We start from the raw sequence: 54,680 nt of genomic DNA, 5'->3' as shown, positions 1-54,680 counted from the left end.
GGCGCCCAGGCCTCGACGGCGGTGAAGTCCGCCAGCTCGCCGCCCTTGATGATGCCGTAGATCAGCGCGACCAGGCCGATGATCGACAGCAGCACGCCGACCGGGTCGAGCTTGCCCGGGTTGGGGTCCTTGGACTCGGGCACCAGGACCGCCATCGCGATCACCGCGACGACCACGATCGGGACGTTGATCAGGAAGACCGAGCCCCACCAGAAGTGCTCGATCAGCAGACCGCCGGTGATCGGGCCGATCGCGATGGCCAGGCCGACCGCGCCCGCCCAGATGCCGATCGCCTTGGGCTGCTCCTCGCGCTCGAAGACGTTCATGATGATCGCCAGCGTGGCGGGCATCGCGAGCGCGGCGCCGACGCCCATCAGGGCGCGGAAGCCGACGAGTTCACCGGGCGAGGCGGCCATCGCGGACAGCAGCGAGGCTATGCCGAAGACCACCATGCCGGCGATCAGCGCGAGCTTGCGGCCGAAGCGGTCGCCGAGCAGGCCCGAGGTGAAGAGCAGTCCGGCGAACACCAGGGTGTAGGAGTTGATCGACCACTCCAGGTCGCTCTGGGTGGCGCCGAGGCCGACCGGAGCGGGGGTCGCGATGGTCTTCATCGCGACGTTGAGGATCGAGTTGTCGAGCACGACGACGAGCAGGGCGAGCACCAGGGTGCAGAGGATCGCCCAGCGCCGACGGTGGATGGCTTCCGGCACACGGGGTGGCGCGGCTGCGGTGGTCATTGGTCTTCCCGTCCGTGTTGGCGTGGCACTGGCGGGCAATTCCGAGTCGGATGCGTCTCGTAACCCCCGCACCAGAGTAGCCGCGAATACGATACGAGACGACCTCGTTTCGTAAAAATGCGGCAAAGGAAGCCCGGTGTGTCACGGATCGCACCGGGACGAACGCACCCCTCTTTGCGCGCGCGCCGGGGCGTGCAAGCATGGAGGGGATCCGGGGACGCCGCACGGCGCCACGAGACGACAACCCTTCAGGAGTCCGTTCGATGAACGCTTCTTCGCCTTCGCCTGCCCAGAACCAGGCGTCGACCACCACCCTCTACGGCGGGGTCACCAACCGCCGCATCACCGTCCGCGACCTCGCCTCCGCCAAGCAGCGCGGCGAGAAGTGGTCGATGCTCACCGCCTACGACGCCCTGACCGCGGGCGTGTTCGACGAGGCCGGCATCCCGGTGCTGCTGGTCGGCGACTCGGCGGGCAACTGCCACCTCGGCTACGAGACCACCGTGCCGGTGACCATGGATCAGATGGTGATGCTCTCCGCCGCCGTCGTCCGCGGCACCAAGCGCGCGATGATCGTCGCCGACCTGCCGTTCGGCTCCTACCAGGAGTCCCCCGCGCAGGCCATGCACAACGCGGCCCGGCTGATGAAGGAGGCCGGGGTCGGCGCGGTCAAGCTGGAGGGCGGGGAGCGCAGCGCCCGCTCGATCGAGCTGCTGGTCGAGGCCGGCGTCCCGGTGATGGCGCACATCGGCCTCACCCCGCAGTCCGTGCACGCCTTCGGCGGCTACCCCGTCCAGGGCCGCGGCGACGAGGCGGCGCACCAGCTGCTGCGCGACGCCAAGGCGGTCCAGCAGGCGGGCGCGTTCTCGGTGGTGCTGGAGGCGGTGCCGGCCGAGCTGGCCGCCCAGGTCACCGAGCAGCTGGCGATCCCGACCGTCGGCATCGGCGGCGGCCCCGACACCGACGCCCAGGTGCTGGTCTGGACCGACATGGCCGGCATGACGGCGGGCCGGGTGCCGAAGTTCGTCAAGCAGTACGCCAACCTGCGGGCCGTCCTCGGCGACGCCGCCCGCGCCTTCGCGGAGGACGTCCGCGGCGGCGCCTTCCCGGCGGAGGAGCACAGCTTCCACTGACGGGCAGTGCCCGCACAGCCCCCGCTCTGCTTGCCGCTTGCCGGCGCGGGGGCTGTGTCATGCCCGCCGAAGCGCTGACAGCGGCGTGACAGCGTGCTGGCAGCGGGCCCGCGGCGCTGACAGGGGGCTGACAGCCGGGGCGGACAACCTGGTGGCATGACACGAATCGCCACCGCCCCGAACGACCGGGGAGCCGCCGTCGGCAACGCCGTCGAGGTCCGCGGCATCGTCAAGCACTACGGCGCCACCAAGGCCCTCGACGGGGTCGACCTCACCGTGAAGGAGGGCACCGTCCTCGGTGTGCTCGGCCCCAACGGCGCGGGCAAGACCACCCTGGTGCGGATCCTCTCCACCCTGATCAAGCCGGACGCCGGCACCGCGGTCGTCGGCGGCTACGACGTCCTGCGCCAGCCCAAGCAGCTGCGCCGCACGATCGGCCTCACCGGGCAGTACGCCTCCGTCGACGAGCTCCTCTCCGGGTACGAGAACCTCTACCTGATAGGCCGACTGCTCGACCTCTCCGGCCGCGAGGCCAAAGCCCGCGCCAACGAGCTGCTGGAGCGCTTCTCGCTCACCGAGGCCGCCAAGCGGCCCGCCAAGACCTACTCCGGCGGCATGCGCCGCCGCCTCGACCTGGCCGCCAGCATGATCGGCCGCCCCCGGGTGCTCTACCTGGACGAGCCCACCACCGGTCTGGACCCGCGCACCCGCAACGAGGTCTGGGACGAGGTGCAGCGGATGGTCGCCGAGGGCACCACCGTGCTGCTGACCACCCAGTACATGGAGGAGGCGGAGCAGCTCGCCGGCGAGCTGACCGTCATCGACCGCGGCAAGGTGATCGCCAACGGCCCGGTCGCCGAACTCAAGGCCAAGGTCGGCGGCCAGACCCTGCAGGTCCGCCCGGTCCACCCGGCCGAGCTGCCCGAGATGGCCCGCTGCCTGCGCGACGGCGGCATCAGCACCGCCACCTACTCCGCCGACACCGGCCTGCTCGCGGTGCCGATCACCGGCGACGAGCAGCTGACCGCGGTGATCGGGGTGCTCGGCGGCCGCGGCTTCGCGATCGCCGGCATCGACACCAAGGTGCCCAGCCTCGACGAGGTCTTCCTCGCCATCACCGGCAAGCCCGCCGCCGACGCGGAGCCCGTCCCCAGTCTCGCCAAGGAGCCCGTCGCATGACCACCGCCACGCTCGCCCCCGCCCGGGTCGAGGACTCCCGGATCGGCCTGTCCGGGACCCTGCGCCACGTCGGCGCGCTGACCCGGCGCAACCTGATGCGGATCAAGGCCGACCCGGAGTCGATGTTCGACGCCGTGCTGATGCCGGTGATCTTCACCGTGCTGTTCGTCTACGTCTTCGGCGGGGCGATGGCCGGCAGCCAGGACGACTACAAGCAGTACCTCGTCCCCGGTCTGCTCGGGCAGACCGGCCTCACCCTGGCGATGGCCGTCGGCACCGGCCTCAACACCGACTTCCAGACCGGTGTGATGGACCGCTTCCGGACCCTGCCGATCGGCCGGGCCTCCGTCCTGCTCTCCAAGATCGTCGCCGAGACCATCCGCGGGCTGATCTCCTTCACGATCCTCATCGGCTTCGCGATGTGCATCGGCTTCGAGGTGCGGACCGGCCTGCCGGAGGTGCTGGCCACGGTCGGCCTGGGGCTGCTGTTCGGCATGTCGATCGTCTGGATCTCGATGCTGCTGGGCATGGCGCTGCGCAGCGCCCAGGCCGTCCAGGGCGTGGCCATGCTGGTCCTGATGCCGATGCAGTTCGGCAGCTCGATCTTCGCCAGGACGGACACCATGCCGGGCTGGCTGCAGTCCTTCACCAAGGTCAACCCGCTGTCCGCGCTGGCCGACGCCTCCCGGGCGCTGCTCAACGGCCAGGGCCCGGTGGCCCACCCGGTGATGATCGTGCTGGTCTGGTCCGCCGGCATCACCGCGGTCTTCGCCCCGCTCGCGGTCGCCCGGTTCCGCAAGCGGACCTGACGCCCGGCAAGAGGACGACCGCCGGCCCGCTTCGAGGGGAGGGCCGGCGGGCGCGGCGACCGGACGCCCGGGACAGGCGCCGGCCGCCGTACGGGCCCGGTGGGTCGGTGACCAGGGGACGGCACCGGCCCGCCGGGCTCGCGGGCTTGCCGTGCGGGTCGTCGCCGTTACTGCTCGCCGATCAGCTCCTCCAGCAGGGCGTGGGTCTGCTGCTGGGTCATCCCGACGCCGCGGGCGCGGAACTCCTCGAACGCGGCGTCGCCAAGCAGCTCGCGCAGGGCGGCGGCGGAGCGCTCGCGCTCGATCCGGTCCAGGTAGCCGCCCTTGGGGCCGTTCAGGCCGCCGTGCGCGCCGATCAGCACGGCCGCGGTCTCGGCCCGGCGCAGGTCCCCGTCGCGCTGGGCGAAGGTGCACCACACCGCCGTCACCGCGGGCACCACCATGACCGTCATGTGCTCGGTGAAGCCGCTCGCGGCCGTGACGGCCTTCAGCAGCCGCCGGCCCTCGCGCAGCATGGCGAGGCCCCGGTCCGGGTCGCCGGCCCGGGCGATGATCCAGCCCCGGGAGCTCACCAGCAGCCCGTCCACGATGCCCGGCGCGAAGCCGCCCACCCGGACCGCGTCGAGCGCGTCCAGCTCGGCCAGGGCCGCCTCGTACTCGCCACGCTGGGCGTGGATGCCGCAGAGCGTCAGGTGGCCGAACATCAGGGCGCCGGTGGTGGACTGGTTGGCGCCCGGGGAGTCGATCGAGGCCAGCGCCTCCCGGATGATCCGCTCGCCGCGCTCCATGTCGTGCTCCAGCAGGGCGGTGCCCAGGTGCACCCGCAGGATCGGGATCTCCTGCGGTGCGCCCAGCTCCTCGGCCAGCTCGATCGCCCGCGCGTACGCGGCGGCGGCCGCCTCCGAATCGCCTCGGTTGGCCAGGCTCTCGCCGTGCGCGGACAGCGCCTGGGAGATCCCCCAGAGGTCTCCCGCGCGTTCGTACAGCTCCAGCGAGCGCTGGCCGTCCACCATGCTCTGCGCCTCGCCGTCCGGCCAGTCGTTCATCATCCGGGCCCGGATCTGCAGGATGAAGGCCAGGTCGCCGAGGTCGCCGTGCTGCTCGCAGCCGCGGACGGCGTCGTCCAGCAGGTCCCTCAACAGCTCCAGCCGGCCGGACAGGAAGGCACCGAACACCCGCATCAACGCCGGGAACCGGTAGGACTGCGGCAGCTCCGGGCCGTAGACCTCCAGCAGCCGCCCGGAGAGGGCGATCGCCTCCTCGTCGCCGAGCACGTCCAGGTTGCCCTCGAACAGCCCGATCAGCCGGTACATCGCGAGCAGCCGGCGGGCCTCCTCCGCCACGCCCTCGGGCATCGGCACGCCGTACGCGAGCACGCCGTCCGGCAGCGGCACCGGCGGCGGGGCGTCCGGGCCGAACGGGTCCGGGCCCAGGGCGGCGACCGCGGTGTACCAGCCGCGGGCCTCCATGCTGTAGCCGCGCAGCGACCAGTACCAGCTCATGCCGAGGGCGATGACCAGCGCCTGCTCCTCGTCCCCCAGGTCGATCGCCCGGCGCAGCACGGCCCGGATGTTGTCCTGCTCGCGCTCCAGCACCGTCAGCCAGTGCAGCTGCTGGGGACCGTGGACGTTCTGGTCGGCCTCGGCGACCAGTGCGCGGAAGTGCGCCAGGTGGCGGGCCTCGGTGGCGGTGCGCTCGGCGGCGGACTCGGCGAGGCGCTCGGTCGCGTACTCGTGGATGGTCTCCAGCATCCGGTAGCGCGGCAGGCTGGCCCCGTCCAGGTCGGCGACCAGCAGCGACTTGTCGACCAGCGACAGCAGGAGGTCGGCGACCTCGCCGGGGGCCACGTCGGTGCCGTCCGCGCAGACCGCCTCGGCGTCCTCCAGCTGCCAGCCGCCGGAGAACACCGAGAGCCGGCGCAGCACCGCGCGCTCCCGCTTGCCCAGCAGGTCCCAGCTCCAGTCGACCACCGCGCGCAGGGTCTGCTGGCGCGGCAGCAGGGTGCGGCTGCCCGCGGTGAGCAGCGCGAACCGGCCGTCCAGCCGGTCGGCTATCTGGCGGGCCGTCATCACCCGCAGCCGGGCGGCGGCCAGTTCGATGGCGAGCGGCAGCCCGTCCAGCCGGCGGCAGATCTCCGCGCAGGCCTCCGGGTCGCTCTGCGGGTCGAAGCCGGGACGGGCGGCGGCGGCGCGCTCGGCGAACAGCCGCAGCGCGACCGGGTCGGGCAGCGGCTCGACCGGCAGCACCGTCTCGCCGGGCACGCCGAGCGGTTCACGGCTGGTGGCGAGCACGGTCAGCCCGGGGCACTCGGCGAGCAGCACGTCGGCGAGGTCGGCGGCCGCCTGGATCAGGTGCTCGCAGTTGTCCAGGACGAGCAGCATCCGGCGGTGGCCGCAGTGCTCGACCAACCGGCGCAGCGGGTCCTCGGCGCGCTTCTCGATCACCTCGGCGACCATGTTGCCGTGCAGCACGATCTCGCGCAGTCCGAGCGCGGAGACCACGGCGGCGGGCACCGCCTCCGGGCTCTCCAGCGGGGCGAGTTCGGCCACCCAGACGCCGTCCGGCCAGGTCCCGGCGGACTGCTCGGCGCGGCCCGCCTCGACCGACAGGCTGGTCTTGCCGGAGCCGCCAGGCCCGGTCAGGGTCACCAGCCGACGCCCCGTCAGGACGCCGCGCAGGGAGGCGAGATCGGACTCACGACCGACGAAGCTGGTCAGCCGACCGCGCAGATTGCCACCGGGGCGCGGGAGTTGGGGTGCGGGAGCGGGAGGTGGAGCGGGAGCGGTGCGGGCCGGTTCCGGCTGCGACTGCTCCACGACTTCTGCCGGCGCCAGCAACGCGGCATGGAGGGACTGGAGTTGACGGCCGGGGTCGACACCGAGCTCATCGGCCAGGGCACGCCTGGTCCGCTCGTAGTGGCGCAGCGCCTCGGCCGTCCGTCCGCTCTCGTGCAGCGCCCGCAGCATCAGCAGCTGCAGCGGTTCGTCCAGCGGCTGCCGCTCGCACAGCTCGGCGAGCTCGGCGACCAGGTCGGCGGCCCGGCCGAGCCCGAGGTCGGCGGTGATCCGGTGCCGGCGGGCCTCCTCGCGCTGGGCCTCCAGCCGGGCGGCCGGGCCGCTGCGGTCCGGCAGGTCGGCGAGGGCGGGGCCGCGCCACAGCGCCAGGGCGGCACGCAGCCGCTCGGCGGCGACCGCGTGGTCCCCGGCGTCCAGGGCGCGGCGGCCCTCGGCGCTCAGCCGCTGGAAGTCGGCGAGGTCGGTGCCCGGCCCGGTCAGCCAGTACCCGGCCGGGCCCGAGCCGATCTCGTCCCGGCCGACGGTCCGGCGCAGCCGGCCCACCAGGGTCTGCAGCGCGGCGGAGGAGTCCTGCGGCGGATCGGCGTCCCACACCTCGTCCACCAGCAGGTCGGCGGGCACCGGGCGGCCCTGCCGCAGGGCCAGTGCGGTGAGCAGCGCCCGCAGCCGGGCGCCGCCGAGCGGCACCGGGGTTCCGTCGTCGTGGTGGGCCGTGGTCGTCCCGAGGATGCCGTAGTGCACCGGACCATTCTGGTCGATCGACGGAAGTGCGGCCGCACAATTGTGCTGGCGCCCCTGGCACCCTCCTACCCCCTGGGTGCCCCTCGGCCCCGTGGCGGAACGCGGCCGGGCGTCCGGACGTTCACCCTGGGCGGCTTGTCCGGTCACCGGCCCGCCCGGCATGATCGACCCCTGCCCGCATCCCGCCCCCCCTTCTGCCCACGGAGCATCCCGACCATGACCTTCGCCGCCCCGCGCTCCCGCAGCGAGGACCGCCGGATCAGCCCGGTGTTCTGGGTGCTCCTCGCCATACTCGGCACCTCCGGCTGGGCGGTGTACTCGGGCTACGGCAACGCCTCGTTCGGGGTGTTCCTGTTCGTGGTCGCGGGCTGGATGGTCTCGCTCTGCCTGCACGAGTACGCCCACGCCCGCACCGCGCTGCACGGCGGCGACATCACCGTCGGCGCCAAGGGCTACCTCACGCTCAACCCGCTGAAGTACGCCAATGTGCTGTTCAGCTTCGTGCTGCCGATCGTCTTCGTGATCCTCGGCAACATCGGCCTGCCCGGCGGCTCGGTGTGGATCGAGCGGCACCGGATCCAGGGGCGGCTCAAGCACAGCCTGATCTCCGCGGCCGGACCGCTGGTCAACCTGCTGTTGGCGGCGGCGCTGCTGGTCCCGATCGGCGCGGGGTGGCTGGACGACCCGACGGTGCACACGTTCTGGCACGGCTTCGAGGTGCCCGTCTCGCCGCTCTCCTGCGCGCTGGGGTTCCTCGGCTTCCTCCAGCTCAGCGCGGCGGTGCTGAACCTGCTACCGGTGCCCGGTCTGGACGGCTACGGCATCGTCGAGCCCTGGCTGTCCTACAAGACCCGGCGCGCGGTCGAGCCCTTCGCGCCGTACGGAATGCTCGCGGTGTTCGCGCTGCTCTGGCAGCCCCAGGTGAACTCGTTCTTCTTCGGGATCGTCCACGGCCTGATGAACCTCTTCGGCGTTGACCAGGACTACGCGACGCTCGGCCGGTACCTGTTCAGCTTCTGGAAGAACTAGCCCAGCCGGGCCCGCTAGCCCTGATCGGCCGCCGCCTCGGCGATCTTCGCCCGACGGCGGTTCATCCACAGCACGTTGCTGGCCACACCGGCCAGCGGCAGCCAGATCAGGCCGATCCAGAGGCCCTGGGTCACGGAGAAGACGGCGGCCGCCAGCGCGAGGACGACGACGATCAGGGCGAACAGGGACGTGCGGGGCATGGCGGGAGGCTCCTAGAACGGGTGCGGTCGGCCGGGTTGCGGCCGGGACCCATTGTCGCCGACCTCACCTCCGGAGCCCGTCCAGGGGTGAGGTCGACACGAGGACCGAGGGTCACACGTCGGTGATCCGCAGGCCCGCGTGGGCCTTGTAGCGGCGGTTGACCGAGATCAGGTTGGCCACCAGCGACTCGACCTGGTGGGCGTTGCGCAGCCGGCCCGCGAAGATGCCGCGCATGCCGGGGATCCGGGCGGCGAGGGCGCGCACGACATCGGTGGCGGGCCGGTCGTCGCCGAGCACCATGACGTCGGTGTCGATCGCCTCCACCGACTCGTCCTGCAGCAGTACCGCCGAAAGGTGGTGGAACGCGGCGGTGACCCGGGAGTCCGGCAGCAGCGCGGCGGCCTGCTGGGCGGCGCTGCCCTCCTCCGGCTTCAGGGCGTACGCGCCCTGCTTGTCGAAGCCGAGCGGGTTGACGCAGTCGACGACGATCTTGCCGGCGAGTTCCTCGCGCAGGGCGGTCAGGGTCGCGGCGTGGCCGTCCCACGGGACCGCGATGATCACCACGTCGCTCTCCCGGGCGACGGTGGCGTTGTCGGCGCCGCGCACGCCGAGGCCCAGCTCGGCGGCCAAGGCCTCGGCCCGGGCGGCGTCACGGGAGCCGATGATCACCTGCTGGCCGGCCTTGGCCAGCCGCAGGGCGAGGCCCCGCCCCTGGTCGCCGGTGCCGCCGAGGACACCGACCACCAGCTGCGAGACGTCCGGCAGGTCATGGGCCGGGTTTGTCGCTGAATCGAGGGAAGTCATGGGCCGATCCTGCCAAATCCCCGGCTCGGCGCGACATCCTGGCCCGCATGGACGCGGTGAGAGTTTCGGCACTCCGGGAACGCCTGGCGGGCACGGGCTGGTTGGAGGCGGTCGGCGGCTTCGCCGGGTCGCTGCGGCGCTCGGTGGAGCGGCGCGGCGCGGGCGGGCTGCTGCTGGTCGGCACCGAGGCGTACGAGCCCTGGCACCTGGCCGCCCACCTCGAGGACGAGGCCGCCTGGTCGGCCGTCCCCCGGCTGGTGCCCACCCTGCTGCGCCACCGCCCGCCCGCCGAGGCCCCCGCCCACCTGGCGCACGGGCTGCGCCGGCTGACCGAGGTCGGGCGCGGCAGCACCGTCCTGGTGGTGGCCCCGGAGGCGGCCGGCGCCCCGCTCCTGGAACGCGTGCACGACGCCCGGCGCCACGGCGCGACCGTGCTCGCACTGGACGGCGCCGACGCCGCCGCCCCGGGCGACCTCGCCGGCCTCGCCCATGAACGCCTCGCCGTCGGCACCGCCGCCGAGGAACCCTTCGACCTCGCCCAACACCTGGTCAGCACCGCCGCCGGACAGCCCCCCGCCCGCCGCTCCGCCCTCGACCGCCTCGCCGACCTCGCCACCCGCCTCGCCGCGGCCCCCACGATCGCCCGCTGGTAGGCCCGGTCGCACGCGGGCCGTTCGAAAACCCTTTGCGGAAGGGGCGGTCGCCGTCCCAGGATGATGGTTCGTGAACGCCGACGAACCCCCGCATACCCCCACGCCCGGACGGGTCCGGACGGCGCTGCGCTCGCTGACACCCGATCTGTCGCCCTGGCGCTCCTCGCGCGACTTCCGGTACCTCTGGACGTCCGGCTGCGTCACCAGCTTCGGCAGCTTCCTCACGCTCGTCGCCGTGCCGCTGCAGATCAAGGAGCTCACCGGCTCCTCCCTCGCGGTCGGGCTGGTCGGCGCCGTCGAACTCGTCCCGCTGATCGTCTTCGGCCTGTGGGGCGGCGCCCTCGCCGACGCCCTGGACCGCCGCAAGCTGGTGCTGCGCGCCGAGGCCGCGCTCGGCCTGCTGGCCGGGCTGCTGCTGCTCAACGCGCTGCTGCCGCACCCGCTGCTCTGGCCGATCTACCTGGTCGCCGCGCTGGTCGCGGCCGCCGACGGCCTGCAGCGCCCGGCCCTGGACTCGCTCACCCCGCGGATCGTCCCGCACCAGCACCTGACCGCCGCGTTCGCCCTCAAGTCCCTGTACCGCAACGCCGCTTCGGTGGCCGGGCCGGCGCTGGCCGGTGTCGTGGTGGCCTTCGCCGGGGTGCAGACCGCGTACGCGCTGGACGTGCTGAGCTTCGCCGCCTCGCTGCTGCTGCTCGTCCGGATCCAGGCGGTGCCGCCCGCCACCGGCGCCGAGCGGCCGTCGGTACGGGCGGTGCTCACCGGCGTCCGGTACGCGTGGAGCCGCAAGGACCTGCTCGGCACCTACGCGATCGACCTCTGCGCCATGCTGTTCGCCTACCCGGCGGCCGTCTTCCCCTTCCTGGCCTCGGACTTGGGCGCGGACTGGGCGCTCGGCCCGATGTACGCGGCCTCCGCCGTCGGCGCCCTGCTGGTCGGGGCGACCAGCGGCTGGACGTCCCGGGTCCACCGGCACGGGCGGCTGCTGGTGGTCGCCGCCGTCGGCTGGGGCGCGGCGATGGCGCTGGCCGGACTGTCCGGGAGCGTCTGGCCGGCGCTGCTCGGGCTGGCGCTGGCCGGCGGCGCCGACGAGATCAGCGGGCTGGCCCGCTCGACCATGTGGAACCAGTCCATCCCGGACGAGGTCCGCGGCCGGATGGCCGGTGTCGAGCTGCTCAGCTACTCCGTCGGCCCGCAGCTCGGCCAGGTCCGGGCGGGCACCATGGCCGGGCTCGTCGGTGTGCGGGCCTCCGTCTGGACCGGCGGTGTCGCCTGCGTCGTCGCCGTCCTCGCGGTCGCCGCCGCGCTGCCCAAGCTGCTCGCCTACGACGACCGCACCGACCCGCACGCGGCAGCCGTCCGCGCCGAGCACGAGCGGGCGGAGCGGGAGGCTGCGCGGGAGGCGGAACAGACCGCCGGCACGACGGCCGCGCTGTGACAGACTGCCGGGCATGAGTGCCGGGGGTTGGAAGCAAGGGGCGGCCGTGGTGGTCGTCTTGTGCGCCGTGGTCGGCTCGCTCGGCTGGGCGATCCGGAGCAGCGACGGCCCCCCGGTCCGGCAACCCGCGAAGACCCCCACCACCGCGGCCGGCACAGCCACCCCGGAGCCGCCGGACATCGCGGCGCTGGCCGCCTCGCCCGAGGTCGCCGCCGCCGACCAGGCCCTCACCACCGAGGTCGACCGGCGGCTGGCCACGCTGCTCCCGGCGCTCTCCGGCGCCCAGGTGATCGGCGAGGGCGTCCAGGACGGCTGCGGCGTGGAGCCCGGCCGGTCCGACGGCTCCGGCACGCACTGGCCGGCCCCGACGTGCCGCCGACAGGTGGTCAAGTACCTCGCGGTGAGCGGGGATCCGCAGCAGGCGCGGTCGCGCTGGGAGCAGGCGATGACCGCCCAGGGCGCCCTGTCGACCGACTCCGACGCCTCGCCCCGGCCGGGCGAGGCGCTCTGGTACGGCTTCCCGCGCGGCGACGGCGACCGCGACCTGCTCGGGGTGCGGCTGGCCTTCGACGAGCGGAAGGACCCGACCGCCTCCCCCACCCCCGGCGCGGGCTTCCCCTGGAGGCTCTCCGCACCGAACGCCACCGCGAAGGCCTGGGCCGACCGGGAGTCCAGGCCCGCGGCGCCCGTGGAGCAGGCCGCCGCCCAGGCACTCGCGGGCGGGCGGCGCCTCGTCGTGCTGAGCGTGGACGAGGAGTACTTCACCGGCCCCGAGCCGCGCTGAACGAGAGGGCCTACGCCGTGGGACCCTTCGGCTCGTCCTTCCACCGCGGGTCGTTCTGCCACTCCCGGTTGCGCTCGTCCGCGATCTCCAGCGCGTGGGCGGCCTCCTCGCGGCTGCCGTACGGCCCCAGCCGGTCCTTGGCCGGGCACTCCGGCCCCTCCTCGACCTTGCCGTGCTTGATGCAGTAGAACCACTCGCCGGGCTTCCCGGTCGGCTTGCGGTGGAATCCGAGGGGCATGGCACTCTCCCGTCCAGTCGAACAGATCAACACCGATCATTCCCCGCGCCGGGCCGCCCCGCACACCGCCCGTCCCCGCGGGGCCCGACGGACAGGGCCTAGACTCGCGAACATGGCTCTCGTACCCGGCACCCAGTCCCCCACCCGCAAGGTCCCGGCGCACATCGCGCGCCCCGAGTACGTCGGACGGCCCGCCCCGGCGCCGTACACCGGGCCCGAGGTGCAGACCGCCGAGACGATCGAGAAGATGCGGATCGCGAGCCGGATCGCCGCGCAGGCGATGGAGGAGGCGGCCAAGCTGATCGCCCCCGGCGTCACCACCGACGCGCTGGACGTCGTCGCCCACGAGTACATGTGCGACCACGGCGCCTACCCGTCCGACCTCGGCTACCGGGGCTTCCCCAAGTCGATCTGCACCTCGATCAACGAGGTGATCTGCCACGGCATCCCGGACTCGACCGTGCTGCAGGACGGCGACATCGTCAACATCGACGCCACCGCGTACATCCACGGGGTGCACGGCGACCTCAACGCCACCTACCTGGTCGGCGACGTGGACGAGGAGTCCCGGCTGCTGGTCGAGCGCACCCGGGAAGCCCTCAACCGGGCGATCAAGGCGGTCAAGCCGGGCCGTCAGATCAACGTCATCGGACGGGTCATCGAGTCCTACGCCAAGCGCTTCGACTACGGCGTGGTGCGGGACTTCACCGGACACGGCATCAACACGTCGTTCCACTCCGGCCTGATCGTCCCGCACTACGACAGCGAGCGGGCCACCGAGGTGATCAAGCCGGGCATGACCTTCACCATCGAGCCGATGCTGACCCTGGGCACCTACGACTACGAGATCTGGCCGGACGGCTGGACCGTCGTCACCAAGGACGGCAAGCGCACCGCCCAGTTCGAGCACACCCTGGTGGTCACGGCGGACGGCGCGGAGATCCTCACCCTGCCGTGAGCCACCGCCCCGGGCGCCGGTTCAGCCGATGAGCCACTGCTCCTCGGCGACGGCGCCCACCTCGGTGCAGGCGTCGGTCAGCACGTCCAGGACGCGCAGCGGGTCCGGCAGCGGCTGCTCGGGACCGCGCAGCCACCGCACCTGGGAGCCGCCCGGCAGGGCGGCCGGCGGCAGCAGGGTGTACGAGCCGCGGCAGTGCCAGCGCAGGCCGGGGTGCTCGGACATGGTGTCCGGGGTGGAGTCGAGCACGCTCGGCCACCACTCATCCTCGTCCTGCGGGGTGCCCCGGGTGGCGGTGAAGAACAGGTAGCGGTCCTCGCCGACGGCGGCGACCGGGCCCTCGATGCCCAGCGCGGTGAGCCGCTCCAGCGCCAGCCGTCCGGCCTCAGCCGGGACGTCCAGCACGTCGTGCACCCGGCCGGTGGCGGTGACGAAGTTGGCGCGCGGGTCGCGGGCGAGCCAGCGGGAGAGCTGCTCGGGGTCGGTGGTGGCCTGGGTCTGCCAGGCGAAGGAGACCGGGTGCTGGGCCGGGGCCGGACAGGCCACCCGGTCGCAGGAACAGCGGTAGCCGGTCGGGTGGGCGGCCGGCGCGAGCGGGAACCCGGCGCGCACCGCGCCGAGCAACTGGTCCAGCCCGGGAGCCGGGCTGTCCGGGCCCCCCGCCCTGGCCCGCTGACGATCACGCTTCTGCCACCAGGTCGTCCACCTGCTGCCGGCTTCCATCGGGCCCCTTCCGCGCAACTGCCGTGCCTGGTGCGACACAGCGTTCGACGTACCACTCCGACGCAACAACCAGCGCGCCCCGCTGCTTCCCGGGGTGCTCGGCCCTGCCGTCCGCGCCCCGCCGGCCGCGTTCCGGGGTCACCGGACGGCCGACGCCCGGGTCACGGTACGCAGTCGCGGCAGCACGCTGTCCGCGCCAAATCGGCCGGAGGGCACGCGGATCCGCGCCTCGCCCGGCCCGTACGGGGCCCGCTGACCCGGGTGAACCCCGAGGGCGTACAGGAAAGGATAGGGGTGCTCGGGCCCTCCGGATGACCGGGGGCGGTGCCTCTCCGGTCACACTCCCGCGCGCACCCCGGGCACACTCCCGGCACGCGGCCCTCACCAGGCCTCCCGCTCACCCTCCCACTCGGGCGTTCCGGTCACCCGGGAGGGTCACGGCGGGGAGGTGAGACCCTGGAGGGATGAAGAGCGCGGACACCGAATTCGTGGGCGGCCCCCTGGACGGGAGGATCCTCCCGATCCCGCTGGGGCCGATGCTCGGCGTGCCCAAGAAGTACAAGGTCCCGGTCCCCGCGCACGGTGAGGCCCCCGCGCGCACACTGGTGTACGTCCGGGCCAAGCAGGTACGGGGCCTGAGCTGGTTCTGGCGCTACGAGTACGACGAGGCGGCCACCACGAAGGCCTCCGGCTGACGCAGCCCCCCGGCCGGCGGGCCGCCCGCTTTCCCCCATCGCGTTCCCGGGAGGTCGGCATGGCCAGGACGGTTAGGCACCCGAGGAACGGCTCCCGGGCGGTCGCGCACCACAACCGGCAGGTCGCCTGGGTCACCGCGGCGCTGCTGCCGGTGGTGAGCCTCTACACGGTGACGATCGGGCCCAACGGCTGGCTCTGGTTCGGCTGGGCGGTGCTCCTGCTGGTCTGCGTGGCCCTGTTCGTGGTCCACCCGTGAGCAGCGGCAGCACCGCCCGCCGTGCTTCTCCCCCCGCGCCGGTCAGTCATCCTCGGCGAGGATGAGGTACAGCTTCTTGCGGGCCTCGGTCAGCACGGCCAGGCCCTTGGCGCGCTGCGCCTCGGTGCCGGTCGCCATGACCTGCCGGATCGCCTGGTCCACGGCGGCGAGCGCCTGGCCCACCTCCTGGACGGCCTCCCAGTCGACCTCCCGGCCGGCCTCCGCCCACGGCTCCGCCGGTCCGGCCTCGGCCTCGGCCCGGCCTGCCTCGGTGAGCGAGACCAGCCGCTTGCCGCCGACCTCCTGCGCGGTGATCAGGCCCTCCTCCTCCAGCAGCTGGAGGTTGGGGTAGATCGAGCCCGGGCTGGGCCGCCAGGCCCCGCCGGTCCGCTCGGTGATCTCGGCGATCATCTCGTAGCCGTGCATCGGCCGCTCCTTGAGCAGCGCCAGCAGCGAGGCGCGGACGTCGCCGCGCCGGGCCCGGCCGCCCCGCCGCCCGTGCGGGCCGCCGCGCCGACCGCCGTGCCCGCCGAAGCCGTGCCCGAACGGGCCGCCCATCGGCCGCCCCGGCCCGCCGCCGCCGAACGGCGGGCCGAACCCGCCGAACGCCTCCCGGCCCTCGAAGCCCTCCCCGGGCATCCCCCGGAACTCCGGCCCCGGTCCACGCCGCCGGCCACCGCCGGGGCCCTCTCCACGGAATCGCCTTCCTGAGCGCATGGCGCCCACCTCCTGGTCCTCCATCGGTTCTCCGAAACAGTCGAGTTACTGTCTCGATAGTTCGACGATATATCGGTGACTGTCGCTCGTCAACGATGTACCGATAGCTCGCCGACTGCGCTGCCGACTGCCGCGCGGGCCGCCTCCGACACGGCCGCCACGCCCGGGCGCGTCCACCGCCCAGCCGCTACGGTGGCGGGCATGGCCGGAGAACGAGATCTTGCGACGCTGCTGCGCGGGATGCGCCCGCTGCTCAACCCGGGGCGGTACGTCTACTGCACGCTCCCCGCGAAGGTGCCCGCCGGCATGCGGCCGGTGGTGACCGTCGCCGAGCCCGAGGGGGTCACGGTGGTGGTCGCCCAGGAGGAGGCGGACGCGCTCGGGCTGCGCTACGAGTACGTGGCGGCCTGGATCACCCTGCAGATCCACTCGGCGCTGGAGGCCGTCGGGCTGACCGCGGCCGTGGCGGCACGGCTCGCCGAGGACGGGATCAGCTGCAACGTGGTGGCCGGCTTCCACCACGACCACCTGTTCGTCGCCGCCGACGACGCCGAACGCGCCGTCCACGCCCTGGAGGACCTCTCCGCCCGCTCCTGAGGCCCGCTCCTGAACCCCCGGTTCCGCCTCGCGGTCCCGCCGGGTGGCCGCCGCCGACCGGGCCTTCGACACTGGGAAGAGCCGCCCCACCGGGGCGGCCCCACCGGAAGGAGACGGCCGCCATGGCCATCTGCGTCACCTGCGGCAACGACTACTGGCTGGCCTTCGAGATCAAGACGGTCAGCGGCGACACCTACACCTTCGACAGCTTCGAGTGCGCGATGGAGAAGCTCGCACCGCGCTGCGAGCAGTGCAACGTCCGGATCGTGGGCCACGGCGTCGAAGTGGCCGGGATGTTCTTCTGCTGCGCCAACTGTGCCCGGGTCAACGGCGGCCTCGGCGAGCAGATCCGCGACGCCGTCGGCGCCCACCCGGCGTGAACCACCGACGCCCACCCCGGGAAGGGGCGGGCGTCGCCGCGCGGGGAGTCCTGACGACCGTCACGGGACGAAGCCGCCGCATTCGAGGTCGAACTTGTGCTGGAGGTCGGACAGCCGCTTCTCGTCCTGCGACAGCTGCCGGCGGTCCGCGTCCAGTCCCCTCTCCGCCTCGGCGATCTTCTGCGGATCGGGATACGGCTGTGCGCGCAGCTGATCGAGCCCGGTCGAATCGTGCTCCACGACCTCGTGGTCGTGCGTCACCGACTGCTCGGCCGAGACGATCCAGGTCCGCATCCGGCTGCACGGATCGGGCTTCAGAGGGGCCATGGTCCCGCCCCCTTCCTCTCGGATTCGGGCGTTGCCCGCTGCCTCCATCGTGGCGCCGTCCCGCCGCGGCACGCATCCGGAACCGTCACCCGGACCGGGCGAAACACGACGAGACCCCTCCGACCTGGCGTTTCCGCAGGTCGGAGGGGTCTCGTGACGTCAGGGGCGGAAGAGTCGGCCTGTACGCCGGGTTCTGTCTCCCGGGTTGCTTGCGCGGCCCGGGGAGGCGGCCATCCATCTAGGGCTGCCGTTGCCGACAGCCTCGTGCGGTCCACCCGCGGACTCGGGCGAGCAGCCTTCAGTCGTCCGCGCACGGTGCCCGAGGGCACCGATCTTGACCTTGCTCCAGGTGGGGTTTACCTAGCCGGCCGGGTCACCCCGGTCGCTGGTGGTCTCTTACACCACCGTTTCACCCTTACCCACCACGAAAGCGGTGGGCGGTCTGTTTTCTGTGGCACTGTCCCGCGGGTCACCCCGGGTGGGCGTTACCCACCACCCTGCTCTGTGGAGCCCGGACGTTCCTCGGCGGGTCTGGTGACCCGTCGCGACCGCCCGGCCGGCTCTTCCGCCGTAGTGGTCATGGTAGCCGCTCGGGCGGTGCCTCCCGTACACCGGACCGGACGGCCGGCGGCTCGGCGCCGAGGCGGGCGGCCACCCGGGCGGCCGTCGCGGCGGCCCAGGCGGTGGTGGTGGCCAGGCCGAGCAGGAGGATCGCGCCGCCGAGGCCGACCAGGATCCACCAGCCGGCGTGGCTGGCCGGGGCGAAGCCGGTCGCGACCGGGCCCACTACCGCCGAGGTGACGACCGTGCCGATCACCGCGACGCCCAGCGACTGGCCGACCTGACGGCTGGTCGAGGCGACCGCCGCCGCCACGCCCGCCTGGGCGCGCGGCATGCCGGAGACGGCGGCATTGGTGATCGGCGCGTTCACCATGCCGAAGCCGAAGCCGAACAGCGCGTACGCGACCAGCAGCAGCGCCGGCGGGGAGTCGGCGGCGAGCCGGGTGAGCAGCAGTCCGCTCCCGGCGATGCCGAGCCCGGCCGCGACCAGCGGCAGGCGCGGGCCCCGGCCGCCGACGATCCGTCCGGACAGCGGCGCGCAGACCAGCATCATCCCGGCCATCGGCAGCGTCCACAGGCCGGCCTCGACCGGGCCGTAGTGCCGGACGTCCTGTAGGTAGAGGGTGTTGAGGAAGAGGAAGCCGCCGAGCGCGGCGAAGGCGCAGACCGCGGTGACGGTGGCGCCGGTGAACGGCGCACTGGCGAAGAACCGCGGGTCCACCAGCGGCTCGGCCACGCGCCGCTCCCAGAGCGGGAAGGCGACCAGCGCGGCCGCGGCGGCCGCGGCGAGGGCGAGGATCAACGGGGAGGTCCAGCCGTTGCCCGGGCCCTCGATGATCGCGGCGGTGCCGCAGCCGAGCAGCACGATCATCAGCAGCTGCCCCACCGGGTCCAGCCGGCGCGGCCGGGGCGAGCGGGACTCCGGGACGTAACGGGCCGTCAGCGCGATGGCGGCCAGCGCGACCGGGACGTTGATCAGGAAGATCGACGGCCAGCCCGCGCCGTCCACCAGGAAGCCTCCGAGCAGCGGGCCGAGCGCCATCGAGATGCCGACCACGCCGCCCCAGACGCCGATCGCCCGGGCGCGCTCCTTCGGGTCGGTGAAGGTGTTGGTGATGATCGACATCGCCACCGGGTTGAGCATCGAGCCGCCCACCGCCTGCAGCGCCCGGAACACCACCAGCCACCCCAGGCTCGGCGCCACGCTGCACAGCAGCGAGCCGAGCGCGAAGCACACCAGCCCGGTCTGGAACACCCGGCGGCGGCCGAACCGGTCGGCCACCGAGCCGAACAGCATCAGCAGCGAGGCCAGCACCAGGGTGTAGGCGTCGATGATCCACTGCAGCCCGGACGCCGGGGCGCGCAGGTCCCGCTGGATCGCGGGCAGGGCGATGTTCACCACGGTGTTGTCGAGGCCGACGATGAACAGGCTCAGGCAGCAGATCGCCAGGACGAGCAGGCGGCGGCGGCGATCGGGAGCGGGAGCTGACCCGGGCGCAACGGTGGGGGGCTTGGCATCGAGCACGCACCGATCCTCCCACCGCGGGCCGGGACGGGTCGGCGGAACGGACCGTACGGGTGGAAACGGCCCGTACGGCCCGGCTGTCACGGCCCGACCGTCACGGCACGGCTGTCACGGCACAGCAGTCACGGCCCAGCCGTCACGGCCCAGCCGTCATGGCGCGGCTGTCATGGCGGCGAAGCGGACGGTCCGGGTGGCCGGGTCCGCCTTCGTCAGCCGGACGTCGATCACCCGGCCGAGCGGCAACCGGGCGACGGCGCCGTCCGCACCCGTGCCGCCCGGGGCGTCGCAGTGGGCCCGGACGGCGGGGTCGCGCAGCTGGACGGTACCGGCGGCGGGCCGTTTCTCGTCCACGTCGATGACCACCGCCGAGAAGTCCTCGCCCTCCCGGCCCGCCAGCAGCTCCGCCTCCACCAGGTCCACGCAGGCGCGCTCGACCTCTCCCGCACGGCGGTCCCCGCCCGCCATCAGCGCCGGGATGTCCGGCAGCGCCTGGCGCGCCCAGTCCGGCACGTCCTCCCCCGCCGCCACCGCCGCGCACACCTCCAGCGCGAAGCGGTCGCCGAGCCGGCGCAGCGGCGCGGTGCAGTGCGCGTACGGGGCGGCGAGCGCGGCGTGGGCCGGCTCGGCGGGCACGGGCAGGCCGCGGGACTCGTCGAAGGCGCGGTAGCCGGCGCCGCGCAGCAGTCCGGTGCAGGCGGTCAGGAAGGCGGCGTTCAGCGGCACGTCCGGATCCAGCGAGCGGATCAGCTCCGGGTACGGGAGCGCCTGCGGCCACTCGACGTCCAGCGCGGCGGCGATCCGGCGCAGCCGCTCGTACGCGCCGACCGGCGCGGGGGGCAGCGTGCGCAGCAGGCCGACGCCCGCGTCCAGCATCAGCTCGGCCGCGGACATGCCGGTGAGCAGCGAGATCTGGGCGTTCCAGCCGTCGGCGGGGCCGGGCGCGCGGTAGCCGAGGACGTAGCCGTGCAGGGTCTCCTCGACCTCCTGCTCGGGCACCGGCAGGCTGATCCCGCCCCGGGCGCGCTCCTGCTCCTCGCGCAGCCGCCCGACGGTGGCGAGCAGGGCGAGCTGCTCGTCGGCGCCGCCGAGGTCCACCGCGCGCTCGACGGCGGCGTAGTCCAGGCGGCGGTGCGAGCGGACCAGGGCGCGGCGCAGGTCGGCGAGGACGACGGCGCCGTCGGCGTCCAGGTCCAGCTGCCAGAGCAGCGCGGGCCGGGGCTCGCCCGGCAGCAGGCTGGCGGCGTCCTCGGAGAGCCGGGCGGGGTGCAGGGGGATCCGGTGGTCCGGGAAGTACAGGGTCTCGACCCGGCGGTGGGCCTCGGCGTCGATCGCGCCGCCCGGGCGGACGAAGGCGGCGACGTCGGCGATCGCGTAGTACACCCGGTAGCCCCCACCGGCCCGGTGGGTGAGGTGCATGGCCTGGTCGAGGTCGCGGGAGCCGGGCGGGTCGACCGTGAACAGCGGCAGGTCGGTGGCGTCGTGCTCGGGCAGCCGGGGGCGCTCGGCCGCCTCCTCCGCCTCGGCGAGCACGGCCTCCGGCCACTCGGTGTGGATCTCCAGGCGGGTGCGGAGTTCGGTCAGCTCGCTGTTGATGCGGGCGGAGTCGGCGGCCTTGACGCGCAGTTTTCGGCGAGGCATGGAGGCAGCGTAGGGCGAATCGGGTGATTCCGGACGGAGGCTCGGCGTCCCCGCCGGGGATCAGCACCCCGGGAGCGACTTCAGGCGGGCGCAGCGGGGGGCGGTGTAAGGGCTCGTAGGGTGGGGGCAAGTGGGGCTGTGCGGAGGGGGTTTGGGCGATGGGTCGTGCGGTGGCAGTGACGGGGGCCGCGGTGGCGGGGGCGCTGGGGGCGACCGGGGTGCTGCACGCGGTGTGGGCGGTGACGCCGTGGCCGTTGCGGACGCCGGAGGAGTTCGCGGACGCCGTGGCGGGGGCGGGCGACGGGATGCCGCCGGCGGCGGCGTGCGTCGCGGTGGCGGGGCTGCTGGGGACGGCGGCGTACCTGGTGGGGGCGGAGGCCGGGGTGCTGCCGGCGGTCGGGCCGGAGCGGTTGCGGCGGGCCGGGGTGCGGACGGTGGCGGGGGTGATGCTGGCGCGCGGGGTCGGCGGGTTGGCGCTGTTCGGCGGCGTGGTCGAGCGTTCGGAGCGGTTCCGGCGGCTGGACCGCCGGTACTACTCGCCCCTCTGCGTGGCATTGGGAGTAGGAGCGGCCGCAGTAGGGTGGCGGGGTTCGTCCGCCACAAACTGTTGAGGAGTCCGCTGTGCTGGTGCTGTTGCCGCCCTCGGAGGGCAAGGCCGGGTCCGGGGACGGCGGGCCGGTGGCTCTGGACGGGCTGTCGCTGCCCGGGCTGACGGCGGCGCGTGGGGCGGTGCTGGACGCGCTGGTGGGCCTGTGCCGGGGTGACGAGGACAGGGCCGCCGAGGTGCTGGGCCTCTCCCCCGGGCTGCGCGGGGAGATCGCCAAGAACGCCGGCCTGCCGACCGCCGGTGCCCGTCCGGTGGGCGAGGTGTACACCGGGGTGCTGTTCGACAACCTCGGCCTGGCCACCCTGGACCCCGCCGCGTACGACCGGGCCGAGCGCTCGCTGCTGGTCTTCTCCGGTCTCTGGGGCGCGGTGCGGATCTCCGACCGGATCCCGTCCTACCGCTGCTCCATGGGCGTGAAACTCCCCGATCTGGGAGCGCTCGGGGCGTACTGGCGGGGCGCGATGGCCGACGTGCTCCCGGAGGTGGCGGACGGGCTGGTGCTGGACCTGCGCAGTTCCGCGTACGCGGCGGCCTGGAAGCCGGCCGGCGAGGTGGCCTCCCGCACGGCGACCGTGCGGGTGTTGCAGGAGCGCGACGGCAAGCGCAGCGTGGTCAGCCACTTCAACAAGGCGACCAAGGGCCGCCTCGTCCGGGACCTGCTGGTCGCCGGGGCCGAGCCGAAGACGCCCGGCGAGCTGATGGACGCGCTGCGGGAGCTGGGCCACCGGGTGGAGCCGGCGGCGGAGGGCACGGCCCGCAAGCCGTGGCAGCTGGACGTGGTGGTCACCGAGGTGCACTGAGCACACCCCGGTGACCGGTCAGCGCAGGTGCGAGGTGTCGTTGAGCAGCCGCAGCGAGGCGTTGCCGTCCGCGTAGTACTGGACGGCGCAGATCGAGGCGGCGCCCAGCTCCATCCGGTACATCGAGTCCGGCGGGGCGCCGAGCGCGAGGCGGACCAGCGTCTTGATCGGGCTGACGTGCGAGACCACCAGGACGGTCTTCCCGGCATACCGGGCGATGATCTTGTCCCGGGCGACGCCGGCCCGGTGGGTCAGGGTGGTGAAGCTCTCGGTGCTGCCGGTCGGCTTGGCCTTCGCGGAGCCGAGCCAGGCCGCCAGGTCCTCCGGGTGGCGCTCCTGCACCTCGGCGAAGGTCAGCCCCTCCCAGTCGCCGAAGTCGACCTCGCGCAGCCCGTCCTCGTACCGGACCTCCAGGCCGAGCCGGGCGGCGACGGTCTCGGCGGTCTGCCGGGTGCGGCGCATCGGGGAGGCGACCACGGCCTGGATGCTGCCGCGCGCGGCGAGCGCCTCGGCGGCCCGCTCGGCCTGCCAGCGGCCCCTGTCGGAGAGCTCCGGGTCGCTGCCGCCGCTGCCGGAGAATCGCTTCTCCGGGGTGAGCGCGGTCTCGCCGTGGCGCAGCAGGACGAAGGTGGTCGGGGTGCCGAGGTCGGCGGGGCCGGCCCAGCCGGCCTTGGGGGCGGCGGTCTCCAGCGGCGGCTCGTCGGCGACGACGGCCTTCGGCCTGGGCTCCCACTGACGCCCCGCCTTGCCCGCGTCCATCGCCTCGTTGGCCAGCCGGTCGGCGTCCTTGTTCCGCTCGCGCGGGATCCAGGTGTACGTGACCCGGCCGCGCGGGAAGATGGTGCGCGCCTCGGCGGCGAGCGGCTGCATGTCGGGATGCTTGATCTTCCAGCGCCCGGACATCTGCTCGACGACCAGCTTGGAGTCCATCCGGACGTCCACCGAGGCGTCCGGGTCGAGCCCGCGGGCCGCCCTGAGGCCGGCGATCAGGCCCTTGTACTCGGCCACGTTGTTGGTGGCATGGCCGATGAACTCGGCGGCCTCCGCGACGATCTGCCCGGTGTCCCCATCGCGGACCACCGCGCCGTAGCCGGCCGGCCCCGGGTTGCCCCGGGACCCGCCGTCCGCCTCGACGATGAAGCGCGCCGCCACCGGCTCAGACGCCCGAGTCGGCGGTGCGGACCAGGATCCGCGAGCAGTTCTCGCAGCGGACCACCTTGTCGGCCGGCTCGGCCTTGATGGCGTTCAGCTCGGTGATCGAGAACTCGGTGCGGCAGCCCTCGCAGCGGCGCTGGTAGAGGCGGGCCGCGCCGACGCCGCCCTGGGTCTCGCGCAGCTTGGTGTAGATCTTCAGCAGGTCGGCCGGGATGACGGCGGCGACGGTCTCGCGGTCGCGCCTGACCTTGTCGGCCTCGGCGTCGATCTCGGAGAGCAGGGCGTCGCGGCGGCCCTCGGCCTCGGTGAGGACGACGGTGGAGTGCTCCAGGCGGGCGGACAGCTCCTCGACCCGGCTCTTGGCGCTCTCCTGGCGCTCCATGATCTCCAGCACGACGTCCTCGAGGTCGCCCTGGCGCTTGGCGAGCGAGCCGATCTCGTGCTGGAGGTTCTCCAGGTCCTTCGGCGAGGTGATCGCGCCGGAGTCCAGGCGCTGCTGGTTGCGGGCGGCACGGGCGCGGACCTGCTCGACGTCCTGCTCGGCCTTGGTCAGCTCGCGGGCGGTGTCGCCCTTCTGGGCCTCGGCGGCGACGACGAGGTCCTTGAGCGCGGTGTGGTCGGCGGAGACCTTCTCGATCTCGGTGTGCTCGGGCAGCGTCCGGCGCCGGTGGGCCAGCTGGTCGAGCTTGGAGTCGATGGCCTGGAGGTCGAGCAGGCGGATCTGGTCGGCGGGCGCGGCGTTCAAGCGGAGAGCTCCTGTGAATCGGGTCAGGCGGTGAAGGACATGGGGGCGTGCGCGGTCCACGGGTCGGTGACCCGGTGGGAGACCTTGGTCTCCACGGTCCAGCCGCGCTTGTCGGCGACGGACTGCAGGGCGCGCTCGGCCAGGCCGAGCCAGGGCCACTCGGTGGCCCAGTGGGCGGCGTCGACCAGCGCGACGGGCGCCGCCTCGGCGGCCTCGGAGGCCGGGTGGTGGCGCAGGTCGGCGGTCACGTAGGCGTCCACGCCGGCCGCCCGTACGTCGGCGAAGAAGCTGTCGCCCGAGCCGCCGCACACCGCGACCCGGCTGATCAGCCGGTTCGGGTCGCCCGCGACGCGGACGCCGGCGGCGGTGGCGGGCAGGCCCTCGGCGACCTGCGCGGCGAACGCGGACAGCGGCAGCGGGGGCTCCAGCAGGCCGATCCGGCCGCTGCCCCGGCGACCCAGCGGGTCGGTCGGGTCCGGCACCAGCGGACCGGTCACCCGCAGGCCCACCGCTTCGGCGAGCGCGTCGGAGACGCCGGGGTCGGCGACATCGGCGTTGGTGTGGGCGACGTGCAGGGCGATGCCGTTGGTGATCAGCGTGTGCACCACCCGGCCCTTGAAGGTGGTGGCGGCGACGCTGGTGGTGCCGCGCAGGTAGAGGGGGTGGTGGGTGACCACGAGGTCGGCGCCCCACTCCACGGCCTCGTCGACGACCGCCTGGACGGGGTCGACGGCGAACAGCACGCGGTTGACCTCGGCCTGAGGGTCTCCGCAGACCAGGCCGACGGCGTCCCAGGACTCCGCCCACTGCGGCGGGTAGACCTCTTCGAGCGCGGTGATGACGTCGGACAGTTTCGGCACCTGTCGAGACTACCGTGCGCGCGGGGCCGATCGGGCCTCGGCCGTTCGGGTACCGGGGCGGGCGCGGGGTCCGGCGGGGGTTCGGCGGGGGCCCGACGGGGGTTCGGACAGGAGTTCGGCGGGAGTTCGGACGAGGGTGCCGACGGCGTACGGATGCGCGTCAACCTGCGGCGCGGGGCCGGCCGGGGGTCGACGCAGAGCGCGCGACCGGGCCCGCGCGGGCCGTACGCCCCCGCGCGCCGGGCGCACTCTGCTCACACCCCGGCACTCGCCCGGATGCGAAACCGCATACGGATCACCTTTACGAGTGAAGTGACCGGGTCTGCGTTGAGGCGCCGGTTTTCTCGAAACTAACTTCACTTCTGCGAACGGGAGTTGCCCCGTCAGTAGCCCCGGGAGGGCCCGGCGTCGAGCCGGCCCCGAGCAGGGGTCGCAACAGAAGCCGATCGGGCCGGGTGCCCGGGTGCCGGAGCAGTGGGCACCCGCGGGGCGGCGGACGAGACGAAGGGATGTGGTGGCGGCATGGCGGCGGGCACATCGCTGCGTACGGCCGGGGAACGGGGATCGGCGGGGCGCGGACCGGATGCGGCCGGTTCGTGGCCGGAGACGACGCGGGCGGCACTGGCCGGCGCCGGAGGCCGGGGAGGCCGCGGTGACTGGGACGTCACCGTCGGTGGCTTCTGGTGCACGGCCAGGCCGTCCGCGTCCCCACCCCTGCCCGAGCAGGGCTGGAAGCTCCACGTGAGCGCGGCCTCGGTGGCGGGCGAGGAGGTGCTCTCGACGGTCGTCCGGGTGCTCGCCGAGGACCCGTGCAGCTTCAGGTTCGCCGCCGCGCAGGAGCGGCTGCGGGAGCTCAACTCCCGTAACAGCGAACGGGGTTCGGCGGGCAAGTTCATCACCGTCTACCCGGCGGACGACGCGCAGTTCCAGCGGCTGGCGGCCGAGCTCGACCGGGCCACCGCCGGTCTGCCGGGGCCGGTGGTGCTCTCCGACCGGCCGTACCGGCCCGGGAGCCGGGTGCACTACCGGTACGGCGCGTTCGCGCTGCCCGCGGAGCTGGGCAACGACGGGGAGTACCGCTCGCTGCTGCGCGGACCGGGCGGGGAGCGGGCCGAGGACGTGCGCGGGGGCTCGTACCGGGCGCCGGGGTGGGCGCGGGACCCGCTGCGCTCCGAGACCTCGGGGGGCGGCAGCGGCGGAGGCAGGCGCAAGGGCGGGGTGCTGCTGGCCGGGCGGTACGCGGTGACCGCCGCCGTGCGGCACGGCGCCAAGGGCGGGGTGTTCCTCGGGCGGGAGGCGTCCAGCGGCGCCGAGGTCGTGGTCAAGCAGGCCCGGGCGCACATCGAGGTCGACCGCGCGGGCACCGACGCCCGCGACGCGCTGCGGCACGAGGCCGCGCTGCTCGACCGCCTGAGCGGGCAGGGCCTGGCGCCGCGCACCATCGAACTGATCGAGCAGGACGACTCCGTCTTCCTGGTGCAGGAACGAATCGCCGGACAGCCCTTGGGCAGCTGGGTCGCCGCCCGGCTGCGGCGCGACGGCAGCCCCGACGTCGACTGGTCCGAGGCCGGGCCGGTCGCGCACGCCCTGCTCGACCTGGTCGAGCGGGTGCACGCCGAGGGGCTGGTGCTGCGCGACCTCTCCCCCGGCAACGTCATGGTCCGCCCGGACGGCACGCTGCGGCTGGTCGACCTCGAACTCGCCGCCGAGGCCGGCCGGACCGCAGGATCCGCCGGCACCCCCGGCTACCGCGCCCCCGAGCACGGGCCCGGCCGGCTCGCCGCGGCGGGCAGCTGCGTCGCCGACCCGACGGTCGACCTGTACGCCCTCGGCGGGCTGCTCTTCCTGCTGGCCACCGGCCACGACCCGCTGCTGCCCGAGGACCTCCCGCACGCCCGCCCGGTCGCCGAGCGCGTGGGGCGCTGGCTCGCCCTCGCGGCGCGGACCGGGGCGACGGCACGACGACTGGCACCGGCGATCCTCGGGCTGCGGGCCGAGGAGCCGGAGCGGCGCTGGGGAGTCGCGCGGGCCCGGGAGACGCTGCGCGGGGAGCCGGGGCGGGGGGAGCCGGGCGGCGGGGTGAGCGGAGCATGAACGTGGCCACCCGGACCGTGACGCAGGCGCTGCGCCGACTGAGCTTCACCTTCGCCGCCGACGGCAGCCACGCCGCCTGCCTGGCCTCCTCCGCCGACAGCGGCTGGTACGTGGAGAGTTGGCGGCTGCCGCAGGACGGCGCACCGGCCGTGCCGGTCGCGCTGCCGCTGTCCGGCCACCGCTCGGAGAGCCTGCGCTCGCAGCTGGTCGCGCTGCCGGACGGCTCGGTGCTGGTCTGCCGGCACGACGGCGAGCGACACGACCTGGTCCGCCTGTCACACGGCACGCCCGGCACGCACGAGTCGTACGGTTCACCCGGCTCGTACGGTTCACCCGGCTCGTACGAGCCCTACGGTTCGCCAGGTTCGCCGGGATCGCCCGGTTCACCCGGCCCGCCCGGTGAACTCGCCCTTGTGGAGCAGCCGTTGGCCTCCCTCCGGATGGCCGGGCTGCGCCTGCTGCCGCTCCCGGTGCCGGCGGGCGCGGGCCCCCGGACGCCGGTGGCGGTCGCCCTCGGCACCGACACCCGGCCGGCGACCACCGCCTGGCTGGTGCGGACGGACGGCAGCGAGCCCGAACGGGTCGCCGAGATCCCGGGTTTGCACGGCGGCGGCGCCTGGCTGGACCACGCGGGCGCGCTGCTCGCACTGGACCGGGTGAACGCGGGCCTGGTCCGCAGCGTGGTGCTCGACCTGCGCAGCGGCACCACCACTCCGCTGCTGGAGATCGGCGAGCGCAGCAACGACCGCCTGGTGCTGTTCGACCCGGACAGCCGGTTCGCAATGGTGCGCAGCGACGCGCCCGGCACCGACCGGCTCGGCTGGGGCATTCTCGGTGGCGGCGAGCCGCTGCGGTTCCCGGAGTGCCTGCACGTCGCGGGGATGTTCCTGCGGCCCGTCGCGCTGCGGCAGGGGGTGGACGGGCCCCGGGTCGCGGTGCAGATCGACCACGGCGCCGGGTCGGCGCTCGCCCTGTGGCGTCCGTCCGTCGGGCGGCTGGACCCGCTGCCGGTGCCGCCCGGGCGGCTCGGCGCGGTCGGGCACTGGGACGCGGCGGGGCTGCGGCTGCCGTACTCCTCGCCCGACCACCCGGCGGCGCTGGCCACCCTGGACGTGGACGCGCTGCTGGCGCACGGGCCGGTGCCGGCCGCCACCGGCCCGATGCCGCTGCCGCTCCAACTCGCGCCGCTGTCCTCGGGATTGCCCGGCCCCTGGCGGGACACCGTCCTGCCCTGGCAGCCCGGCGGAGTGCGTCCGGTCCGGACCGCGCCGCCCGGCTGGCAGCTGGACGGCAGCACCCCGCCCGGCGAGGGCGGCCTCTGGCAGCCCGCGCAGAGTCTCGAACTGGCGGGACCGGCAGGCCCGTTGGAGGCCGTGGTGTACGGCGGGGACGCCTGGTTGAGCAGTCCGCACCTGGTGCTGGCGCTGCACGGCGGCCCGGCGGACGCCTGGCGGCTGGAGTTCGACCCGGCGCTGCAGCGGATGGCCGCCGAGGGCCTGGCGGTGGTCGCACCCAACCAGCGCGGTTCCACGGGCTACGGCGTGGCGCACGCGCTGGCCATCCGGGGCGCCTGGGGCGGGCCCGACCTGGACGACGTGCTCTACCTGCTGGACGGCATCGCGGGCCAGCGCGCCGCACTCGGGCTGGAACCGCCCGCGCTGTTCGGGGTCAGCTACGGCGCGTTCCTGGCGCTGCTGGCGGCCGCGCACGCCCCGGCCGGTCAGGTGTCCCGCTGCGCGGTGGTCGCCCCCTTCCTGTCCGGGGCCCGGTTGCTGGCCGAAGCGGCGCCTCCGGTACGGGCGTTGACCATCCGGCTCGGCGGCGGCGAGCAGATCGCCGACGCCCGCGGCCCGCGCGACGTCCTGCAGCTGGCGCACCGGCTGAGCGCGCCGCTGCTGCTGGTGCACGGCAACCGGGACGAGGTCGTGCCGGTCAGCCAGTCCCGTTCGCTGCGGCACGAGTTGCTGCGGATCGGCCGGGTCGAGGGCGAGGACTTCCGGTACGTCGAGGCGGCCGGGTCGGGGCACGAGGTGCTCGCCGAGGAGGGCGCCGCCGTGCTGCACGAGTTGCTGGCCGCGTTCCTGCGGACCGGCCGTCCGGGCTGAGCCGCCGCCCGCATCCCACAGACTCCCGGGCCCGCCGAGGCTCGGGGCACCAACCCCGGCGCGGTGGATGGAGGCCGCCCGGCTGCTGGGCTCGGCCGCCGACGCGGGCGGCCGGCTGCCCGCCGTCCTGGGCGCCGCCACCGCGCTGCTCACCTCGGTGGGCGCGATCGTCGGGCTCGGAGCTCTCGGCGGCCGGGCACGCGCTCTGGGCGGCCCAGCGGCGGACGGCCTGGCAGGCGACGCTGCTGGTCGCCCTGGTCGAGGTCGCGGTGCTCACCACCGCCGGCGCGCTGCTCGCCGACGGCGTCCTCGCCCCCGGCGCGCTCGCCGCGGCGGCCGGCTGGGCGGCACTCGGGGCGGGACTGTTCGAGCAGGTCGAGGCGCTGGTCGGGGTGGCACACGCACCCGCCGGACAGGCTGGCTCGCTCCGGGGCGCCACCGACGAGCGGCTGGCCGCGGCCGTGGCTGTGCTGGGCGCGGACGCCCTGGTGGCGCGCCTCGGCGGGCTGGGCGCCGCGCTACTCGATCCGAGTGAACTCTCCGCAGGTGAGCGCCAGTTGCCGGCGCTGGTGCGGACGTACCTGTCGCCCGCCCCGGTCGTCGTGCTGGACGAGGCGAGCTGCCATCTGGACTCGGCGGCGGAGGAGCGGGTGGAGCGGGCGTTCGCCGCGCGGCCGGGGACGCTGGTGGTCGTCGCGCACCGCATCAGTTCGGCGCTGCGGGCGGACCGGGTGCTGCTGCTGGACGGCGGGCGCGGGCTGCTCGCCCGGCACGGCGATCTTCAGGTGCTGTCCCCGCTCTACCGCGAGCTGGTCGGTCATTGGCTCGGTTCCGCGCCCCGGACCAGCGCGGGACGCGCGTCGTGATCTCGATAGGATCTCGTCCGTCCCGGCCGTTATGGTGGCCGGGGCACGGGCCGCGATCACCGGCTACGGGCGCGTACCGGGCGCCCGATCGGGGACCCGCCCGCGCGCCACCGGCGCCGGACGGGCGCCGATGACCTGCACCCTCCGCACGGAAAAGACGATTTCTCATGTCCGACACCCTCACCGACACCACCGGACCCGCGGTCACCGGGACCGACGCCGACGAGAAGACGGCCAAGGACACCGCGCACGGCCGCCACCGCGGCCGTTCCGCCGCCGACGACCGCCCGGAGTCCGACCCGCACGGCCGCCACCGCGCCGCCGCGGCGCAGGGCTGATCCCACCGCACCGCACAGCGCGTCACGCGCACAGGGCCCGCCGGGGAAACACTTCCCGGCGGGCCCTCGTCGCGTCCGTCGCGTCCGTAGCGACCGGCGCGTCCGCTGCGTCCCTCGCGCCTCTCAGTCCGTTCAGTCCGTTCAGTCCATTCAGTCCATCGTCACGACGGTCCGCAACGCCTCGCCGCTGCGCATCTGCGCGATCGCCTCGTTGACGTCCGCCAGGCCGACCCGGTGGGTGACCATGCCGTCGAGGTCGATCCGCCCGGCCCGCCAGAGGTCCACGACCAGGGCGATGGTGCGCCCGACCGTCGCGCCGCCGTACAGCGAGGGCAGCAGCCGCTTCTCGTTGAAGAACAGCTCGCCCATGGTGAACTGCGCGAGGTCGTCCTGCGCGCCCGCGCCGATGACGACGACCGCGCCGCCGCGGCGGGCCGCGTCGTAGCCGGCCCGGACGGTGGCCGAGCGGCCGACCGCCTCGAAGACGTAGTCGAAGCCGCCGCCGGGCAGCTTCTTGGCCGTCGCCTTGAGCTCCTCGGGGGCGATCGCCTCAGTGGCGCCGAAGGCGAGGGCGCGCTCGCGGCGGGAGGCCACCGGGTCGACGACGGTGATCCGGCCCGCGCCGCAGACCCGGGCGCCCTGCACGGTGGCGACGCCGACGCCACCCGCCCCGATGACGGCGACGGAGGCGCCGGGCTCGACCCGGGCGGTGTTCACCGCCGCGCCGATGCCGGTGGTCACCCCACAGCCGATCAGCGCGGCGGCCTCGTACGGGAGGTCGGCGGGCACCTTGATGAGCGCGTCGGCGGGGACCACGACCTCTTCGGCGAAGGCGCCGGTGCCGTAGAAGCCGGAGGCGGTCAGGCCGCCCTCCTCGATCCGGAAGCCCGGGGTGCCGAGCCGGCGCAGGCTGGCGATGCACAGGTGGCCGCGGTTCCGCACGCAGTGGTCGCAGCGCCCGCACGGCGCCATCCAGCAGAGCACCACGCGGTCGCCGGCCTCGAAGCCGGTCACGCCCTCGCCGACCTCCACGACGTCACCGGCACCCTCGTGCCCCGGCACGAACGGCGCGGGCTGCGGCAGGACACCGCTCATCGCGGACAGGTCGGAGTGGCACAGGCTCGCGGCACGCATCCGCACCCGGACGGCGCCGCTTCCGAACCCGACCGCGGTCACGTCCTCACGGACGTCCAGGGTGTCCTGGCCGGTCTTGTGCAGGACGGCTGCACGCATGGGCTGCTCCCGGTGGTCCTCGAATCGACGATCGCGAGGATTCTGACACGGACGGCACGACCGGACTAGAACGCGTTCCACAACAACCGAGTGGCCGGACTGCGGCCCGCGCCGGCCGTCCCCGCCGACGCCCTCGCCGCTACCGTCGAGTAGGGTCCCCAGCACGTCCGTCCGTGAGCCGAACCCGAGGAGCACCGCATGTCCGACCTGCTGCAGAGCGCCCGTCCGGCGCCCGAGGTGCTGGCGGCGTTCGAGGCGGCCACCGGGTTCATGCCGGTGGACGAGGGGCTCGCGCTGTACGCGGCGGCGGTGGCGGCGGCCCGCGGCACCGGTCTGCCGGTGCTGGAGATCGGCACCTACTGCGGCCGGTCGGCGATCCTGCTGGCGGCGGCGGCGCGGGAGGCCGGGACGGTCGCGCTGACCGTGGACCACCACCGCGGCTCGGAGGAGCAGCAGCCCGGCTGGGAGTACCACGACCCGAGCCTGGTCGACCCCGAGGTCGGGCTGATGGACACCCTGCCCCGGTTCCGCCGCACCCTGCACGCCGCCGGGCTGGAGGAGCACGTGGTGGCGCTGGTCGGGCGCTCGCCGCGGATCGCCGCGCTGTGGGGGCGCCCGGTGGGCCTGGTGTTCATCGACGGCGGGCACACCGACGAGCACGCGACCGGCGACTACGAGGGCTGGGTGCCGCACCTGGCGCCGGAGGGCCTGCTGGTGGTGCACGACGTCTTCCCGGACCCCGCGGACGGCGGCCAGGCCCCGTACCGGGTGTACCTGCGGGCGCTCGCCGAGGGCTTCGAGGAGATCTCGGTGACCGGATCGCTGCGCGTCCTGCGCCGCACCGCCCGCTGATCCCGAGCACCCCGAGCGCCGGAGCCGCCCGCAGATCCACCGAGCCGCCCCACGGCCCCGCACCGATGCTCTAACGTCGTGCCGGGGCTGTCGGGCGGGGATTCGAACGGTACGGTGGCCGCGCAGCACCAGGCAGAGCATCGGCGGACGGTGGGGGCCAGCAGCGAATGACGGACCAGCAGAACACCGCTCCCGCGGTCTGGGACCCGACGGCGCGCGGCGGCGCCGGCGGCTGGGTGCGCGGCCCGCAGCAGCCGTCCGCCGAACCCGCCTCCGAAGCCCCCGCAGCGGACGCCGCCCCGCAGGCCCCCGTCGACCCCCGCCTCGGCGTGGTCGCCCCGCCGCCCCCGCCCGGCGCCGTCGGCGACCAGGGCCCGCCGCTGGGCGCCCGCCCGTACCTGGCCGCCGCGCCCGGCTACGACCCGCCGACCGCCCCGATCCCCCGGACCCCCACCCCGCCCCCGGCGGCTCCTCCGGCGGCCTCGCCGTTCCCCGCCCACGCGACCGGCCAGCACCAGACCGGCCAGTACCAGACCGGCCAGCACCCGGCCCCGCCGCAGGGCTACGGCTACCCCCAGCCGCCCGCCGCCCCGCCGCAGTCCCCGTACGGCGCCCAGCCCGACTATCCGACCGGCTACCCGACCGATTACCCGACCGCCTACCAGGACGAGGACCGGAGCCCGGCCAACCGCAAGGCCCCGCTGCTGATCGGCTTCGCGCTGCTCCTGGTGCTGGCGATCGGCGGCGGCCTGCTGTTCGCCGGCCGGGACGGTGGCGACAAGGGCGGCCAGGCGGCGCCGGTCCCGAGCGCCGCCCCCGCGACCGGCGCCGGCAACCCGCCGCCCGCTCCCGCCCCGACCGGCACCGACGCCGCACCGAGCGGCGCCGCGAGCGCCCCGGCCTCGCCCTCCGCCGCGCCGTCCCCGACCGCGACCGGCCCCGGGCCCAACGCCCAGGCCCAGGCGCAGGCGCTGGACGGCCTGCTGAGCGAGGGCGAGAGCGCCAAGGCCCCGATCGGCAGCGCCGTCGCCAAGGTGAGCAGCTGCCCGTCGAAGGCCGACATCGAGAGCGCGGCCCAGGTGTTCGACACCGGTGCCAACCAGCGCGCCGCCCTGCTGACCAAGCTCGCCAAACTGAGCGTCACGGACGTGCCCGGCGGTGCGGACGCACTGAACTCACTGAAATCCGCCTGGCAGTTGTCCGCCGACATCGACAAGGCGTACGCGGCCTGGGCGCGCGCCGTCGCCGCCCAGGGCTGCTCCGGCCGGGCCCCGAGCACCCCGGACAAGAAGCACGCGGACGAGCTCAACCCGCAGGCCACCCAGGCGAAGACGGACTTCATGACCAAGTGGAACCCGATCGCGAACAGCTTCGGACTGACCCCGCGCACCCAGGACAGGATCTGACCCACCCGTGACCGGCACCGCCCAGCAACCGCCCCGCCGTTCCACCCTGCTGCGCGTCACCACGGTGGTGGCCGCGGTCGTACCGCTCTGCACGGCGGGCTGGTTCGGCTGGCAGGCCCTCGACGACTCCGGCCCGGCGGGCGCCACGTCCGCCGCCTCCGCCCCCGCCACGGCGCAGGCCGCCCCCGGCGCCACCGACCCCGCCACGACGCCGCTCACCCCTCCCGTCGCACCGCCGCCCTCCGCCGAGCCCCCGGCGACCGGAGCCCCCACCGCCGCACTGCCCCAGATCCAGGCCCCGACCCAGGCCCCGACCCCGACCGCCGCCCCCGCGAGCAGCCTGGCCGGTCGCACCGTCGTCCTCGACCCCGGCCACAACCCCGGCAACTTCGCGCACTCCGCCGAGATCAACCGTCAGGTGGACATCGGCAACGCCCGCAAGGAGTGCGACACCACCGGCACCGAGACCAACGCCGGCTACACCGAGGCCGAGTACACCCTGGACGTCTCCCGCCGGGCCCGCGCCATCCTGGCCGCCCGGGGCGCCACCGTGGTGCTGGTGCAGGACGGCGACCGCCCCTGGGGCCCGTGCATCGACGAGCGCGCCAGGGCCGGTGCCGACGCGCACGCCGACGCCGCGGTCTCGGTGCACGCGGACGGCGGCCCGGCGGGCGGCAGCGGGTTCCACGTGATCATGCCCGGCAGGGTGGTGGCCGGGAAGGCGGACAACTCGGCGATCGTCGAACCCTCGCACCGGCTCGGCCTCCAGCTGCGCGAGCACTTCCGCACCGCGACCGGCGAGCCGTACGCCGACTACATCGCGGACCAGGGCCTGGACACCCGCTCCGACCTGGGCGGCCTCAACCTGTCCACCGTCCCCAAGGTGTTCATCGAGTGCGGTAACATGCGCAACTCGACGGACGCGAAGCGGATGACGGACCCTCAGTGGCGCCAGCAGGCCGCCCAGGGGATCGCCGACGCCCTGACCGCGTTCCTGACGACCCAATAGAAGAATCGAAGCCCCAGTAAGGAAGTTGACCCGCGCTTCGCGACGGACGGCGCTCCGCCCGGCCCGCGTGGTTTGCAACGACTTCGCCCCATTCCCGGTCCCGCCGTGCACCGGAAGGACGGTTGGGCCTAGGCTTCTGGTCCGTTCGGGAGTTTCGGCCGGTCAGCCCGACCGCACGAACCACCGTCCACGACACGTCAACGAGGGGAACGTTAGTGAATCTGCGCGCTCTCACCAGGGGAGACGCCGCCGTCGCAGGCGCGGCCGTCCTGCTCTTCATCGCCTCCTTCCTGCCCTACTGGACCGTGAGCTGCGCCGGCCGGTACTGCGGACCCGACGCCTCGCAGAACGCGTGGAGCACGGAGCTGTTCCCCATCCTGCCCTCGATCTACCTGCTGGGCATTGCCGCCGCGGTGCTGATCCTGGTGCAGCGCTTCCAGGGCCAGGCCGCTGCCAACCGCCAGGTGCTCGGCCTGCGGCTGGACCAGTGGGGCATCGCCTTCGCCGTCGCGGCGCTGTGGACCTCGGTCTGGTCGCTGGGCGGCGGCCCGTCCGGCGGCAGCATCAGCCACGGCTTCGGCGCCTGGCTCGGCTTCATCTCGCTGATCGTGCTGGCCGGTGCGGCCGCCGCGAGCCCGCTGGTGCCGGCGCTGAAGGCCCCGCTGGTCTCCGACCGCCCGGCCGCCCCGTACCAGGGCGGCTTCCCGGGCCAGCCCGGCCACCCGGGTGCGCCCGGTCAGGGCCAGTACGGCTACCCGGCCCCGGCCCCGGCCCCGGGCCAGGACCCGGCGTTCGGCGCCCAGGCGGGCTACGGCTACCCGGCCGCCGGCCAGCCGACCCCGGCCCCGCAGCCGCAGGACGCCGCCGTCCCGGCCCCGCAGCCGACCCCGGCCGCGCAGCAGCCGGCCGCCCCGGCGGGGGACTTCCAGCCGTTCTGGTTCGCCGTCCCGGCGCCGCGTCAGCTGGCCCCGAAGGACAACCCGGCCGGCGCCCCGATCGGCGAGGTCGTGCCCGGCACCTGGTACCTGGCCGTCGAGCAGCGCGGCACCGCGCTGGTCGCGCAGCTGGCGGACGGCACGCAGGGCGTGCTGGCCGACACCGCGGGCATCCAGCGCGGCTGACGTCCTCGGACGCAGGCAGGCACGCGGAAGGGGCGGGACCGGTTCTCCGGTCCCGCCCCTTCCGCGTGCTCGCCGTACCCGCTCTCAGCAGCAGTCCTGGACCACCAGCCCGGCGGGCAGCTGGTCCCCGCCGAAGACCGCGACCGTCGCCGGGTCCCCGCCGAGCGCGGCCACCGCGAGCAGCAGCGCCCCGGCCGTCCAGGTGGTGCGCTCCTCCGGCCAGATCGCGTCGTCCTCGAAGACGTACCCGGTCCAGTACGAGCCGTCCTCGTGCCGCAGGTGCTTCTGGATCCAGCGCAGGATGTCCACCGCGCGGTCGGACTGCCCGATCGCCCAGAGCGCGAGGGCCAGTTCGGCGCTCTCGCCGCCGGTCACCCACGGGCGGTCGCTGACGCAGCGCACGCCGAGGCCGGGGACGACGAAGCGCTCCCAGTCCCGTTCGATCCGCTCCACCGCCGCGTCGCCGCGCAGGCCGGTGCCGAGCACCGGGTAGTACCAGTCCATCGAGTAGCGGTCCTTGTCCAGGAACCGCTCGGGGTGGTGGGCGATGGCGTGCCGCAGCCGCCCGGCCGCGAGCTCCCAGTCGGGCTGCGGCTCCTCCAGGTAGTCGGCGATGGCCAGGCCGCAGCGCAGCGCGTGCAGGATGCTGGACGAGCCGGTGAGCAGCGCCTCGCCGGTGGCGGCGCCGTCCTCGTCGACCCGCCAGGCGATCGGGCCGCCGGGCAGCCGCAGCGAGACGATGAAGTCCAGGGCCCGCCGGACGACCGGCCAGATCCACTCCAGGAAGGCGTCGTCGCCGGTGCTGAGGTGGTGGTGCCAGACCCCGACCGCCACGTAGGCGCAGAAGTTGCTCTCCTTGGCCCGGTCGGTGACCACGCCGTCGGTGTAGGCGGCGTACCAGGAGCCGTCCGCGTTCTGGGTGGCGGCGAGCCAGCGGTAGGCGGCCTCGGCGGCGGCGTGCTCGCCGGCCGTGTCGAGGGCCATCGCGGCCTCGGTGTGGTCCCAGGGGTCCAGGTGGTGGCCGGCGAACCACGGTATGGCGCCGTCGGGGCGCTGCTCGGCCAGGATGCTGCGGACGGTGTCGGCGGCCTGCGCGGCGTCGAGCACCCCGTCGAGGAGCAGCACCTCGGGGACGGCGGCGGTCATGCCTTCGCCCGCTGGGGCTTCGAGGCGTACGCGACGAAGCTCTTGCCGATGACCGGGTTGAGCGCCCGCTCGGCGGCCTTGGTGAGGGTGCTGATCACCGGGGTTCCGACGATGTCCCAGACCAGCAGCTGGTGGTAGGCCTTGACCGGCAGCGCCTTGTCGTTGTTCACGCCGACCGCGCACTTGATCCACCAGTACGGCGAGTGCAGCGCGTGCGCATGGTGGGTGCCGTACGGTTCCAGGCCGGCGTCCTTGAGCTTGCCGAGCAGTTCGTCGCCCCGGTAGATGCGGATGTGGCCGCCCTCGACCTCGTGGTACTCGTCGGACAGCGCCCAGCAGATCTTCTCGGGCAGCCAGCGCGGCACGGTGACGGCGAGCAGGCCGCCCGGCTTGAGGACCCGGAACATCTCGTTGAGCACGCCCTTGTCGTCGGGGATGTGCTCCATCACCTCGGAGATGATGATCTTGTCGAAGTACTCGTCCTCGAACGGCAGCGCCAGCGCGTTGCCCTCCATCGCGACCGCCGACGCGCCCTCGGGGGCCTCACCGGCCTGTTCCATCGCCGCGAACCACTTCTGGACCTCGGCGATCTCCTCGGCGTTCTGGTCGAGGGCGATCACGTTGGCGCCGCGGCGGTAGCACTCGAACGCGTGCCGGCCCCCGCCGCAGCCCAGGTCGAGCACCCGGTCGCCGGGGGCGAGCGGGAAGCGCGAGAAATCGACGGTCAGCACTGCAGGACTCCCATTCCTATTGCCAGCAAGCGTCCTTGACGCTTCGTCACGCTTCGTTCCGCGCCGGCGCGAGCCGACGCGCGGTGCCACACCCTGCCACGCGCCGCCGCCCCGGAGGGCGGCGGGTCCGTGTCGGCGCACCCGGGCCGGCGTACGGGGCCGGCCCCGGTTCAGGCCACGTACCGCCAGCCGGGCCCGGAGCGGGCCCGGGCGCCGGCGCCGGTGGCGATCGCCGCGCGGTAGGCCTCGGCGGTCAGTTCGGCGGCGCGCTCCCAGGTGAACCGGGCCAGCACCCGCTCCCGCCCGGCGGCGCCCAGCTCGGCGCGCAGCCGCGGGTCGTCCAGCAGCCGGCCGAGCGCGGCGGCCAGTGCGTCCGCCTCGCCGGGCGGCACCGTCAGGCAGGTCTCGCCGTCCGGTCCGGCCACCTCGGGGATCGCCCCGCCGGTGGTGGCGACCAGCGGGGTGCCGGTGGCCATCGCCTCGGCGGCGGGCAGCGAGAAGCCCTCGTACAGCGACGGGACGCAGGCCACCTCGGCCGAGCGGTAGAGGTCGACCAGCTCCTGGTCGGTCAGGCCGCTGCGGAACTCGATGTGCTCCGCCAGCCCGAAGCGGCGCACCGCCTCGGCCACCGGACCGTCCTCCTTCTGCGGCTTGCCGACCACCACCAGGTGGGCGTCCCGCTCGGTGCGGACCTTGGCGAGCGCCTCGACCAGGTACACCAGGCCCTTCAGCGGGACGTCCGCGCTGGAGGTGGTGACGATCCGGCCGGGCACCCGCCCGATCTCCGCCGAGGGCGACCAGAGCCGGGTGTCGGCGCCGATCGGGACCACCGAGATCGCGCCGGGCGCGGCGCCCAGGTGCTCGGCGATCTCGCGCTGCGAGGTGCCGGAGACGGTGATCACGTGGTCGAGCCGGGCGGCAACCCGGCGCTGCATCCGGGTGAAGGCGTACCAGCGGCGCAGCGAGAGCCGCTTGAGCCGGGTGGTGGCCGCGTCCAGCTCCAGCTGCCGGTCCACGGTGATCGGGTGGTGGATCGTGGTGACCAGCGGGAAGCCGTGCCGGGCCAGGCCCAGCAGGCCGTAGCCGAGGGTCTGGTTGTCGTGCACCACGTCGTAGCGGCCCTTGTGGGCAGCCAGGTAGCGGCGGGCGCGCAGCGAGAAGGTCAGCGGCTCGGGGAAGCCGCCGGTGCGCATGGTGGCGAACTCCAGCACGTCCACCGGGCCGCGGAACTCACCGCGGTCGGGGGTGCGGAACGGGTCGCCGGCGCGGTAGAGGTCCAGGCTGGGCAGCTCGACCAGGCGCACCGAGCCGGGGCCCTCGACCTCGTCCAGCACCGGGTAGGGCTGGGCCCCGATCACGTCCACGTGGTGGCCGAGCCTGGCCAGCTCACGGGAGAGGTGCCGTACGTACACGCCCTGACCGCCGCAGAAGGGGTCCCCGCGGTACGACAGCAGGGCAATCCGCAGCGGCTGCGCGGTCATCCTGGGCCCTCATCTCTAGCTGCTATCTGTGCTGCCGGTCGCTAAAGTAGATCAGGTTTCAGTGGCTGTGGAACTCGTCATCGACCACGTGAACAATGAGAGACCTCGAAGATACCGGCCCGTAGCTTTTCCTCAGGAGCCAGGGCTGGTGATTCCCGCCACGCCGACCCTTGCCGACCTGTGGAGCACACCGCCACTCTCGCCAGCCCGGGAGCACCCTTGCCGCCGTCCACCGAGCCCCTGACCCCGATGCCCGTCGCACCCCGGCCCGGTGAGCTGCCGCTGACCACCAGCCAGGCCGAGCGGCGCCGGCGGATCCTGCGGGCCGCCACCGCGCTGGCCGCCCGGGGCGGGTACGAGGCGGTGCAGATGCGGGAGGTCGCGGAGAGCGCGCAGGTGGCGCTGGGCACGCTGTACCGGTACTTCCCGTCCAAGGTGCACCTGCTGGTCGCGGTGATGCTGGAACAGCTCCAGGGCCTGCACGAACACATCCGGCGGCACCCGCCGGCCGACGCGGAACCGGCGCTGCGGGTCGCCGACACGCTCACCCGGGCCTTCCACGCGCTGCAGCGCGAGCCGCTGCTGGCGGAGGCGATGGTCCGGGCGCTGTCCTTCGCGGACCGCTCGGTCGGCGCCGAGGTGGACCAGGTCAGCGTGGCCACCGGGCAGCTCATCCTGGACGCGATCGGCCAGTCCGGGCCGCCCAGCGAGAGCCAGCGCGCGGCGGTGCGGGTGATCGAGCACACCTGGCACTCGGCGCTCGTCGCCTGGCTCTCCGGGCGCGCCTCGATCGCCGAGGTCCGGGCCGACCTGCACACGGCGGCGCGACTGCTCACGCTGCCGTGAGTGCCGGCTCGACCCCGCTGCCGCGATGGCCGCGGCGGCCGTCATGGCCACGCCTACTGGAACCTGTTCCTGCCGCGGCCGGCCGGTCGGTGCGGTCCGCCGGTTAGAGTCGTCGGGCGACACAACTCCATCCCGCTCCTCCCTCGGGGGAAGCCGGTGCGAATCCGGCGCTGACCCCGCAACCGTGAGCCCGGCGCCGCCCCCGGCCGTCCGGACGAGTCGGACCGCCCGGGGAGGGGCGAGCGGCCGGCCCGGACGCACTCGACGCACGCACCCCGTGCGGCGCACGCGCCCGGCACCGTCGAGGACTACGGACACGGCCCCACCCGGGCCACCACCGCTCACCGAAAGGCACACCCGGACCATGCACACCGCCGCCCGCCTGGGCGCCGCCGCCCTGTCCGCCGCCCTGCTGGCCGGCGTCGCCGCCGGACCGGCCCTCGCCGACAGCCCCGCGCCGACCCCCGTCACCGTCCCCGAGGGCCTGTACGGAAAGGGCGACCCGACGTTCGACGGCGTCTGGCGGCAGTCGCTGGCGCTCACCGCGCTCAAGGCGGTCAAGGTCGTCCCGGCCGACTCGGCGGTCGGCTGGCTCACCGGCCAGCAGTGCCAGGACGGCGGCTGGCCCTCCTACCGGGCGGCCGGCGCGGCCTGCGACCCCAAGACCGAGGACAGCAACGCCACCGCCCTCGCCATCCAGGCCCTGGTCGCCCTCGGCGGGCACCAGGACGCCGTCGACAAGGGCGTGAACTGGCTCAAGGCCAACCAGACCACCGACGGCGGCTGGAGCTACAACCCCGGCGGTCTCAGCGACGCCAACTCCACCGGGCTCGCCGTGAGCGCGCTGTTCGCCGCCGAGGCGGACCCGGCCGGCGTCGCCAAGGCCGGCACGAACGCCCTCGACGGCCTCCTGCCCTTCCAGCTCGGCTGCGCGGCCCGCCCCGAGGAGCGCGGCTCCTTCGCCTACCAGCTCTCCGGCAGCTCCATCGGGCCCAACGCCCTGGCCAGCGCCCAGGGCGCGCTCGCCGCCGCGGGCGGCCACCTGCCGGTCGCCGGCTCGGTGCACGCCGACGCCGCACCCAAGGCCCTCGACTGCACCAAGGGCAGCGCCGTCCCGCGCACGCTCGACGGCGAGGCGGCCGGCGCCTACCTCACCGCCCAGCTCGCGGCGAACGGCAACCACCTCATGGTCCCCACCCCGGGCGCCGACCCCAAGCCCGACTACACCGCCACCGCCTGGGCGGCCCTCTCCCTGATCCAGGGCGGCCACCCGCAGCAGGCCGCCGGCGCCGTCGAGTGGCTCACCAAGGAGGGCGTCTCCTGGACCAAGAACGGCACCGACCCCGCCGCCACCGCCACCCTGCTGCTGGTCACCCAGGCCGCCCAGCGCGACACCGCCGCCCTGACCGGCGAGCTCACCGCCCTCGGCCCCACCCCCAAGGGCACCGACTCCTCGGACGAGGCCACCCCGGCGGAGAAGAAGAACGACGGCTTCGGCCAGTACTGGCTGATCATCGTCGGCCTCCTGATCGGCATCGGCGGCGGCCTGCTCCTCAGCCTCCAGCGCAAGCGCAACCCCAACCTGTGACGCCTCCGATCCGCCGGCGCCGGCGTCTCTGCGCAGTGCTCCTGCCGCCGGTCGGGGCACTGCCGGCGGTCGGGGCGCTGCCGGCGGTCGGGGCGCTGCTGGCGGTCGGGGCGCTGCTGGTGACCGTGGCCGCTACGCCCGCGCAGGCGGCCGGGTACCGGTACTGGTCGTTCTGGCGCGGTGCCGAGGGCGGCGGCTGGGCGTACCAGCAGCAGGGTCCGGCGATCGCCGTCCCGCCGGACGGGGCCGTGGACGGGTGGCGGTTCGCGGTGAGCCCGGACGGCGGGCAGGAGGCCGCGAAGCCGCGCACCGGCGGGAGCTTCGCGGACGTCTGCGCGCAGACTCCCGCACAGGAAGGGCACAAGCGGGTGGCCGTCGTGCTGGACTTCGGCACCGCCGAGGACGCCGGGTCGGGCGGCGCGGCCGTACCCGAGCCGCGGACGGCGTGCGCCAGTGTCGCGCCGCGGGCCACCTCGGCGGAGGTGCTGGCCGCCGTCGCGCCGCCGCTGCGGTACGACACCAACGGGCTGCTGTGCGCCATCGCCGGGTACCCGAAGGCGGGCTGCGCCGACCAGGCCGGTGCGGCGGGCGCCGCCCAGCCTGCCGCCGGCGCCGCGTCCGCCGCCGGCCACGGCGGCGGACCGGACGTCGGGCTGATCGCCGGTGGCGCGCTGGTCGCCGCCCTCGCCGGCGGCGCCGTCTGGCAGGCGCGCCGGCGCCGCAGCAACCCGTGAACCCACTCAGGAAAGCATCCGTGAGCAGCACCGCCCGTAGCACCCGACCGCCCACCGGGCCCCGCCAACTGCACCCCGGGGCCTGGTGGTTGTGGGCACTCGGGCTGGGCGCGGCGGCGACCCGCACCACCAACCCGGCGGTCCTGCTGCTGCTCGCCGCCGTCGCCGGGTACGTGGTCGCGGCCCGGCGCGGCGACGCGCCCTGGTCGCGGTCGTACGGGGCGTTCCTGCGGCTGGGCCTGCTGGTGCTCGGCATCCGGCTGGTGTTCGCGGTCTTCCTCGGCTCGCCGGTCCCCGGCACCCACGTGCTGTTCACGCTGCCCGAACTGCCGCTGCCCGCCTGGGCGCAGGGCGTGCGGTTCGGCGGCCCGGTCAGCCTCGAAGGCCTGCTCGCCGCACTGTACGACGGGCTGCGCCTGGCCACTCTGCTGATCTGCGTCGGCGCCGCCAACTCCCTCGCCAGCCCGGCCCGGCTGCTGCGCACCCTGCCCGGCGCGCTCTACGAGGCGGGCGTGGCCGTGGTGGTGGCGATGACCTTCGCACCGAACCTGGTCGCCGACGTCCGCCGGCTGCGCGCCGCACGGCGCCTGCGCGGTCGGACGGACCGGGGCGTCGCCGCCGTGCTGAGCGTCGGACTGCCGGTGCTGGAGGGCGCGTTGGAGCGGTCCGTCGCGCTGGCCGCCGCGATGGACACCCGCGGCTTCGGCCGCACCGCCGACGTCCCGCGCCGACTCGCCCGGGCGACCGCCGCACTCACCCTGGCCGGGCTGCTCGGGGTCTGCCTGGCCGCGTACGGACTGCTGACCGCCGGCGGCACCGGCTGGGCGCTGCCGGTCCTGTCGCTCGGCCTGGCCGCCGCCTTCGCGGGGCTGCTGCTCGGTGGCCGACGGTCCGTCAGAACGCGCTACCGGCCCGATCCTTGGGCACTGCCCGAGTGGCTGACCGCGGGCTCCGGCGCCGCCGTGGCAGCCCTCACCACCTACCTGGCCGCGCAGGACCCCGCCGCCTTCGCCCCCACCGTCGTCCCGCCGACCGTCCCCACGCTGCCGCTGGCCGCCGTCCTGACCGTCCTGCTCGGCCTGGTACCGGCGTTCGCCGCCCCGACCCCGCCCCGGAGGGCATCGTGATCACCTTCGAGCAGGTCTCCGTCCGGTACGAGGACTCCGCCGCACCCGCCCTGGACGGGGTGGACCTCACCGTCCCCGAGGGCGAACTCTGCCTGCTGGTGGGCCCGTCGGGCTCCGGCAAGTCCACCCTGCTGGGGACCGTCAGCGGCCTGGTACCGCACTTCACCGGCGGCGTGCTGCACGGCCGCGTCACCGTCGGCGGCCGGGACACCCGCGAACACCGGCCGCGCGAACTCGCCGACCTGGTCGGCACGGTGGGGCAGGACCCGCTCGCGCACTTCGTCACCGACACCGTCGAGGACGAACTCGCCTACGGCATGGAGTCCTTGGGCCTGCCGGGCGACGTGATGCGCCGCCGGGTCGAGGAGACCCTCGACCTGCTCGGCCTCGCCGACCTGCGCGACCGCGCGCTGGGGTCGCTCTCCGGCGGACAGCAACAGCGCGTCGCGATCGGCTCCGTGCTCACCGTGCACCCGCGGGTGCTGGTCCTGGACGAGCCGACCTCGGCCCTCGACCCCGGCGCCGCCGAGGAGGTGCTGGCCGTCCTGCAGCGGCTGGTGCACGACCTCGGCACCACCGTACTGATGGCCGAGCACCGGCTGGAGCGCGTCGTCCAGTACGCCGACCAGGTGCTGCTGCTGACCCCGGGCGCGCCCCCGGTGCTGGGCGAGCCCGCCGAGGTCATGGCGCACTCCCCGGTGCACCCGCCCGTCGTCGGCCTCGGCCGGCTCGCCGGCTGGCGGCCGCTGCCGCTGTCGGTGCGCGACGCGCGGCGCAAGGCGGGGCCGCTGCGGGAGCGTCTCGACGGGCGGGTGCCCGGTGGCGCGTCCGGCGGTGCGCCCGGTGGTGCGCCTGGCGGTGCGCCCGGTGGCGCGCCCGGCGGTGCGCCTGGCGGTGCGCCCGCGACGGCCGTTGAGCAGACCGCCGCCGGTGGCCCCATCGCCGTCGCCGACCGCCTCGCCGTACGGCGCGGCCCGGTGCAGGCGCTGCGCGGGGTGGACCTCGCGCTGCGCCCCGGCGAGATCACCGCCCTGATGGGCCGCAACGGCGCCGGCAAGTCCACCCTGCTGGGCAGCCTGGTCGGCCTGCACGCCCCCGCCTCCGGCAGCGTCCGGGTCGGCGGGCGCGTCCCGCACCGCACCCGCCCCGCCGAGCTGATCCGCGAGGTCGGCCTCGTCCCGCAGGACCCGCGCGATCTGCTGTACGGCGAGTCCGTCGTCGCCGAGTGCGCGGCGGCGGACGCGGACGCGGGCGCCGTCGCGGGCACCTGCCGCGCCCTGGTCGAGCGCCTGCTGCCCGGCATCGCCGACACCGCCCACCCCCGCGACCTCTCCGAGGGCCAGCGGCTCACCCTCGCGCTCGCCGTCGTCCTCACCGCCCGACCCCCGCTGCTGCTGCTCGACGAGCCAACCCGAGGCCTGGACTACGCCGCCAAGGCCCGGCTCGTGGAGATCCTGCGCGGACTCGCCGCCGAGAGGCACGCCGTGCTGCTGGCGACGCACGACGTCGAACTGGCCGCCGAACTCGCCCACCGCACGGCGATCCTGGCCGAGGGCGAGATCGTCGCGGACGGGCCGACGGCGGAGGTCGTGGTCTCCTCCCCCGCCTTCGCCCCGCAGGTCGCCAAGGTGCTGGCGCCGGGGCCCTGGCTCACCGTCGGGCAGGTCGCGGAGGCTCTGGACGCATGAGCCGACCTGTCCCGCGCCGACCGATCCCTCTTGGCCGCCGGTCCGTTGCGGCGCTGTCGATGGTCTCGTCGGTCGGCGTCGCCGCCTTCGGCTGGCCGCTGCTCGCCTCGACCCGCTCGGCGCTGGTGGGCCACTCCACCGACGCGCCCTGGCTGTTCGCGCTCCTCCTCCCGCTCCTGCTCGCCGTCGTCATCGCGCAGATCTCCGAGGGGCGCGAGGCGGGCGGCGGCGCGCCCGGGCTGGACGCCAAGTCCGTCGCGCTGCTGGGCGTCCTGGCGGCGGCGGGCGCGGCACTGCGCCCGCTCGGCGCCGGGACGGCGGGCCTGGAGCCGATGTTCTTCCTGATGGTGCTGTCCGGGCGGGTGCTCGGACCCGGCTTCGGCTTCGTCCTGGGCTCGTTGTCGATGTTCGCGTCCGCGCTGCTCACGGGCGGGGTCGGGCCGTGGCTGCCGTTCCAGATGCTCGCGATGGGCTGGGTCTGCCTCGGCGCCGGGCTGCTGCCCGGCTCCTCCTCCCTGCGGGGACGCCGCGAACTGCTGCTGCTGGCGGGGTACGGCGCTCTCGCTTCCGTCCTCTACGGCACGATCATGAACCTGCAGGGCTGGCCGTACATCGGCGGGCTGGCGGGCTCCGTCTCCTTCGTCCCCGGCGACCCGGTGGGCGCCAACCTGGTCCGCTTCGCCGCTTACTGCCTGACCACGTCGCTGGGTTGGGACCTGCCCCGGGCCGCGCTGACCGTCGTCTTGTGCCTCACCCTCGGCACCCCCGTCCTGCGCGCCCTGCGCCGCGCCACCCGACGGGCCGCCTTCGACGCACCGGTGGGCTTCCGGCCGCCGGAAGGGTGAACTGCCGTAGCTGTGGCGTGCCGTACGCCGCCGACCGGCCGGTTCGTCCACGATCACCGCGACCGTGATCCGAACCCTCGCCCGTACGGGCACCGTGGCCGCGCTCTCCCTCACCCTCGCCGTCGCCCTCGCCTCCCCCGCCGCCGCCGTCACCTTCATCGGCCGCGACGTCCCCACCACCGTCACCATCGCGCCCGGCCGGACCGGCGCCGTCCCGTGGACGTACCAGAACACCGGCGGCGCCGGCCTGCTCCCGCCGTCCGGCATGACCGCCGTCTTCACCGCCCCGGGCGACACCACCTTCCCGGCCCAGTCCACCGTGCCGACCGAGTACAGCGGCGACGGATCCAGCTGGGGCTCCAACAACGTCGGACTGCGGGGCTGCGCCCTCAGCAACGGGAACCGGACACTCACCTGCGAGGGCTACGGCCGCAACGGCGGCAACAGCGGCTGGCCCGCCAACGGCTACTTCCGCTTCTCCCCGCAGGTCACCGTCGACCCGTACGCCCCGGCCGGCACCACCCTGCCCCGGGGCAACGGCAGCTTCCGCTACAACCGCCCCGACAGCGGCACGCTCTACACCATCGACAACGGCACCCTCAACGTCGCCACCCCACCCCGCACTTCGAACGCCAAGTGCCTGGACGTCGGCGGCACCCGCTTCAACGCCGACAACGTCCGGATCCGGGACTGCCTGGAGAGCACCAACCAGCGCTTCGTCCTGGAGGACGGGAGGGTGAAGGTCGCCGACACCGCCGGCACCGCGACGGAGATGTGCCTCGACGCCGACTTCACGGACACCGACGGCGACCTCGTCCGCATCTGGGCCTGCGAGTACACCCACGCGGCCCGCGCCAACCAGACCTGGCTGCTCAGGGGCGGCGCCTTCGTACTGCAGCGGACCGTCGGCAGTGGCGGCGAGAAGTGCATCGACGTCGGGTCGTACCGCACCAACGGCCACAACGTGTTCCTGTACGGCTGCGACGCCACCAACCCCAACCAGCTGTTCCGCGTCGAGGACGGCCACCTCAAGGTCCGCGACACCCTCTGAGGCCCTCCGTTTGCAGGGTGAACACCTGTACGTTGCAGCAGAACGGAGTTCCCCAGGTGTCCGACGCATCCGATGTGTTCGACCAGGACGACGAGGACGAGGCGTCCTGGATCGTCGCGGTCTGCCCCGTCACGCCCGAACTGGCAGAGCAGATCGCCGGAATGGCGGAACTCGACTGGGAGGACCCCGAGCCCACCGAGAAGGCGATGCTCGCCGCCGGCTGGCGCTCGACCGGCGGTTACCTGGCGATCTCAACGAGAAGGCCTACACGCCTGCCGGACACCTCGTGCACGGCGACGACCGCTTCGCCATGCCGTTCGCGTACGAGTACTGGATCCACCCCGACGGGGCGTGGACGGAGGACTTCTGGGGAGAGCAGGACGGCTGGCGGAGCCTCGTCGATCCGTCGGCCGGGACCTTCACCGCCCAACTGGACACCGCGGCCGACCAGTTCGCGGCGCTGATCGGCCCGCCCGACCACGACGTCACGCACGAGAGCCACCGCTGGCGCTACCGGATCTGGCGCCGGGGCGACAACATCCTCGTCGTCGCCCCGGGCCTGGACGGCTTCTCGTACCAGTTCGAGCACGCCTACGTCCAGATCCGATCCCTACCTGCGGACGCACCGCTCCCGCCCGTCACCGAGCTGCCGGACTTCCTCATGTGGTGAGCACCGCCGACACGGGGTGTTGGCGCACCGCCGGGGCTTTCTCTTGCCCGCGCACCGAGCGCCCCAACAGGAACGCCGGGCACCGCAATATTCACCGTAGCGCGCTAACTGATCGTCAAACTCGCACTCCCATCACCCATTCGGGCGGCGCAAGCGCACACACCCCCGCGCGCCCCGGCAGTGCGCGGGCTGAAGGCACTGCCGTCTCAGGCCGGACGGCAGAAGCTTCCGACTCAGGGGGCAATCAGCTTGCGAACCGCATCGCTGACCTCAGGCAATCCGTTCGGGAGCGCCCACTGGTGGGCGTCGTGCTCGGCGAGGACGATCGGCTCTGTCTTCTCCACGGTGACTGCGAAGTTGAACTGACGCGTGGTTCCGCCACGGCTGTTGACGTAGTCGAAGTGCCCGAGGTAGCCGGTGACCTGCTCGATGACCAGCCCGGTCTCCTCGGTGGTCTCGCGGTGAAGGGCGTCCAGGATGGCCTCGCCACCCTCGACCTTTCCGGAAGGGATCTCCCACATCCCGCCCATGAAGTCGTCCGGCTTTCGCCGCACGAACAGGATCCGACCGTCGTGCTTGATCACGGCGGCCGCAACGAAACCCGTAACGTCGGCCGCTTCGGCCGCGGCCACCAGGGCGGCCACGAACTCGGGAGAAATGACGGTCACAGCAGCTCCTCGTGATGGTCGCTGATCTTGAAAGCCGCGCGAACGTACTGCTCGGCCAGTTCGAGATCCTGCTCACGATGCCAGACCGGGAGCTCAGGCCTCTGCGTCCTCCTCGGCGCGCAGGAGTTCGCCGATGATCTCGATGCCGAGCGCATAGGCGGGCGTGCCGGAGGTGATGAGGGCGGTTTCGGCCACGCCGGCGAGGTCGGTGAGGTCGGCGCCCGCGTGGAGGGCTCCGCGGGCGTGGATCCGGGCGGGGCCCGGGCGGCCGAGGGCCAGCAGCTGGCCGAAGTGGACGAGTTGTTGGACGCGCGCGCCGAGCGGGTTGTCGGTCAGCACGATGTGCCGCAGGGTCATGAACGCCTCCTCCGTGTGGAGTCGGCCGAGGGTCCGGGCCACGTGCAGCCGGTCCTCCGCTCCGTGCGGGACGGCGCCCAGCGTCGAGCGGTAGCGAGCCCGCAGGGCCTCGGCGCGCTGGGCTTCGGAGCGCTGGGCTTCGGAGCGCTCCGCGAGGTCGTCGTCGTTCATACGGTCGTCGTCGCTCATGAGGCAACCCGGGCCATCGACGCGCGGACGGCCTCCAGGGCGCCGTCGGGGAAGTCCACGGCGCCGCCGAGGGCCCGTGCCGCGAGCTCCGCCTCGGCGCTCTCCTCGATCGCCACCACGAGGCGGGTGGCGGCCTGCGCGTCGGCGCCGAACACCAGCAGACCGTGGTTGGCCAGCAGGACCGCGGCCGTCGTCGGGCGGCGCTCCAGGACCTCGGCGACGCCCCGGACCGAGACGTCCGATCCGCGCGGCCCCCAGGGCACCACCGGCACGTCCTCGGCCTGCCCGAAGCGGAGCATCGGCTCGGTGCGGCACGGCAGCGGTCGGTGGGCGACCGCGAAGGCCGTCGCGGCCGGCGAGTGGGTGTGGATCACCGCGCCCACCTGCGGGCGGGCGCGGTAGACGATGCTGTGCATGGCGATGATCTCGGCCCCGGCGGCCTGCAGTTCGCCGTCCAGGACCTTTCCGTCGAGGTCGAGGGTCGCCAGCTGCTCGGCCCGCAGGTCCCGCACCCACCCCGGGGAGAGCAGGAAGCGCCCTCCGTCGAGCCGCACGCTCAGGTTGGCGTGACCGGAGTGCGACATCACTCCCGCGACGAAGAGCTGCCTGGCAGCCTCGACGAGCTGGTGAGCCGGGTCGTTCAGTTCGGGGGTGTCTTTCATCGCAAGCCTCTCCACGTCTCCTGGCCGGGGCCGCTGTCGCGCCGCCGGTCCGCGTAACCGAAGCCTCCGACTTGAACTAAGGTTCAAGTCAAGCGTCCGCGTGGGAGTCGGGGGAATGGCGTGCTTATGACGATCGGCCGGCTCGCCCAGCTCACCGGCGTGCCCGCCTCCGCCATCCGGTTCTGGGAGCGCCACGGCCTGCTGCCGGCACCCGAACGCCAGAGCGGGCAGCGCCGCTATCCGCCGGAGGCCGTCGAGCGGATCGTGCTGCTGCGCAAGTGCCAGCAGGCCGGGCTGACCCTCGCCCAGATCAGGGAGTTCCAGCAGGAGCAGCCGCGCAGAGCGGCCATGATCCGGACCAAGCTCACCGAGATCGAGCAGCTCATGGTCGACCTCGACCACGCCCGGCAGCTGCTCGCGCACGCCCTGCAGTGCAGCCAGCAGGACATCCTCGCCTGCGCCAAATTCCGCGAGCAGATGGCGACTTGGCGCCGACCTGCCCCGTAGCGCCGACAACCCGGCCGGCACGGGCCACCCCGGAGGTCCGCCGGCTGCGAGGCACCGGCCGCTCCTCCCGCGTCGGAACCCGCGAGCCTCACAACCGCGTCCACCTCAAGGAACGCAGACGAACCAGAGGGCTTCCCGCCGCCCGAGGAGGCGCAGTTGAGCGAGATCATCCTGATGTCCGACCCGCAGGTGGCCGCCGTCGCGGTCCGGGACTGCGGCGAGCGGCTCCTGGACGTACGGGGCGGGAGCGGCCTGCTGGTGGACGAGCGCAAGCAGGACGGCACCGGCGCGTTCGCGCATCTGCGGTCCGCTGTCCTCGACCGGCTGCTCGACGCCCAGTCACGGATGCCGGACGGCCTGCGGCTGCTGTTCGTGGAGGGCTACCGGCCGCCGGAGCTCCAGGGCCGCTACTTCGACGAGTACGCCGCCGAGTTGAGGGCCGCGAACCCCGACTGGCCGGACGACCGGCTCAGGTCGGCGACCAGCCGTTACGTGTCGCCGCCGGAGATCGCGCCGCACAGCGCCGGTGCCGCGGTCGACCTGACCCTCGTCGACGCGGACGGCCGCGAACTGGACCTCGGCACCAGGGTCAACGCCGGCCCGGAGGAGAGCGCCGGGGCCTGCTACACCGACGCCGACGGCATCGGCGCGCGGGCCCGCGCCAACCGGCGCCTGCTCGGCAGCGTCCTGACCGGCGCCGGGCTCGTCAACTACCCCACCGAGTGGTGGCATTGGTCGTACGGGGACCGCTACTGGGCGCTGGCCACCGGCGCGCCGGCCGCCCTGTACGGGCCCGAGCGACTGTAGGCCCGGCGCCGCCGGTCCTCCGCCCTGCGACGTAGGACCGGCTCGGCCGGGCTAGGGGTCCTGCGCCCGATGCCTGAATGATCGACAGATCACTACCTTGATCCACATGGAGATTCCCGAGCACTACAAGCACACCGTCATCCCGCACATCATGGTCGACGGGGCCGCCGAGGCCATCGCCTTCTACACCGCCGCCTTCGGTGCGACCGAGCACCTGCGGCTCGCGGGCGAGGACGGGCGGATCATGCACGCCGAGATCAAGGTGCACGGCGCCACCCTCATGCTCGGTGACGCCGACGCCCCGTTCGTTGCGCCCGGCGCCGGCGGACCGTCCGTCGCCCTGCACGTGTACGTCCCGGACGTGGACGGGCTGACGGCCCAGGCCGTGGCCGCGGGTGCCGAGCTCCTCTCGGCGCCGGCGGACATGTTCTACGGCGCCCGGCAGTCGATGCTGCGCGACCCGTTCGGGCACGTGTGGATCTTCCTGACGCCCCTCGCGTGATTCCCGGTCACGCACCCGCGCCCCCGGTGCGGCGCCCGTTCCGCGGTCACGCACCCGCGCCCCGGGCGCCCGATCCGCGGTCACGCACCCGCGCCCCGGTCAGGCACCCGTCCCCGTCCGGGCGCCGTACTTGCCGCCACGGGAGGCGAGCTCCTTGATCATGGCGCCGGTGCGCCCGCTGACGTGCGAGCGCCGCAGGGTGTCGTCGCGGTGGGTGAACTGGCCGACGGCGTTCCTGCGGCCGAGGGTGACGGCCCGGCCGACGTAGCGCGGGACGTACGGCGCGGGGGTGCGGCCGGCGATCAGGCGGGCCATGGTGTCGACCGCGTGGGCGGCCTGCGGGCCGGCGAGGGCGCAGGCGAAGCGGGCACCGGGGATGGCGGCGCAGTCGCCGACGGCGAAGATCCGCTCGTCGTCGACGCTGCGCAGCGACGCGTCGACGACCGCCCGTCCGTCCGCGTCGACGGTGAGACCGCTGCGCTCCGCGAGGTCGGGGACTCCGGACACGATCGCCCACAGGGTGAGGTCGGAGAGGAGGGACACGCCCGACCGCAGGTGAACGGCTCCGCCGCCCGCCCCCGTCACACCGTCGTCGACGATCTCCACCCGCAGCTGCTCCAGCCCGTCCCGCACCTTGCGGTACGCCCGGTCCGAGAAGGTCGAGGCGACCGCCGACCCGACGATCCGCACCGTCAGGTCCGGCCTCGCCTCCGCCACCTCGGACGCCGTCTCGATCCCCGTCGCGCCGCCGCCGACGACCGTCACGACGCTGCCCGCCGCGAGGCCGGCGAGCGCGGTACGGGCCTGCTCCGCGCCCTCCCAGGTGCCGACCGGGACGGTGCCCGGCAGCGGCCGCACCGTGCTGCCCACGGCGAGGAACGCCCAGTCGAAGGAGAGGCTGCTGCCGTCGCCGAGGACGACGCGGCCGTCGGCGATCCGCTCGACGGCGCCGACCCGCAGCGCGACCCCCTCCCGGAGCATCGACGCGATCGGCGTCGTGGCGACGGCGGTCCCGGCGATCTGCTGGTGCAGCCGCACGCGCTCCACGAAGTCGGGGCGCGGGTTGACCACCGTGACCTCGGCGGCCCTCACCCTCCTGGCGACCTTGTTCGCGGCGTACATGCCCGCGTACCCGGCGCCCACCACGACCACCTTCATCTCGGGAACTCTCGTCATCTCGGCCTCCCTGCCGGTGTGATGTTCGAACTGGTCGGCAAGGAGATGCCGACGGTCCGGACTCTGTGACACCCGTCGCGACGTGACGCAGGTCACTCGGCTCGGCATGTCACGGATCGGCGGGCTCCGGCGTCCTGTGGGAGGCACCGCCGACCCTGAAGGAGGCACCCATGAACAGCGAGGACGAGGACGGCCGCCGTCCCGACCCGGCCACCGAGGCGTTCGTCGCCCATCGCAACCTGCTGTTCACCGTCGCCTACGAGATGCTCGGGTCGGCGGTGGACGCCGAGGACGTCCTGCAGGAGACCTGGCTGCGCTGGGCGGGCGTCGACCTCACCACCGTGCGCGACCACCGCGCGTACCTGGTCCGGATCACCACCCGGCAGGCGCTCGGCCGGCTGCGCACCCTCGGCCGGCGCAAGGAGTCGTACGTCGGCCCGTGGCTGCCCGAACCGCTGCTCACCTCCCCCGACGTGGCCGACCAGGTCGAGCTGGCCGACAGCATCTCGATGGCGATGCTGCTCGTCCTGGAGACCCTCACCCCCACCGAGCGGGCGGTGTTCGTGCTGCGCGAGGTGTTCGACCTCGGGTACGACGAGATCGCCGAGGCCGTCGACAAGACGCCGGTCGCCGTCCGCCAGATCGCCCACCGGGCGCGCGCGCACGTCGCGGCACGCCGTCCGCGCGGCGCCGTCTCGGCGGAGGAGGCGCGGGCGGCAATCGCCGCCTTCCAGCGGGCGGTCGAGACGGGCGACCTGCGCGACCTGCTCGACCTCCTCGCGCCGGACGTCGTCGCCATGAGCGACGGCGGCGGCGTCAAGACGGCCATGCCGCGACCCACCGTCGGGTCCGAGCAGGTGGCCCGGCTGCTCGCCACCGGCGTGGCGCTGTGGGGCCCGGTGGCGACGACCGAGCCGACCCAGGTCAATGGGCACCCGGCGCTGATCCTGCGGATCGACGGGGAGATCGACCTGGTGGTGGCGATGCGGCTGGACGAGGGGCGGATCACCGGCATCTACTCGGTGCGCAACCCGGAGAAGCTGACGCACATGGAGCGCGAGACGGCGGTGAGCCTCTGACCGGTCGGCCTCCGATCGGTCCGCCTCCGACCAGTCCGCCTCATCGGTCCGCCTCCGATCGGTCCGCCTCCGACCAGTCCGCCTCATCGGTCGACCCCCGATCGGTCCGCCTCCGACCAGTCCGCCTCCGATCGATCGGCTCCCGATCGGTCCGCCTGCGAGCCTCCGGGCCTGGCCGCCGATTCCCTCGTGCACCGGTGCACCACCATCCGGGTTTCCCGACCGCATGCACATGGCGCCCCCGTACGCTGTCCCGCAACACGCAACACGCAAAGGTGTTCGGGGGCATCAATGGAACTACGTCAGCTGCGCGTCTTCGAGGCCGTCGTCGCCCACCGCACCGTCCCCGGCGCGGCCGTGGCGCTCGGGCTCGCCCCGTCCTCCGTCTCGGAGCAGCTCCGCACGCTGGAACGGAGCCTGGGCACCGAGCTGTTCGAACCGGCCCCGCGCGGCATGGCCCTCACCCCGGCCGGGGAGCGACTGCTGCCGTGGTCCCGGCGGCTGCTGGCCCAGGCCGAGCAGGCACGGCGCGAGGTGGCCGCCGTCCGCGTCCGGCTGCGGCTCGGCGCGCTGGACACCATCGCGGCCACCCATGTGCCCACCGTCCTGGCCCGCCTCGCCGAACGCCGCCCCGACCTGCAGATATCCCTGCACACCGACACCGCCCGGGACGGCCTGCTCGGCGGGGTCGCGGCCGGGGCGCTGGAGGCGGCGCT

At 74.3% G+C, this 54,680-nt stretch carries 56 protein-coding genes and 1 other RNA gene (2 of these 57 running past the window's edge); 35 read left to right on the top strand and 22 right to left on the bottom strand.

Going from position 1 to position 54,680, the window contains the following annotated elements; genetic code table 11:
• Positions 1-737 carry the beginning of an MFS transporter gene (locus ACZ3TI_RS06455; RefSeq protein WP_465724009.1) on the bottom strand. It extends 865 nt beyond the left edge of the window, so the window shows 737 of its 1,602 coding nt (coding positions 1-737); the start codon lies at positions 735-737; its stop codon lies off the left edge, out of view.
• 263 nt (positions 738-1,000) lie between these two features.
• On the opposite strand from ACZ3TI_RS06455, the gene panB reads away from it, so the two are divergent.
• From panB to ACZ3TI_RS06440, 3 genes are all read left to right on the top strand, one after another.
• Entirely contained in the window at positions 1,001-1,870 is an 870-nt protein-coding gene (panB, locus tag ACZ3TI_RS06450) for a 3-methyl-2-oxobutanoate hydroxymethyltransferase (RefSeq protein ID WP_465724007.1), read from the top strand.
• A 156-nt stretch (positions 1,871-2,026) separates the two neighbouring features.
• On the top strand, positions 2,027-3,049 hold the full coding sequence (locus ACZ3TI_RS06445; RefSeq protein WP_465724005.1) for an ATP-binding cassette domain-containing protein: 1,023 nt from the start codon (positions 2,027-2,029) through the stop codon (positions 3,047-3,049).
• Positions 3,046-3,858: an ABC transporter permease gene (locus tag ACZ3TI_RS06440; protein ID WP_465724003.1), complete on the top strand. Its 813-nt coding sequence runs from the start codon at positions 3,046-3,048 to the stop codon at positions 3,856-3,858. The genes ACZ3TI_RS06445 and ACZ3TI_RS06440 overlap by 4 nt, the downstream gene beginning before the upstream one ends.
• A 167-nt stretch (positions 3,859-4,025) precedes the next feature.
• Here the strand turns inward: ACZ3TI_RS06440 and ACZ3TI_RS06435 are convergent, their stop codons facing one another.
• Entirely contained in the window at positions 4,026-7,394 is a 3,369-nt protein-coding gene (locus ACZ3TI_RS06435) for an AfsR/SARP family transcriptional regulator (RefSeq protein WP_465724001.1), read from the bottom strand.
• 216 nt (positions 7,395-7,610) lie between these two features.
• On the opposite strand from ACZ3TI_RS06435, the gene ACZ3TI_RS06430 reads away from it, so the two are divergent.
• Positions 7,611-8,423, top strand: coding sequence for a site-2 protease family protein (locus ACZ3TI_RS06430; protein ID WP_465723999.1), 813 nt, complete (start codon positions 7,611-7,613; stop codon positions 8,421-8,423).
• Between the two features lie 14 nt (positions 8,424-8,437).
• On the opposite strand, the gene ACZ3TI_RS06425 is transcribed toward ACZ3TI_RS06430, so the two are convergent.
• Together ACZ3TI_RS06425 and npdG are read right to left on the bottom strand one after the other, a co-directional pair.
• Complete coding sequence (locus tag ACZ3TI_RS06425) at positions 8,438-8,623, bottom strand: hypothetical protein (protein ID WP_465723997.1); 186 nt, start codon at positions 8,621-8,623, stop codon at positions 8,438-8,440.
• Positions 8,624-8,735: 112 nt separating this feature from the next.
• On the bottom strand, positions 8,736-9,428 hold the full coding sequence (gene npdG, locus ACZ3TI_RS06420) for an NADPH-dependent F420 reductase (RefSeq protein ID WP_465723995.1): 693 nt from the start codon (positions 9,426-9,428) through the stop codon (positions 8,736-8,738).
• A gap of 47 nt (positions 9,429-9,475) precedes the next feature.
• Between npdG and ACZ3TI_RS06415 the strand changes: the two genes are divergently transcribed.
• From ACZ3TI_RS06415 to ACZ3TI_RS06405, 3 genes are all read left to right on the top strand, one after another.
• Positions 9,476-10,081 (top strand): hypothetical protein, encoded by a 606-nt coding sequence (locus tag ACZ3TI_RS06415; protein ID WP_465723993.1) that lies wholly within the window; start codon positions 9,476-9,478, stop codon positions 10,079-10,081.
• 70 nt (positions 10,082-10,151) lie between these two features.
• On the top strand, positions 10,152-11,519 hold the full coding sequence (locus tag ACZ3TI_RS06410; protein WP_465723991.1) for an MFS transporter: 1,368 nt from the start codon (positions 10,152-10,154) through the stop codon (positions 11,517-11,519).
• A gap of 13 nt (positions 11,520-11,532) precedes the next feature.
• A complete protein-coding gene (locus tag ACZ3TI_RS06405; RefSeq protein WP_465723989.1) occupies positions 11,533-12,303 on the top strand; it encodes a hypothetical protein in 771 nt (256 codons plus the stop codon).
• 10 nt (positions 12,304-12,313) lie between these two features.
• Here the strand turns inward: ACZ3TI_RS06405 and ACZ3TI_RS06400 are convergent, their stop codons facing one another.
• On the bottom strand, positions 12,314-12,541 hold the full coding sequence (locus ACZ3TI_RS06400; protein ID WP_465723987.1) for a hypothetical protein: 228 nt from the start codon (positions 12,539-12,541) through the stop codon (positions 12,314-12,316).
• 112 nt (positions 12,542-12,653) lie between these two features.
• Between ACZ3TI_RS06400 and map the strand changes: the two genes are divergently transcribed.
• Positions 12,654-13,499 (top strand): type I methionyl aminopeptidase, encoded by an 846-nt coding sequence (gene map, locus ACZ3TI_RS06395; RefSeq protein WP_465723985.1) that lies wholly within the window; start codon positions 12,654-12,656, stop codon positions 13,497-13,499.
• 21 nt (positions 13,500-13,520) lie between these two features.
• Here the strand turns inward: map and ACZ3TI_RS06390 are convergent, their stop codons facing one another.
• Positions 13,521-14,222 carry a bifunctional DNA primase/polymerase gene (locus ACZ3TI_RS06390; RefSeq protein WP_465723984.1) on the bottom strand — a complete coding sequence of 234 codons (702 nt, stop codon included), beginning with the start codon at positions 14,220-14,222 and terminating at the stop codon, positions 13,521-13,523.
• Positions 14,223-14,686: 464 nt separating this feature from the next.
• Between ACZ3TI_RS06390 and ACZ3TI_RS06385 the strand changes: the two genes are divergently transcribed.
• Together ACZ3TI_RS06385 and ACZ3TI_RS06380 are read left to right on the top strand one after the other, a co-directional pair.
• Positions 14,687-14,917: a hypothetical protein gene (locus ACZ3TI_RS06385; protein ID WP_465723982.1), complete on the top strand. Its 231-nt coding sequence runs from the start codon at positions 14,687-14,689 to the stop codon at positions 14,915-14,917.
• 59 nt (positions 14,918-14,976) lie between these two features.
• Complete coding sequence (locus ACZ3TI_RS06380; protein WP_465723980.1) at positions 14,977-15,174, top strand: hypothetical protein; 198 nt, start codon at positions 14,977-14,979, stop codon at positions 15,172-15,174.
• A gap of 42 nt (positions 15,175-15,216) precedes the next feature.
• Here the strand turns inward: ACZ3TI_RS06380 and ACZ3TI_RS06375 are convergent, their stop codons facing one another.
• Positions 15,217-15,891, bottom strand: coding sequence for a PadR family transcriptional regulator (locus ACZ3TI_RS06375; protein ID WP_465723978.1), 675 nt, complete (start codon positions 15,889-15,891; stop codon positions 15,217-15,219).
• A gap of 201 nt (positions 15,892-16,092) precedes the next feature.
• On the opposite strand from ACZ3TI_RS06375, the gene ACZ3TI_RS06370 reads away from it, so the two are divergent.
• Together ACZ3TI_RS06370 and ACZ3TI_RS06365 are read left to right on the top strand one after the other, a co-directional pair.
• On the top strand, positions 16,093-16,488 hold the full coding sequence (locus ACZ3TI_RS06370; protein WP_465723976.1) for an ACT domain-containing protein: 396 nt from the start codon (positions 16,093-16,095) through the stop codon (positions 16,486-16,488).
• A gap of 122 nt (positions 16,489-16,610) precedes the next feature.
• The gene (locus ACZ3TI_RS06365) at positions 16,611-16,868 is read left to right on the top strand and encodes a Prokaryotic metallothionein (RefSeq protein WP_465723974.1); all 258 of its coding nucleotides are present in this window, start codon (positions 16,611-16,613) and stop codon (positions 16,866-16,868) included.
• A gap of 60 nt (positions 16,869-16,928) precedes the next feature.
• Here the strand turns inward: ACZ3TI_RS06365 and ACZ3TI_RS06360 are convergent, their stop codons facing one another.
• From ACZ3TI_RS06360 to ACZ3TI_RS06345, 4 genes are all read right to left on the bottom strand, one after another.
• Positions 16,929-17,195, bottom strand: a complete 267-nt coding sequence (locus ACZ3TI_RS06360) for a hypothetical protein (protein WP_465723972.1) — start codon at positions 17,193-17,195, stop codon at positions 16,929-16,931.
• 166 nt (positions 17,196-17,361) lie between these two features.
• Positions 17,362-17,759: RNase P RNA component class A (gene rnpB, locus ACZ3TI_RS06355), an RNA gene on the bottom strand.
• 13 nt (positions 17,760-17,772) lie between these two features.
• Positions 17,773-19,281 (bottom strand): MFS transporter, encoded by a 1,509-nt coding sequence (locus ACZ3TI_RS06350; protein ID WP_465723970.1) that lies wholly within the window; start codon positions 19,279-19,281, stop codon positions 17,773-17,775.
• 150 nt (positions 19,282-19,431) lie between these two features.
• Positions 19,432-20,919: an RNB domain-containing ribonuclease gene (locus ACZ3TI_RS06345; RefSeq protein ID WP_465723968.1), complete on the bottom strand. Its 1,488-nt coding sequence runs from the start codon at positions 20,917-20,919 to the stop codon at positions 19,432-19,434.
• Between the two features lie 170 nt (positions 20,920-21,089).
• On the opposite strand from ACZ3TI_RS06345, the gene ACZ3TI_RS06340 reads away from it, so the two are divergent.
• Together ACZ3TI_RS06340 and yaaA are read left to right on the top strand one after the other, a co-directional pair.
• Positions 21,090-21,530 (top strand): DUF3995 domain-containing protein, encoded by a 441-nt coding sequence (locus tag ACZ3TI_RS06340; protein WP_465723966.1) that lies wholly within the window; start codon positions 21,090-21,092, stop codon positions 21,528-21,530.
• A gap of 10 nt (positions 21,531-21,540) precedes the next feature.
• On the top strand, positions 21,541-22,326 hold the full coding sequence (yaaA, locus tag ACZ3TI_RS06335; protein WP_465723964.1) for a peroxide stress protein YaaA: 786 nt from the start codon (positions 21,541-21,543) through the stop codon (positions 22,324-22,326).
• A gap of 18 nt (positions 22,327-22,344) precedes the next feature.
• Here yaaA and ACZ3TI_RS06330 read toward each other — a convergent pair whose 3' ends face one another.
• From ACZ3TI_RS06330 to ACZ3TI_RS06320, 3 genes are read right to left on the bottom strand one after another with little or no spacing between them, the layout of a single operon-like run.
• Complete coding sequence (locus ACZ3TI_RS06330) at positions 22,345-23,478, bottom strand: bifunctional RNase H/acid phosphatase (protein WP_465723962.1); 1,134 nt, start codon at positions 23,476-23,478, stop codon at positions 22,345-22,347.
• 4 nt (positions 23,479-23,482) lie between these two features.
• Complete coding sequence (locus tag ACZ3TI_RS06325) at positions 23,483-24,226, bottom strand: zinc ribbon domain-containing protein (RefSeq protein ID WP_465723960.1); 744 nt, start codon at positions 24,224-24,226, stop codon at positions 23,483-23,485.
• Between the two features lie 23 nt (positions 24,227-24,249).
• Positions 24,250-25,086 (bottom strand): Nif3-like dinuclear metal center hexameric protein, encoded by an 837-nt coding sequence (locus ACZ3TI_RS06320; protein WP_465723958.1) that lies wholly within the window; start codon positions 25,084-25,086, stop codon positions 24,250-24,252.
• Positions 25,087-25,608: 522 nt separating this feature from the next.
• Between ACZ3TI_RS06320 and ACZ3TI_RS06315 the strand changes: the two genes are divergently transcribed.
• From ACZ3TI_RS06315 to ACZ3TI_RS06300, 4 genes are all read left to right on the top strand, one after another.
• A complete protein-coding gene (locus ACZ3TI_RS06315) occupies positions 25,609-27,180 on the top strand; it encodes a class III lanthionine synthetase LanKC N-terminal domain-containing protein (protein ID WP_465723956.1) in 1,572 nt (523 codons plus the stop codon).
• On the top strand, positions 27,177-29,285 hold the full coding sequence (locus ACZ3TI_RS06310) for an alpha/beta hydrolase family protein (RefSeq protein ID WP_465723954.1): 2,109 nt from the start codon (positions 27,177-27,179) through the stop codon (positions 29,283-29,285). The genes ACZ3TI_RS06315 and ACZ3TI_RS06310 overlap by 4 nt, the downstream gene beginning before the upstream one ends.
• A gap of 269 nt (positions 29,286-29,554) precedes the next feature.
• A complete protein-coding gene (locus ACZ3TI_RS06305) occupies positions 29,555-30,151 on the top strand; it encodes a P-loop NTPase family protein (RefSeq protein WP_465723952.1) in 597 nt (198 codons plus the stop codon).
• Positions 30,152-30,318: 167 nt separating this feature from the next.
• Positions 30,319-30,489, top strand: a complete 171-nt coding sequence (locus tag ACZ3TI_RS06300; protein ID WP_465723950.1) for a hypothetical protein — start codon at positions 30,319-30,321, stop codon at positions 30,487-30,489.
• A 150-nt stretch (positions 30,490-30,639) separates the two neighbouring features.
• Here ACZ3TI_RS06300 and ACZ3TI_RS06295 read toward each other — a convergent pair whose 3' ends face one another.
• On the bottom strand, positions 30,640-31,722 hold the full coding sequence (locus ACZ3TI_RS06295; protein ID WP_465723948.1) for an alcohol dehydrogenase catalytic domain-containing protein: 1,083 nt from the start codon (positions 31,720-31,722) through the stop codon (positions 30,640-30,642).
• A 198-nt stretch (positions 31,723-31,920) separates the two neighbouring features.
• Here ACZ3TI_RS06295 and ACZ3TI_RS06290 point away from each other — a divergent pair, with 198 nt between their 5' ends.
• The 4 genes from ACZ3TI_RS06290 (at position 31,921) to ACZ3TI_RS06275 (ending at position 36,110) form a co-directional block, all read left to right on the top strand.
• Entirely contained in the window at positions 31,921-32,574 is a 654-nt protein-coding gene (locus tag ACZ3TI_RS06290) for a class I SAM-dependent methyltransferase (protein WP_465723946.1), read from the top strand.
• A 167-nt stretch (positions 32,575-32,741) separates the two neighbouring features.
• Positions 32,742-33,980 (top strand): hypothetical protein, encoded by a 1,239-nt coding sequence (locus ACZ3TI_RS06285; protein WP_465723944.1) that lies wholly within the window; start codon positions 32,742-32,744, stop codon positions 33,978-33,980.
• Positions 33,981-33,987: 7 nt separating this feature from the next.
• On the top strand, positions 33,988-34,989 hold the full coding sequence (locus ACZ3TI_RS06280; RefSeq protein WP_465723942.1) for an N-acetylmuramoyl-L-alanine amidase: 1,002 nt from the start codon (positions 33,988-33,990) through the stop codon (positions 34,987-34,989).
• A gap of 215 nt (positions 34,990-35,204) precedes the next feature.
• Positions 35,205-36,110, top strand: a complete 906-nt coding sequence (locus ACZ3TI_RS06275) for a hypothetical protein (protein WP_465723940.1) — start codon at positions 35,205-35,207, stop codon at positions 36,108-36,110.
• 84 nt (positions 36,111-36,194) lie between these two features.
• On the opposite strand, the gene ACZ3TI_RS06270 is transcribed toward ACZ3TI_RS06275, so the two are convergent.
• The 3 genes from ACZ3TI_RS06270 to ACZ3TI_RS06260 all read right to left on the bottom strand — a co-directional run bounded on the left by ACZ3TI_RS06270 (position 36,195) and on the right by ACZ3TI_RS06260 (position 39,468).
• The gene (locus ACZ3TI_RS06270) at positions 36,195-37,256 is read right to left on the bottom strand and encodes a prenyltransferase (protein ID WP_465723938.1); all 1,062 of its coding nucleotides are present in this window, start codon (positions 37,254-37,256) and stop codon (positions 36,195-36,197) included.
• A complete protein-coding gene (locus ACZ3TI_RS06265) occupies positions 37,253-37,987 on the bottom strand; it encodes a class I SAM-dependent methyltransferase (RefSeq protein ID WP_465723936.1) in 735 nt (244 codons plus the stop codon). The genes ACZ3TI_RS06270 and ACZ3TI_RS06265 overlap by 4 nt, the downstream gene beginning before the upstream one ends.
• A 170-nt stretch (positions 37,988-38,157) precedes the next feature.
• Positions 38,158-39,468 carry a glycosyltransferase family 4 protein gene (locus ACZ3TI_RS06260; RefSeq protein WP_465723934.1) on the bottom strand — a complete coding sequence of 437 codons (1,311 nt, stop codon included), beginning with the start codon at positions 39,466-39,468 and terminating at the stop codon, positions 38,158-38,160.
• A gap of 249 nt (positions 39,469-39,717) precedes the next feature.
• Here ACZ3TI_RS06260 and ACZ3TI_RS06255 point away from each other — a divergent pair, with 249 nt between their 5' ends.
• The 8 genes from ACZ3TI_RS06255 to ACZ3TI_RS06220 all read left to right on the top strand — a co-directional run bounded on the left by ACZ3TI_RS06255 (position 39,718) and on the right by ACZ3TI_RS06220 (position 48,017).
• Complete coding sequence (locus tag ACZ3TI_RS06255; RefSeq protein WP_465723932.1) at positions 39,718-40,314, top strand: TetR family transcriptional regulator; 597 nt, start codon at positions 39,718-39,720, stop codon at positions 40,312-40,314.
• Positions 40,315-40,678: 364 nt separating this feature from the next.
• Positions 40,679-41,902 (top strand): prenyltransferase/squalene oxidase repeat-containing protein, encoded by a 1,224-nt coding sequence (locus tag ACZ3TI_RS06250; RefSeq protein ID WP_465723930.1) that lies wholly within the window; start codon positions 40,679-40,681, stop codon positions 41,900-41,902.
• Positions 41,903-41,943: 41 nt separating this feature from the next.
• Positions 41,944-42,636 carry an SCO2322 family protein gene (locus ACZ3TI_RS06245; protein WP_465724229.1) on the top strand — a complete coding sequence of 231 codons (693 nt, stop codon included), beginning with the start codon at positions 41,944-41,946 and terminating at the stop codon, positions 42,634-42,636.
• Positions 42,637-42,656: 20 nt separating this feature from the next.
• Entirely contained in the window at positions 42,657-43,763 is a 1,107-nt protein-coding gene (locus ACZ3TI_RS06240; protein ID WP_465723928.1) for an energy-coupling factor transporter transmembrane protein EcfT, read from the top strand.
• Positions 43,760-45,451: an ABC transporter ATP-binding protein gene (locus ACZ3TI_RS06235; protein ID WP_465723926.1), complete on the top strand. Its 1,692-nt coding sequence runs from the start codon at positions 43,760-43,762 to the stop codon at positions 45,449-45,451. Before ACZ3TI_RS06240 ends, ACZ3TI_RS06235 begins: the two co-directional genes overlap by 4 nt.
• Positions 45,448-46,296 (top strand): ECF transporter S component, encoded by an 849-nt coding sequence (locus ACZ3TI_RS06230; protein WP_465723924.1) that lies wholly within the window; start codon positions 45,448-45,450, stop codon positions 46,294-46,296. Before ACZ3TI_RS06235 ends, ACZ3TI_RS06230 begins: the two co-directional genes overlap by 4 nt.
• A gap of 64 nt (positions 46,297-46,360) precedes the next feature.
• A complete protein-coding gene (locus tag ACZ3TI_RS06225; RefSeq protein ID WP_465723922.1) occupies positions 46,361-47,347 on the top strand; it encodes an RICIN domain-containing protein in 987 nt (328 codons plus the stop codon).
• A gap of 286 nt (positions 47,348-47,633) precedes the next feature.
• Positions 47,634-48,017 carry a hypothetical protein gene (locus tag ACZ3TI_RS06220; RefSeq protein WP_465723920.1) on the top strand — a complete coding sequence of 128 codons (384 nt, stop codon included), beginning with the start codon at positions 47,634-47,636 and terminating at the stop codon, positions 48,015-48,017.
• Positions 48,018-48,250: 233 nt separating this feature from the next.
• Here the strand turns inward: ACZ3TI_RS06220 and ACZ3TI_RS06215 are convergent, their stop codons facing one another.
• The 3 genes from ACZ3TI_RS06215 to ACZ3TI_RS06205 form a co-directional block, all read right to left on the bottom strand.
• Positions 48,251-48,661 (bottom strand): NUDIX hydrolase, encoded by a 411-nt coding sequence (locus tag ACZ3TI_RS06215; RefSeq protein WP_465723918.1) that lies wholly within the window; start codon positions 48,659-48,661, stop codon positions 48,251-48,253.
• A gap of 117 nt (positions 48,662-48,778) precedes the next feature.
• A complete protein-coding gene (locus ACZ3TI_RS06210; RefSeq protein ID WP_465723916.1) occupies positions 48,779-49,231 on the bottom strand; it encodes a carboxymuconolactone decarboxylase family protein in 453 nt (150 codons plus the stop codon).
• Positions 49,228-49,893, bottom strand: coding sequence for a class II aldolase/adducin family protein (locus ACZ3TI_RS06205; RefSeq protein WP_465723914.1), 666 nt, complete (start codon positions 49,891-49,893; stop codon positions 49,228-49,230). The genes ACZ3TI_RS06210 and ACZ3TI_RS06205 overlap by 4 nt, the downstream gene beginning before the upstream one ends.
• A gap of 126 nt (positions 49,894-50,019) precedes the next feature.
• Here ACZ3TI_RS06205 and ACZ3TI_RS06200 point away from each other — a divergent pair, with 126 nt between their 5' ends.
• The 3 genes from ACZ3TI_RS06200 (at position 50,020) to ACZ3TI_RS06190 (ending at position 51,709) form a co-directional block, all read left to right on the top strand.
• Positions 50,020-50,400 (top strand): MerR family transcriptional regulator, encoded by a 381-nt coding sequence (locus ACZ3TI_RS06200; RefSeq protein ID WP_465723912.1) that lies wholly within the window; start codon positions 50,020-50,022, stop codon positions 50,398-50,400.
• 156 nt (positions 50,401-50,556) lie between these two features.
• Positions 50,557-51,207 (top strand): M15 family metallopeptidase, encoded by a 651-nt coding sequence (locus ACZ3TI_RS06195; protein ID WP_465723910.1) that lies wholly within the window; start codon positions 50,557-50,559, stop codon positions 51,205-51,207.
• A gap of 106 nt (positions 51,208-51,313) precedes the next feature.
• Positions 51,314-51,709 carry a VOC family protein gene (locus ACZ3TI_RS06190; RefSeq protein WP_465723908.1) on the top strand — a complete coding sequence of 132 codons (396 nt, stop codon included), beginning with the start codon at positions 51,314-51,316 and terminating at the stop codon, positions 51,707-51,709.
• Between the two features lie 99 nt (positions 51,710-51,808).
• Here the strand turns inward: ACZ3TI_RS06190 and ACZ3TI_RS06185 are convergent, their stop codons facing one another.
• Positions 51,809-52,885: an NAD(P)/FAD-dependent oxidoreductase gene (locus ACZ3TI_RS06185; protein WP_465723906.1), complete on the bottom strand. Its 1,077-nt coding sequence runs from the start codon at positions 52,883-52,885 to the stop codon at positions 51,809-51,811.
• Between the two features lie 170 nt (positions 52,886-53,055).
• Here ACZ3TI_RS06185 and ACZ3TI_RS06180 point away from each other — a divergent pair, with 170 nt between their 5' ends.
• Both ACZ3TI_RS06180 and ACZ3TI_RS06175 read left to right on the top strand, forming a co-directional pair.
• Entirely contained in the window at positions 53,056-53,964 is a 909-nt protein-coding gene (locus ACZ3TI_RS06180; RefSeq protein WP_465723904.1) for an RNA polymerase sigma-70 factor, read from the top strand.
• 291 nt (positions 53,965-54,255) lie between these two features.
• Positions 54,256-54,680, top strand: the 5' end (the start) of a protein-coding gene (locus tag ACZ3TI_RS06175; protein WP_465723902.1) for a LysR family transcriptional regulator. It continues 454 nt past the right edge of the window; only the first 425 of its 879 coding nucleotides appear in the window; its start codon is at positions 54,256-54,258; the stop codon falls past the right edge of the window.

It is taken from the genome of Kitasatospora sp. NPDC023120, assembly GCF_055560835.1.
This window is presented reverse-complemented; position numbering and strand designations above follow the sequence as displayed.

Bases quoted from the DNA above. Each gene is read 5' to 3' on its own strand.
- panB (WP_465724007.1), top strand. From the start codon at position 1,001: ATGAACGCTTCTTCGCCTTCGCCTGCCCAGAACCAGGCGTCGACCACC.
- ACZ3TI_RS06445 (WP_465724005.1), top strand. From the start codon at position 2,027: ATGACACGAATCGCCACCGCCCCGAACGACCGGGGAGCCGCCGTCGGC.
- ACZ3TI_RS06440 (WP_465724003.1), top strand. From the start codon at position 3,046: ATGACCACCGCCACGCTCGCCCCCGCCCGGGTCGAGGACTCCCGGATC.
- ACZ3TI_RS06430 (WP_465723999.1), top strand. From the start codon at position 7,611: ATGACCTTCGCCGCCCCGCGCTCCCGCAGCGAGGACCGCCGGATCAGC.
- ACZ3TI_RS06425 (WP_465723997.1), bottom strand. From the start codon at position 8,623: ATGCCCCGCACGTCCCTGTTCGCCCTGATCGTCGTCGTCCTCGCGCTG.
- npdG (WP_465723995.1), bottom strand. From the start codon at position 9,428: ATGACTTCCCTCGATTCAGCGACAAACCCGGCCCATGACCTGCCGGAC.
- ACZ3TI_RS06415 (WP_465723993.1), top strand. From the start codon at position 9,476: ATGGACGCGGTGAGAGTTTCGGCACTCCGGGAACGCCTGGCGGGCACG.
- ACZ3TI_RS06405 (WP_465723989.1), top strand. From the start codon at position 11,533: ATGAGTGCCGGGGGTTGGAAGCAAGGGGCGGCCGTGGTGGTCGTCTTG.
- ACZ3TI_RS06400 (WP_465723987.1), bottom strand. From the start codon at position 12,541: ATGCCCCTCGGATTCCACCGCAAGCCGACCGGGAAGCCCGGCGAGTGG.
- map (WP_465723985.1), top strand. From the start codon at position 12,654: ATGGCTCTCGTACCCGGCACCCAGTCCCCCACCCGCAAGGTCCCGGCG.
- ACZ3TI_RS06390 (WP_465723984.1), bottom strand. From the start codon at position 14,222: ATGGAAGCCGGCAGCAGGTGGACGACCTGGTGGCAGAAGCGTGATCGT.
- ACZ3TI_RS06385 (WP_465723982.1), top strand. From the start codon at position 14,687: ATGAAGAGCGCGGACACCGAATTCGTGGGCGGCCCCCTGGACGGGAGG.
- ACZ3TI_RS06380 (WP_465723980.1), top strand. From the start codon at position 14,977: ATGGCCAGGACGGTTAGGCACCCGAGGAACGGCTCCCGGGCGGTCGCG.
- ACZ3TI_RS06375 (WP_465723978.1), bottom strand. From the start codon at position 15,891: ATGCGCTCAGGAAGGCGATTCCGTGGAGAGGGCCCCGGCGGTGGCCGG.
- ACZ3TI_RS06370 (WP_465723976.1), top strand. From the start codon at position 16,093: ATGGCCGGAGAACGAGATCTTGCGACGCTGCTGCGCGGGATGCGCCCG.
- ACZ3TI_RS06365 (WP_465723974.1), top strand. From the start codon at position 16,611: ATGGCCATCTGCGTCACCTGCGGCAACGACTACTGGCTGGCCTTCGAG.
- ACZ3TI_RS06360 (WP_465723972.1), bottom strand. From the start codon at position 17,195: ATGGCCCCTCTGAAGCCCGATCCGTGCAGCCGGATGCGGACCTGGATC.
- ACZ3TI_RS06345 (WP_465723968.1), bottom strand. From the start codon at position 20,919: ATGCCTCGCCGAAAACTGCGCGTCAAGGCCGCCGACTCCGCCCGCATC.
- ACZ3TI_RS06315 (WP_465723956.1), top strand. From the start codon at position 25,609: ATGGCGGCGGGCACATCGCTGCGTACGGCCGGGGAACGGGGATCGGCG.
- ACZ3TI_RS06310 (WP_465723954.1), top strand. From the start codon at position 27,177: ATGAACGTGGCCACCCGGACCGTGACGCAGGCGCTGCGCCGACTGAGC.
- ACZ3TI_RS06300 (WP_465723950.1), top strand. From the start codon at position 30,319: ATGTCCGACACCCTCACCGACACCACCGGACCCGCGGTCACCGGGACC.
- ACZ3TI_RS06295 (WP_465723948.1), bottom strand. From the start codon at position 31,722: ATGCGTGCAGCCGTCCTGCACAAGACCGGCCAGGACACCCTGGACGTC.
- ACZ3TI_RS06290 (WP_465723946.1), top strand. From the start codon at position 31,921: ATGTCCGACCTGCTGCAGAGCGCCCGTCCGGCGCCCGAGGTGCTGGCG.
- ACZ3TI_RS06285 (WP_465723944.1), top strand. From the start codon at position 32,742: ATGACGGACCAGCAGAACACCGCTCCCGCGGTCTGGGACCCGACGGCG.
- ACZ3TI_RS06270 (WP_465723938.1), bottom strand. From the start codon at position 37,256: ATGACCGCCGCCGTCCCCGAGGTGCTGCTCCTCGACGGGGTGCTCGAC.
- ACZ3TI_RS06260 (WP_465723934.1), bottom strand. From the start codon at position 39,468: ATGACCGCGCAGCCGCTGCGGATTGCCCTGCTGTCGTACCGCGGGGAC.
- ACZ3TI_RS06255 (WP_465723932.1), top strand. From the start codon at position 39,718: ATGCCCGTCGCACCCCGGCCCGGTGAGCTGCCGCTGACCACCAGCCAG.
- ACZ3TI_RS06250 (WP_465723930.1), top strand. From the start codon at position 40,679: ATGCACACCGCCGCCCGCCTGGGCGCCGCCGCCCTGTCCGCCGCCCTG.
- ACZ3TI_RS06230 (WP_465723924.1), top strand. From the start codon at position 45,448: ATGAGCCGACCTGTCCCGCGCCGACCGATCCCTCTTGGCCGCCGGTCC.
- ACZ3TI_RS06210 (WP_465723916.1), bottom strand. From the start codon at position 49,231: ATGAGCGACGACGACCGTATGAACGACGACGACCTCGCGGAGCGCTCC.
- ACZ3TI_RS06205 (WP_465723914.1), bottom strand. From the start codon at position 49,893: ATGAAAGACACCCCCGAACTGAACGACCCGGCTCACCAGCTCGTCGAG.
- ACZ3TI_RS06200 (WP_465723912.1), top strand. From the start codon at position 50,020: ATGACGATCGGCCGGCTCGCCCAGCTCACCGGCGTGCCCGCCTCCGCC.
- ACZ3TI_RS06190 (WP_465723908.1), top strand. From the start codon at position 51,314: ATGGAGATTCCCGAGCACTACAAGCACACCGTCATCCCGCACATCATG.
- ACZ3TI_RS06185 (WP_465723906.1), bottom strand. From the start codon at position 52,885: ATGACGAGAGTTCCCGAGATGAAGGTGGTCGTGGTGGGCGCCGGGTAC.
- ACZ3TI_RS06180 (WP_465723904.1), top strand. From the start codon at position 53,056: ATGAACAGCGAGGACGAGGACGGCCGCCGTCCCGACCCGGCCACCGAG.